We start from the raw sequence: 57,671 nt of genomic DNA, 5'->3' as shown, positions 1-57,671 counted from the left end.
GGTTTCTCTATTTTGTGTTGACATTCCTATTTTTTGAACCCAGTTTTTTATTTGAGGCAATAACGGTTCATCAGGATTAGGGATTAAAAATCGGTTATGTGATGAAGAATCATCATATTTTAATGCAGCTATAAAAACAGAGTCAATATTTTCAAAGTGCGCGTATAATCCACCCCTTGATACTTTTGCCTCATCCATAATATCTTTCATTGTGGCATTCGAATAACCTTTTTGGAAAAAAACGTTAACGGCTGCCTTAGCTATTCTATTTTTTCGATCTTCTAGGTATTTCTCAGTTACCTGTGGCATCAAATAAACCTCCTTGTAAAATAGACACTAGTGTATATTTTAGTGTAAGGTAATATAATCGGTTTGTCAATATTATGACTCAATAATCTTCCAGTTAGTTCCGTCATTCTTCAATCACAGGGAACACTGATATTGCATTTTGCGCAGCCATACCGCGGAGCCAATTTTGATGGAATTTCCCTTACATGAGGCAATTATACCGCCGGATTCTTAGATTCACAGGGTACACTGATACTACATTTGGCACAGCCATACCGAGGGGCAAATCTTGACAGAATTTCTCTGCCGATATATTCTTCACAAATTTTATTATCCTTACCTTTATCAGTAATAGCAAGAGGCGGACATCTACGCATGCAGGCCCCACATTTTCCCTGTGTGAGATATAAGCAATACTCATCGTAACTTTTGTAAATCCGCTTTGTAGGTGTAAGCTCCAGTGTGGTGACCACGCTACCTAAACGTCCAGCTGTTCCCTTTTCTGTGATGAGCGCCCGATGAAGTCCAAATGTTCCAAGACCAGCTGCATATGCAACATGTCGTTCGGACCAATTTGAAATTCGATTTACAACTTTAAACCGGGGATCAAGACAAGGTGCAACAGCATCGGCACTCATTTGCTTCAACATTTCAATCAGAAAAGATCGAACCTCATTATTAAAAACTTCACCATCGATTCTGGCGGATACCCATTCTTCAGAAGGAAGACCCGGTGCCCGGTTCGTATCGCACACTTCCTTTGTGAACGGAAGAAAATATGAAATCACTGATTTCGCACCCGGCAGCCATTCCTGTGGAAGAACAAAATCTGGTCCGACAATACCGAGCTCACGAAATTTCTGAAAGAAAGGATCGTCTGCAGAAGCAATGCCCATAAGAGGCATGTCATACATTTTCATTTCATCGTGAGCGGCAAGCGCGTTGTGTAGGCTCATTTCGATAAACTCAGATAATCTTGTTTTGATAATGTTATCTTGATTCTCATTCATTTTTAACTCCTCCATCCGCATATGCATTGGTTTTAGCAAAAAAATATCTTATTGCTCCAACTGTAATAACCTTACCTTTAGGAATTTACTTCATAGTTTTGTTGTATTCAATAGATGGAGCAAAAAACATTCTACTCCCACCATACTTTTTAATACTCTCCTCGTCAGTTACGGTTTGGATTTTCGGCATATCTTTATTGTTTTGCAGCATATCATTGAAATCTTTATTTTGTTCATTTGCCTATGTTGTATAGCCTATTAGACACTTTAAGTGCTCTTGAAATAAAAATAATTCTCAATTATTCTCTACAAGTACCAAAGGGGAACCGACTTTACCATCAAGCCTCTTTATCAATTTTTATAGTTGCTTGTAATTCCTTATCATAATACCAGACATGTTATATTCCCTCCAATTGATTCAAGGTAACCTCTTATATTTTCTACAATGAAATACTCCTTGCATACTCAGAAAAATTACTTTTCATCCTTCCAGTACCTTTTTTTGTCCTCTTCGGTAATTTTTCTTATGACTTTACAAGGGTTTCCTACAGCTATCACTCCTGACGGAATGTCTTTTGTCACTATGCTTCCTGCACCAATGACAACATCATCCCCAATATTAATGCCAGGCAAAACAATCACTCCTGCACCGAACCAAACACTGTTTCCAACTTTTATTTGGTGAGCAAACTCTAAGCCCGCGTTTCTTTGCTCCGAATCAAGAGGATGTCCGGCCGTTGAAAAGCAGCAATTAGGAGCAATAAAAACGTTATTCCCAAAGGTTACCTTGGCACCATCTAAAATAATACAGTTGTGATTAGTATAGAAGTTGTTTCCAATCTCGATATTGTAGCCATAATCACAATAAAACGGAGCAGTTATATAAAAAGCCTCTCCTGTCTTACCTAACAGCTTAGATATAATCGCTTTTTGATTTTCTGAATCAGATGGTCTTAATTGATTATATTCAAAACAAAGATCCTTGGCTTTTTCTCGTTCCTTAACGATTTCTTCATTATAGTTAGCATCATATAGAAAACCATTCTGCATTTTTTCTCTTTCAGTCACTAGTATAATTCTCCTTTCCTATTCAACTTCATTTGAACCATGCCATCTAGAAAATATTCTTCCATGTTTAATATAAACTCGAATTTTGGAATATATTCAGCAGGAATTGTTTTTGGACAATTTAATCGTAATTTATCAATTTCCATTTCATTCAAACTCTCCGGAGTATGGTATAATACAAGGTGTTTGTTTTCCATCTCTGATAAGCCGCAATGCTTATAACCTATATTTGTTGTTGAGTATATAATAGATTTCATTGTCAATCCAACTACCGTCTTCTATAATAAATTTTTCTCTAACACATTCAAATTTGAATCCTGCAGAGAGAACAACCTTTTTTGATATATCGTTATCTTTATTAATGTGTGCTTCCAAACGATGAAAATTTAGGTCCTCAAATCCAATTTGGACAATCGCACGAATAGCCTCTTTTGCATATCCTTGTTGCCAAAATTGATTAAAAATCGTATATCCTATTCGTGCATATTGAAAATCTTCTCTCATATGAGTGGTTATATCACAATATCCAACTGATGCACCATTAATTTTAGAAAAAATATTTAGCATATAACTGTAATCTTTTTTACCAAGTTCCTCACGCTCTTTTAGTTTGTTTTTAAACCATTCCTCTGTTAAAAAAGATGTATCAAACCACCCATCATCAAACTTTGTTTTAGATAGTGCTTGTCCATTAAATCCCTCAAGCCATATTTTGTAATCGTCCATATTTAATGGTCGTATTTGTAGTCGATTAGTTTCCTTGCAAGTGTCCAAATATTTAATCATCTAAACCTCCCAAACTAATATAAATTCGTTTTATAATCGATGTTTTCTATATTCAAATTCCTGTTTTGTTTCCATATATAAATCCAAGTTATAGGCGGTTTACTTCAGAATTTGCTCATTTTGTACAGCTATTTTTTCTTTCTACCACATACCGATTGCAAATTTTTCAAGTCCAGCTTTCTTATAATATGAGACTAAGCTCTCTTCACAGAAAAATTGTATATGTAAATTATTTTTAAGACAATGTGCCATTAATCTTCTACTTATTTCTGTTCCGATTCCACGATTTCTAAAATGAGAATCAACGCCTAACCCTCATAAATAAGCATTAATAATCCCCCTGAAACAATCCTGCCTGTTGCAACAAGTTTATTTCCACCGTACACATAAATAGAATACCAGCTTTGCTTCATTGCAATTAATAACTGTCCCGGGGACAGCTCTAAAAATCATTCCATCAAAGATTATCATAAAGCGCATATAAATCTTCTTTTGCCGGGAACCTCGTTGTATATCTTAGCTCCATAAACTGCCTCCTCTTATATAAGCCTTATTAAATTCCTGTTTTTACACCAATTAGTCTGCTCAACTTACTAGAATTTGTTTATCAACGTTTATAAATTAAATCTGTCATATCCCCACCAATCTGGAATGAGCTCTTTTAATTTAACCGTTTTTTTAGTTTCAAGATCAAGCAGAATTTCAATCTCACCGCTTTCACGGTCTAATTGCATCATATATTCTCTGCAAGCACCACAGGGGGAACCAACTTTACCGTCGGGCATTACCGCTACGACTTTAGCTATTTGGCTTTCTCCATTTGTAATCATGTTAGCAATCGCATTTCTCTCCGCACACATTCCTAGAGTACTCGCGGTGTCAATACAAACACCAACATAAATATTACCTCTCTTAGTTAAAATTGCAGCAGCAACGCCACCGGCTTCTATGAATGGAGAAATCTCTCTTCCATTCTGAACTATTCTAGCTTCTTTATACATTTCTTCCCAAATGTCCATAATCCTATCACTCCTTCAAGCCAAAACTACCACTTGGCTAATTTAAAAATCTTGACTACAGCATTTTATTGCGATAAAACTTATGCTTTATAGTCCCAATTTTTTTTATTTACAATTTCAAATTCCTTTTTCTTATTATTATTACTTCAACGTCTAAAGATATGGATTTTTCTTTGGCGTGTTGATTGACTATCAACACGCCGGTTCCTTTTATCGTTTTGAGTAATGAAACACAGCAATTCCATTATTAATGGTGTATTTATCAAGATGAAGCTGTATTGTCGGGTTGTTTCCTAAAAATAGAGGGCGGCCTTTTCCAAGTATCGTTGGAATGATTCCCACAATATATTCGTCAATAGCATTGGCCTTAACAAAGTGATCTATCAGACCACCACCACCGAACAGAAATATATTTTTACCACTGTTCTTTTCTTTTTCAAATATGCTGACAATATCACCACGGATAAAACGGATATTCCCTTCATCTTCTTTCTCTTCATTTGTAGCTACATAAACCATTTTTGTTGGATACTCTTTAGCAAAACCCTGATCATAGCAGTTTTTTCCCATAACAACAATATCAATACCCACAAGAAACTCTTCAAACTCACTTCTTTCGGCTGTATCAATAGCTGTATCACCTTGCCCCTCAATCCAATCAAAGCCGCCGCTTTCATCAGCAATATATCCGTCAATGCTGATGGCTAAATTCATGATAATTTTTCCACTCATTTTATCTTCTCCTTTATAAATTCTTTCAAGTACTTTCCGGTTAAACTGTTTTTGTTTTCAGCAATCTACTGCGGCATTCCCCGTGCAACAACCCTGCCGCCAGATGTACCACCCTCGGGCCAATGTCGATGATATAGTCGCTCTGTGAAATTATTTCCAAAGCGTGCTCAATCACAAACACCGAGCTGTTCCTTGCAATCAATCTGCGTAGTAGTTTCAGTAACCAATCAATATCCAAAGGGTGCAGTCCCGTGGTGGGTTCATCTAACAAATAAAGCGTGTGCCCCTAGCTGGATTTCCCCATCTCTTTGGACAGCTTAATGCGCTGACACTCACCGCTCGATATGGTGATTGTAGACTTCCCTAGCTTAAGATAATCCAACCCTACGTCGCAAAGAGTTTGCAGTCGCCCTGCAATTTCTTTATGCTCTGAAAAAAAGTGAGGTTATCCAACACTGTTGCTTCCAATTTTCTTGTAAGATCGTTTTAAATTATCTATGGGGATATGGCACAGAAGATTACTAGAACTTAACAAACATTATTCCAATAATAGTCAATACTAGAGCGGCAATTCTTCTACTATCAATTTTTCTTTTTTGTAAATTAAACATTCCAAACTGATCGATTGTTAATGCCATAATCATTTGTCCCAATATAAAAATCATGGTAGTTAAAACCGATCCAAGTACAGGTAATATAATAATGTTACCTGTTAGAATAAATATGCCAAATATACCTCCTATATATACCCAAATAGGAATGCGATTTTTTTGAGTGTCATACAAAGGAAACTCTAAGCGACGTTGGGTAATCAATATCAAAATTAGTAAGATAATGGCGCCAACGAAAAAAGAAATAAAGGCAGCTCCTAAAATCGAACCTGTTGCAACACGAAGTTTTCCATTAATTGCGGTTTGTAATGGTGGTAAAAACCCAGCTAAAACCCCTAAAATTATCCAAGTAATTTTACTATCCTTTTTCTCTTCTTCTGAGGCCGTAGTTAAATCTCTTTTCTTTTTAGGTTGAACCAATGAAATAGCTAAAATCATAATGATAGTCCCGATTGTTCTAGTAATACTAATAGGATTAGCTGGTACACCAAACCACCAAAAGTGATCAATTAGAATTCCTACAACCATTTGCCCAGTTACAGTTATTATTGTTGTAACTGAAGCCCCAAGTTTTGAAAAAAGAATGATATTAGCCACATTAAAACCAACGCCGGCTATTGCTCCACCGATAAAAATATACAATGGATATGAAAAATCAATCCCTACACTTATTCCTGCAGGATCTACTATTAAATTTATAATGAGTAGTATCACTGATCCTAAAGAAAATGCGATAAATGAAGCTGTTAAAGGTGTTTTTGAATAAGAGCTTAAACGAGCACTTATAGATGCCTGAATAGGGAAAAACATTCCTATAATTATACCCATAATTAAGTAAAGTGTGATTTGCATAAACTTGTCTCCTTTTATTTTTTACTTTTATTTTTAAATTATAATGATTAAGATTAAAATTATTTTCTGAAATACCAATCAAAGATTAGTCTTTTTATCTAACTATCAAAATATGGACAGTTAAATAGATTTTCCATAATATTGCCTTATATCAATAATCAATAAAATTTATAATTAAAGACTTTAAAGACTCTTTATATCTTTAATTAATTTAAAAATAAGAGTGGATTATGAATCCACAGATATTTTCTTGACAAGATCTGATACTTTTCGATTCTTTAACTCTTCCTCCATTTTTTCCTCCGCCGAAAGCATTACTTTTTTTATAACGCATTCTGAATAAGAATCTAAACAGCAATCAAATAAAGATGATTTACCTTCAATAGCATGTATGATGTCCAAGAATGAAATATCTTCCCAATTTTGACTAAGTGAATAACCTCCATTGACACCTGAAGAAGAATTAATCATTCCTTCCTTAACTAACTTAGTCAATATTTTGGACAAATACGTCGGAGAAACTTTTTGTTTTTCTGCTAACTCCTGTACACTCACAAGCTTATTTGGTGTATCCATTGCAAGAAAAAGCATGGTGTGAAGGGCATAATTTGTAGCTTTTGAATACTTCATAATGTATAACTCACCTCCAATAAAAGACTTAATGTATCTATAATAGCTTTAATGGTATCATTTGTCAAACAGTTTTTTATTTATTATATAACTTAGTGTCAAGTTAAAATAGATTTGCGCCTTTGGAAGTTCAAACAAATGCTTAAAGAAGGAGTTATATCTGCGAAATGTCCATGGCTACATTTGGAAACGAGATGGTAGGTGGATTCGTAATATCAATACTTTCACTATCTAAATCAGAAAAGCCTAGTGTAAACATTTTAAATATAGGTTCTCTAGCAAATATAAGTATGAGGTTTGCAAGTGTTCCTATAATGCCAACTAATTTAATTCCTTTATAATATACTTTTTCTACCTTATCATAATTTCTAGCACCATAATTTTGCCCTATAAATACTTGTATTAATAAGAAAAATCTTCTGCCATCCTCCACATATAGCATCTATTTGTGAGCCTATAGATTGTACAGCTACTAGTGTCAATCCCTATTTAGCTAATATTTTTACCAAAACTATAGATATGTATATAAGGGTTTGTAATTGTAAAAATCCGAAAGCCCCAACTTGAATATCCTCTTAATATAATCCCTCTTTGGTAATTTTAAAATATGTAAGTAGGAAAATAATAGTTTATTTTTTCTTGATGCTAATATAAATATTAAAGTAATCACAATCCGGGCAGCTATGGTATCTAATGCCGCCCCTTTTATACTCATTTTAGGGAATGATCCAATCCCCAAGATTAAGACAGAATCTAAAACTACATTAGTAACTAAAATAAAACCCTTCTAATTTCGCAATCTTCGTAGTTTCTTTAAATACTTCAAGAATAGCACCCGTACATTATATATTTCAGGTTCAGGCGCAATACCAATACTTAATTATTTTGACAACAAATAACATTTTTCACGATTGGTACTCTTCCTTCAATAACCATATTTTTTCATTTTCTCCTTCGTAATAAAGTTATAATTCTACCATTATTTTAATATTGGTATATTTTTCTTAAAAGTATATAAAAAATTATTTTAAACTTTCTTCTTATATGTAATATATTACAGTCATTCTGATATAGATTTTTTAAATACAAAACCAGTCAAAGTGACTCTACATTTCTTTTAGCATTTTAAAATAAGAAAGCTTGATTTCAAATAAGAATTTCTGTGTAAAATAAAACAATCACCTCTCTATGACTGACCTGCTCATATAGTCAAATCCTAGGGAGATGATTGCATTTATAATATAATATTGAAGGACTATTACACTACAAGTTAATTGAGAAAAGCTCTGGCTCTTTACGCGTAGCCCCGTATTGTTCTTCTAGCTCATGCATATGATAAACATACCCTTGATCATCAAAGTATTTTGCCTGCTGTGGACAGCGTTTTATGCATGCGCAACATTTAATGCATATTCCTGAAACAAGAGCTGGGTCCCTTGAATCAATAGCGCCCATTGGACACATCTCTATACATTTTCCACAATTAATACAGTTTTCATTTATTTTAGGCTTTACCTTTCTGATATCAATAGGATTTCCTTTACGGTCCCTTGGAGTATAATATGCATGTAAAGGCATATTTCCCTTTACCTCAAGCAAATCTTTTATAAGCTCGTTATCCCTGGAAAGATGATGGATAGTTTGAGCTGTCTTATCTGCGAGGCTGTCTGCACTCCTTAGGTCTTCTGCATCTGGCCTTCCTGCTGCTAACACCTTAGAAAAAGAGTGCTCACCAATAAATGCCCCTGCAGAAATTGCATGAAACTCATTCTTCTCTAACTCTGTTTTTAATTCCATAAGGGCATCATCATAATTTCTATTTCCATATAACACTATTGGAACAGCCATAGATCCATTCCCTTGTATAGCTTTTATATATGGAAGGATAAGATTTGGCAGCCTGCCTGCATAAACAGGTAGACCAATTACTACTAAATCTGTTTCACTAAATACTAATTTTCTCATTCTAGCTTTATAAGCTGTGAAATCAATTTCATTTGTTGGAAGGTCTAATGCTGTACTAAGTCCTTTCGCAACTTGAGTTACTATTGTTTTTGTAGTTCCTGTACCTGAAAAATACACTGCAAAAATTTTTTCAATCTTCATTATACTATCCCCTTTACTACACACATAGTTCCAATTGTTTAATAAATCACTTAATTTTATACAAATTCCATCATATCAACAAAGGCTTGTATTGCTGTACAAGCTTGTCCGAAACCCATCATCTGCTGGTCAATACCTAATTTAATATGTGGAACATCAGCCTTATCAAGGGCTTGCTTCAAGTATGGATATTCCATTTCTTCATGGTCACATAATTTCTGCATAAAAAGAATTAATCCATCTGCACCACTCTTTTTAAGCAAATCAGCAATATGCTCTCCACGACGGTTTTTATTGGCATGGAAGTCATATAGTAATACATCGTAATCCTGATTTGCAAACTGTAATGAAAAACTAATAAAGGTAGCACTATAAATATACCACAAATCTTAGCTGTCCAAAAACTCAGTAATCCAACAATATAACTTATTAAAAAAATTAAAATTATTTAACAAGCTTATTCCCTCATTTGCTATATAAAAATAAGTCACCAATGCTCTAAATACCCAAGTACCAGCATTTAATAATCTATCTAACATTACAGCTACTATTAGGACTACAAATATAACTGATTTTCTTGCTATTCCTTTGAGTTCTACATCACTAGATACTTCTTTATTAATCCATACTCTTAATAAGCCTGTACTGTAATCTAAAACCATAAAGAGTATAATACACATAATGCAGTGTCCCAAGCACCTAAAAGCCATGTTATCCCTATTCCTATAGCTGCGATTGTAACTTTTATATAGTTTAATATATTATCCATTTTACACATCCTTTATTGTAAAAATAAAAGAGACTAGATTTCTCTAATCTCTTAAGCTCTATTTAGTTAGCAATATAATTCAATTGCGGATTAGATAAAATAATTAATTATACACCAATAACGTTATCTTTTTTATTAACTACATTACTTAACACATCCATGAGCTTATTCATTATTATAGTCAATAATATGGATAATAGCATAACAATAATAAATGTAATAATGACATAAATACAACTATTTATTGAAGTTCCTAATATTTTAATATGTAAATACCTATAACCCTCTAATACCAATACATGTGATAAATATATTCCATAAGATAAATTTGATAGTTTAATAGTTATTTTCTTAAATAAATTATCTTTCCAATCAATGCTTAGTATTAGTAAAACAAATAAAACCGAAAGTAAAATTATACTTGGTCGCATTGATGTGGTAGCCATTCCTACTCCTAGTTTATTCATTGATAAATATGACTCTAAAAAAACCCCTACCAATGATACTATAAATATACAAAATATCTCTATCTTATTTTTCTTTATTCTGTCAACTTTACTTTCAAAGTTATCTGCAAACCATGCTCCAAAACTAAAATAAAATATCCAATTAAATATATTTAACTTATTGTTGAATATATTCATACCTGTAAATATACCTAACTCTTGACTTAAAACAGTAATAAATAAAGCTATTAATATTCCATATTTCTTTTTTACAAGTTTCAATATGATTGGATATATAGAGTATAATAGAAAAATTAAAGTCACATAATATAAATGATAATAACTTCTTCCTAGAAAAAATCCTTTTACAAATCCTAAAATACTAAATGTTCTATATTTAACTAGATAGTATATAAGACTATATATTGAGTATAATGGTATTATTTTCTCCATTTGTTTCAATAAAAAATTCCTATATCCTCTTTTAAGTTTATTAGAAATCGTTATCCCTAACCCAGATAGAAAAAGAAAAGTTGGTACAGCAAACCTTGATGCTTGATTAATAAATATACTGAATACATCTTGTTGTGAAACAAGTATAGAAGTAATATGTATAAGTAATACTCCTATTATGGCTATACCTCGTAAAATATCAAGTTTATAGTAATACTTTCTCATTTTTATACTACCTCCAAATAATAATATAATATGCAAATATTAGTATATCATTATTTTGAGGTATTGTGTTTAAAATAATAACATATCAATAATATTCAACTACAAAATTAATTTTAACATTTAATCAATTGGCTCCATTTCCTGATTAATCATTGCACCTGCTTGCATATATTTCCTTATTAATGAAATCACTCTAATATCCTTAACTTCTTTATAAACTAATCCTATTAATTTATCATGATTTATGGTATCAAAATATTTCTCTAAATCTATATCTACTGCCCACCATATCCATTATCCATGTATTCTTTACATTTAAGAATTGCTTGATGTGCACTTCCGTTGGGTCTAAATCCATAACCATTTTCAGAGAAACTCTCTTCAAATATTGGACTAAGTACCTGTGCAATAGATTGTTGATCACTCGGTCAACTACCCTTGGAATTCCAAGTGGATGTTTCTTACCGTCTAGTTTTGGTATTTCTACACGCCTTACTGGGTTGGGTTTATAACTTCCATCCAATATTGACTGCCGAAGGCTATCACCATTTTCTTTTAGATATTGTAGAAATTCATCTACTTTCATACCATCAATTCCATGACTACCTTTGTTAGATTTAACTCTTTTAAGCGCTTGGTTAAGATTGTTTCTATCTATTATCCTTTCTAGCAATCTATTGGAATATTTAATTTCGGCATCTTGTTGCTTTTCTAACGTCAATGAAATACTAGGCGCTCCCACATACTCTTCAAGTTCCGCTCTATCCTTACGTAGGTACCCTTCTTTATGAAGTTGTCTGCTTTCATCGCATTTCTTTGTGTTCTTCCAAGTTTCAAAACTTCCTATCGTTCAGTCCTTTGTAGAAGATTCATGACCCTCCTACTACTATGCCCTCTGCTGACTTCTTAGATTTTAGCTATGTATCACTACATAGGTTACTGCTTCAAAATTCATTTTCACAGTGTATATCTAAGACCTCCCCAGGTAAGAGTGCACTCTTTCTACCCATCTATCTGCCATATTTACATTGCCTATTTTTGAGTAGCTATTGGGCTTTAGTTTGTTTGGCAACTTTCCCCATAGTCACTGCCTTATATGTTATTTCTGTTCGTAATACCAGAGACTTGCCGCCGACTTCCTTCAGATTACACCTCACTGTGGACACCCTTGTCTTAAGCTATACACTTACAACTACTAGTTCGTGTTAGGGACTTTCACCCTTTAGATTACACTCATGCTGGGCGCACCAAAAAAATCCCTCAGATATAAAATCTGAGGGACACACAATACTCTTCAAGATTTAGTTAAAAATCTTCAAGATCTTTAAATGAGGCTATTTCTTTACCCAAATGGATATTTTTGAGCTAACATCATAATTCATTTTCATAACGCAACTGTCCGCAAGCAGCACTAATTTCAGAACCAAATTGTGCTCTATTCAGCTATTCAGTTCGTATAAAAAATCTTTTAAAGTTTAGCCACATATAATTCTATTTTTAAATTTTATTTCATATAAACCATGCTCACAATTCTTCTTACTTTTTACTATTACTAAACCCTTTAGAACAAGCAACTATACATAATACAATTATATAACCAACAATACTTAAAGTTACAGTTACAATTTCTCCACCCATACTTTCAATAGTGTTTGCATTGATTGCAGGTACAAGCCTAAATTGAAAATAAAGCGCAAAAATCAATATACTAATATCTGCAAATACAAGGACTTTTCCTGCTTGCTTACTGACTTTTACTTTATCATATTTCGCTTTTTCATCTTTACTCATTGTATTAAATCCAGCGACTAAATTGCTCCCTTTTCCACTCAATAAAACAACAGTAGCAATTAAATAAATACCTAATATTACCCATAAAATTAACGCTCCCAACATACTGTATCATCCTCTCTTTTATTAAAATAATTTTTTTAAATAAATAAAGTTCATTATTACAATAAAAAGCCACTGAATAACCATAAAAGCAAAAAGTATTTCTATGAAATACCCTCTAACAATTATCAACACACAAGCAATAATTGGAAGTAACATAACTGATAAAAATACGCATAAATATCAGCTTTCGTAAAGATGTTCCACTTTGAGCAAGTGATGTACATCTCCATTAAAACACGCAAATTCCAATACTTCTTCCCCTAATTCCAAAACTATCTTGTCTTTATAATATACTCCTTCATATTTCGAAAGTGCAGCTCTGTCTAATTTACTTCAGGAATTCTTTTTTAAAGCGTTACCACAATTTGTCCCAACTATATTTTCAATTGCCCATGCAAGCATGTTATAGTTGGCATTATTATATTCGAATTGACTTCCAGGTTCAAAACCTAATGCCCTTCCTATGCTGCCGCTTTCATTATCGGTGGTCATGTAAATGATCTAACTGAGTGGAAAACTTCAGAAGGGAAAACTTTGAGAGAGATTGAGAAAGGATCAGACCAATAAGTAATAGCCAGCCTCATAGGAGTAATTCACTCCTATGAGGCTGGCTATTTTCGTAACTTCATCTATCCTATCTCCACAATCTTACCTACACCTAACTTGTCAACTCTTCACACAAAAAGTAAACTCGTCCATTCCAATCCTATGACATTTTTCCAATCCGTAAGCCATCACCAGTCATAAAAATAAGGATTTCCATGACTAAAAGTCACTGCTGCAAAATCGAAAACAAAATGACAAGATTCTTTAGAAAATCAGCTCTCCTGGTTTATAGCCCTCCGGCAGTTCTTCTTCACTTAAAAATTTGAAGTTATCATCCTTAAGTATTGGTAAAAATGCTTCATATGGTATTCTAGCAAACTCGCAAGCATAATTACTAGCTCCAAACCACTTACCTTCTTTGCTACTTAGATTTAAATTTCTTGCAAACTTTGTATTGTTTGAGCAATCATGAACTGCTAAATCCCACTTTTCTTCATCGGCTATTTTCATGAATTTCAAAGTTAATTCTCTGCTCCAAATTGGAGAAATATATCCATGTCTAGAAATATACATGTTTTCCCCATTATAATTGTATATATTATTCTCATTTAAATGTAGTTCTGCACAATTTATAAAATCGAGTTTTGTGTCTAAGATTGCTTGCTTCTTCTTAAAAAATCCTTCGAAAAACTCAGGAGTCATTGGAGTTTCAATACCTACATTTTTAATATATTTTTTCGCTATTCCAATGTTTTCAATGACCTTATCTGAACAGTTGGTAGCACCTAGGTTGAAACGTATCTCGTCAAGACCAGCTTCACCTAATGCTTTCAATGTCTCTTCCGAAGCTAAGATACCGTTTGTGTATAGATGTTGATAAACACCTGCATCACTAAATTTCTTTATAACAGAATAGTACTTTTCTATTTCCATAAATGGTTCTAAGTAAACGTAGGCAACACCAGTAGGTTTCTTATGAATGGAAAGAAGTAAATCAATATCCTTCTCATAAAACTTTGTACCTCCTATTTCCCACATACCTTCACCTATAGGGGGCTGATCCTCTAGTTCTCCATAATTATAACAGAATTTACACTCTATGTTACATTTATTGGTTTTTCTAATTGCACTTAAGCCAGTTCCCATAAGACAAGAACGGCATCCCATTGCAAACTTTCTTTCATTTCCCACAAAATAAGTTCTATTCCCAAGAGTTTTTAAGTCTTTAATTTCCGACATTAAGGTATTATTTCTATGATCAATTGACTCCTCTATTTGTGCAAAGGTAGCGTATATGATTTCCTGTTGTTTTGTCATAAGCTCCTCATCCTCTGGCAACATGGCAAAAAATTCAAACCACATCAACGCATCTTCCTTTGAAATTTTCATAATGTATCCTCCTCTAATTAATCTTCTTAAAGATTTAATCCAAATTCTTCTTGCTGTAACTTTTCACATATTCTTCTAAAAACAAACGCATTTCTCCTAATTATATCACTTTTATCCTTTCCTTACTATGTCTTTGGAAACATATAAATTTTTCACTAAAAAAGAACCTTGATTTCTCAAAGTTCTAACTATGTTTTCTTTGCAGTATTACTACCGTCTCAGCAGTAGGCTCCTACCAATCATCCGTTGCTTCGCTCGGATTCTTGGGGAGCCCTTGCATGGATCGAACTATTATAACGCTATATTTTACGTTATTACTTGACCGCTTTATTTTATCTGATTTGTCTTATTAAACTATAACAAGGAATCCTTCTTATCTACATGTATTCCACGTATCTTTCAGTGTTAAACGATACGAGCTTCTCTCCAAGCCCTTGCTAAAATCTCGTCAACGGTTTCTTCAGGTGTTTGTTCTGATGAATCTAGCCATAATCCTATTTTAGGTGTTTCATTACGAAAAAGTCTATCAAAGTTGATAACTCCCCACTCCCCATATCCTTTTTTAGGCCTTGCAGCCTCTCTTTCAGATACTATTTCAGGGCGTGGGCAAAGTGCTACCACAAATAAAGGCCTGTTGCGAACCATTCCTACAAAATCTTGAAGCATTTTTCCAATGATATTGTCCTGTACAACAACATTAAATCCTGCCTCAAAATATGCATCTGCTGTAGAAGCAGCAAGCTTATAGCGGAGGTTAAGCTGGCTCAATGCTTCATCTGAAGGATCAGGTGACATTTCATCCCGTCCAGCAACAATCATCTTTCTATATATATCTCCATGTACATGAACTCCCCTTTGAAAACGTTCTGCAAGAAGCTGAGCAATCGTTGACTTTCCAGATGCCATAATTCCAGTAATGATAAATATCCCTTTACTATCAAGAATAAATTCATTCGAATTACTTTTTTCTGTAATCATTATACCTACCTCCATACAATTAATTTTATATTAATTTTTGACATACCCGAAACCTCTTTAAATAATAGCGCATATTACCGTAAACGTCAATGATTCCAACATTTGACCCCACGGCAAAATCACGAACCTACATTCTGCCGAAACTCTTTTCTTTCGATATATTAATGCCATTTCAGCATTAATATATCGAAAGAAATTTATTATAAGAAGGTGATTTTTATATTTTTCAGATAAACTTTTCAGTATTACTGGTATAACTTCAGCAATCAGAAACTTTAAGAAAACTTAAATGATACTAAAAGTTTTTTACAAGCTACACAGCCAATGTTAGCATTTCTGCACATCTCAAAATACCACATAAACTTCAATATAAATAAATCTAATTAAACAAACATCTTTAGTCTTGCATAAAGTTCACCCATCTTAACCAAAAAGTCCCTCAAATATAAAATCTGAGGGACATACAATACTCTTCAATATTTAATTAAAAATCTTCAAGATCCTTAAAATGAGACTATTTACTTACTCAAATGGATATTTTTGAGCTAACATCATAATTCATTTTCATAACACAACTGTCCGCAAGCAGCACTAATTTCAGAACCAAATTGTGTTCTAACAGTTACACTAATACCAGCTTTCTTTAGTGTACTGCAAAATTGCTTGATAGCACTTGAAGCTTGAAATTTAAAAGTTGTTTTGTCCGTAGAATTATACGGTATCAAATCAATGTGATATAAATGCTCCCATGAACCACGATTTTTCAATAAACCTACAACTGCCTCTGCATGTTCTTTCGAATCATTAATTCCTTCAATCATAATATAAGCAATAAACACTCGTCGTCCCGTATGAATGATATGTTCATCTAATGTCTTCATTACCTCATTCAATGGAAATCTTTTATTTATAGGCATTAAATCGCTTCGTTGGCTTTCAAATGGTGAATGAAGTGAAAAAGCTAGATTCACTTGTGAAAATTCTTTGGTCAATCTTTGAATTCCTGGTATAATGCCAATTGTTGAAATAGTAATTCTTCGTTGACTTAACCCAAATAAATTTTGATCAGTTAAAATTTTTACTGTATCAAATAACTCTGGATTTGCAAGAGCCTCACCCATTCCCATAAATGAAATACTATTCAATCTATGGTCATTAAAATAGAAATAAAGTAATTGGTCAGTTATCTCATCAGCAGTAAGATTTCGTTTAAATCCAGCACTCCCCGTTGCACAAAAACGACATCCAAAACCACAACCACATTGGGAAGAAATACAAAACGATTCCCACCCCTGTTTATACTTTAGTCCAACAGCTTCTATTCTTTCTCCATCAGTCAATTCAAATAACAATTTTTGAGCTTGTTTAGAATCTTGTAAAAAAACAGGTATTACACTAGATACATTATTTCCAAACTCATTTACTAAAGCTATCCTTAACGCTTTTGGTAGTATATGCATATCATCAAAATTATCTATTCTCTGATGAAAAATAGCTTTTGTAAGCTGTTCGTATCTATAATCAGGTAATTTTAAATTTGATACTATTTGTTTTATTTTTTCATATTTAGTTTTTATCTGTTTCATGTAGGCTTCCTCCTCACTATTAATAGTTAAGAAGCAAAGCCAGTATAATTAGCGACTTATACTACTCCATGCAAGCATCGCCCAAAACATCTGGCTTTGCATGGAGCCTATTGTGTGTTACTTTTATATTCCTATTAAACATATTAATTGCCATTTCTACCTTTACAATTTTATTGTTTTTGTTGCAACATTTTCACAGAATGCACTATCATGCTCAACAAACAAAATTGTAGGTTCATGTTCAATTAACAATTTCTCAATCTGCATACGAGAAATGACATCAATAAAGTTCAATGGTTCATCCCAAATATACAAATGTGCCCGTTCACACAAACTTTTAGCAAGCAATACCTTTTTCTTCTGTCCTCCACTAAAATCTTCGATATTCTTTTCGAACTGTTCTCTTGAAAAATCAAGCTTTCTAAGCATCGCTTTAAATAAACTCTCGTCAATACAGTGTTTATCTGCATACTCAGATAAGTTACCATATAAATCTGAAGTATCTTGTGAAACATACGAAATGATTAACTTATTATTCTTTCTTACAATTCCACTATGAGGGATGTCTTCTCCATAAATTAATTTCAATATACTTGATTTTCCGCTGCCATTCTTTCCTTTAATAGCAATTCTTTCACCTTGATCTATAGTGAAGTTTACTCCTTCACAGACAATTCTATCATCATATTCAATTGCAACATCTGTAAGTTCTACAAGCTTTTTATCATGGAAAGTAAGCGGTACTATTTTTAAGCTTTCATTAGATTCAATATTTTTAAGAAGCTTTGATTTTTCCTCAATCATGTCTTGTTGTCTAGCTTCTATATTTTTAGCACGCTTCATCATTTTTGCAGCTTTATGTCCAACATATCCTTTATCTAATTTACTCCCAGAATTAGTAGTTCCATGCTTGCTGCTTTCAACACTATCTGACCACGTAGATGTACGTTTTGCCGAGCTGGAAAGTCTACTAATATCCTTTTTCAATTTTTCGTTTTCTGCTAGCTCAAAACCATCTTGTAATTCTTTGTTTCTCCACCATGAAGAAAAGTTACCTTTTTGTATTTCAATATTAGTTTTATTAACAGACAAAATATGGTCAACACAATTATCCAAAAAAGATCTATCATGTGAAATCAGAATAAATCCTTTCTTTTTTTTCAAGTAATTACTTAGTTTTTGCCTAGCTTCACCATCCAAATGATTGGTAGGCTCATCAATAAGTAAGAAGGAGTTCTCTTTCAAAAACATAGCAGCCAACAATGCTTTGGTCTGCTCTCCTTTAGATAGTGTATAAAACTGTCTATATAAAGCATCGTAGTCCATATCTAACAAAGATAATTCTTTTACTATTTCCCAATCCATTGAATTTGGACTAATCTCCCTTATGACATCTATGGTGAAATTGCTTTGCTCCTGCACCTCATAAGGAAAATATTCAAAAGTCACATCAGCTGAAATATTTCCATTATATTCGTATTTCCCAAGCAAAAGACTTAGAAAAGTAGTCTTTCCTCTTCCATTTCTTCCAGTAAAGCCTAATTTCCAATCGGTATCAATTTGAAAACTTACATTTTCAAAAATATTATCATAGCTACCTTCATAAGCAAAGGTTAGGTTTGTAACATTTATTAAAGACATATTTTTGTCCTCCTCTGTATTTAATAGTATAAATAACAAAGTCGGAACAATAGGCGACCTTGTTATTACTCCATATAAGTGTCGCCTGCAGTATCCGACTCTATATGAAGATTATCATGTGTTAGCAAAGTGTCTTTATTTATCATAATATTATTCATCCTCCTTATTCGAATTATTTATAAAAAAGTAAGAGCCGCAAGAATTAATTATTCTTACAGCTCATAGATATACGTGGTTAAGCTAATCATTATAGCATAATACAAGTGTATATATTAAGAGAAAAAAGAATAACTTTCTTGCATAAGCACAACAAAACAAACAGAACACATCTGTTTATCTTTGTATTAAATGTACTTTAAAAATTAGCAAGAAAAATTAATCATTTTTTCACCTCAAATTTCAATTTTTTATCATTATACTATTATACGTTGAAAAAGTCAATAAAGAGTGAATGAAGAAAATCTATTTCTTCTCTATCTTCACAACTGTCTCAGCAGTAGGTTCCTAACAATCATCCGTCGCTTCGCTCAGATTCTTGGAGAGCCTTGCATGGGTGACAAATAGATGGTATTGCCACCATACCAATTAATATGAATGATATAGCTTAATCAATATTATAATGAGGCAATAAATTTGTATTCTTTTAACATTAATGTTTAGGTATCAGATATAAAACTAAAAACTCTTATAGACAATATTAATAAATCTGTTAATCCATTACCTACTAAAGTAATTTATACTAATTTAGATACTAAAGATTTGCTCTATACAGTTCCATAAATAGCAAAAATCTTAAAAGTTGACCAACATAAAGTATATGAGCTTATAGATAAAAAGATATTAATAGGCTTAAAACTAGGTAGATTTAAAGTTACTAGAACGGAGCTATTACGATTTCTTAATCAATATAGTGGTAAAGATTTATCTGATTTAGATAATATAAAAGATTTATAGGTAAAGTAAAAAGGCTGGGACTCACCCTAGTATTTTATCTTAACCTAATTCTCAAACTATGTGTTACAAAAGAAAAGTAAGCTAGTAAGGATTTTACTCCCTACTAGCTTTTTAACTATGTCTATTATAATTTATAAAATTTTATTTGAATACTGGAGTAATTCCTGTCTTATACACATATCCAGCTGATGTATGGTACCAGTTTCCTTCTTTAGAATCTACTGTAATTTGGTCCCCTTTTTTCCAACGACCTAATATTAAACTATCATCGTTACTACTAGCTGAATAATATGGCACTCCATCATAATCTACGGTAAAGTTGCAGCTATATGGCATTTCTCGCAATCTAGAATCATAGATATACCCAGCTGATGTGTTATACCAATTACCTACTCTTTGTTCAGTTGTAACAATATCTCCAGTATCTAAGTATCCAATTATTAAGCTATCATCATTAGATGCTGACGAATATATTGGTGATCTGTCTGTTGTAATATAGCCTCTAATTTTTTCTTCCTTAGGAATATCTTCATCAGTACCCTCATTGAATACTGGAGTAATTCCTGTCTTATACACATATCCAGCTGATGTATGGTACCAGTTTCCTGCTTTAAAATCTACTGTAATTTGGTCCCCTTTTTTCCAACGACCTAATATTAAACTATCATCGTTACTACCAGCTGAATAATATGGCACTCCATCATAATCTACGGTAAAGTTACAGCTATATGGCATCTCTTGCAATCTAGAAGCATAGATATACCCAGCTGATGTGTTATACCAATTACCTACTCTTAGTTCAGTTGTAACAATATCTCCAGTATCTAAGTATCCAATTATTAAACTATCATCATTAGATGGTGACGAATATATTGGTGATCTGTCTGTTGTAATATAGCCTCTAATTTTTTCTTTCTCAGGAATATCTTGAGCAGTAACTATTCTTCTACCCTCATTGAATGAATTTGGTACTGGAGATACTTTTACATAGTCTCCAGTTTGAGGTGAATTAATATACTCGCCATTACCTACATAAATACCTATATGTCCATAATTATTGCTTATAACTAAATCCCCTGGTAAAAGATCACTTGCTCTTGAAACTAGAGTTCCAACACCACGTTGTGAATCTGACTCCTTACTAATCCATCCTGGTATATTTATACCAAGCTGTCTATATACATATTGAGTCAGGCCAGAGCAGTCAAAGCCACTTGGACTTTTTCCACCCCAAACATATGGTATTCCTATATATTTGTAGGCTTCATTTACTACATCTTGTCCAGTGGGTGAATATGCCAGTGCTTGAGTAGCTATACCTCCATTAATAATTAAAATTGTAGCTACTAAAAAAATAAATAATTTTTTCAACTTTTTCATTTTAATTCCCCCTTCAATAATATAAACATTTAAATAAATATACCCCCTTCTCTTTCCAATTTACAACAATTATACATCAATATATATAAAATATCAATATTTTACTTTAATAAATATATTTTACACATTTTTTACAATAAAACTCATATATATATTTTTAACCACAGTTTTACCTCACTACCCTCTAAATCTTATCTTTTAACAACTTGTACTTGTATTTCTTCTATTGCTTGTCCGTATAGTCCGACATAATCGGTTAAATCCACTACCCAATGCAACCATCTCCCACCAGTATAAACTTGATACATTACATCAATGTTTTTGCATATCTTTTACATCTACAAAGATTAGGACACTCAAAGCTTGCTACGACTATGGACACATATTCCCATGTAACAAACAAAATTAAAAATAATACTGTCAATATTCTAGAAAATATAATTGCAAAAAAATAATTTGCCACCAATATAAAATTAATGGTGGCAAATCATATTTTTATTCATATCAGAATGGCTTAAACCCGCTATTTATCTACTTAATTTAACAACCATCTCAGCAGTAGCTTTCTACCAATCATCCGTTTTTTAAAAGGAACATCTTACTCCTAATCGTCGTAAGATGGGCTTAACCTCTAAGTTTAATCTTCGCTTTGCTTGATTTCACTAAGATGTTAATGCCTCTTGGGGAGCCCTTGCATGGGTGGCACTCTTAAAACTCACTAATTCGCTTTGCTCTTCGTAAGTTTTGTGACCACCTCAACATGTGTGTAGACAAGTCTTAGATAATATTACGCAGAAATAATTATTGATAAACCCTGGGGCCATTTCCATACAAATAGGAATTATTTTCCGAAATATTCATACAAGACTAATTAAGATCTCAATATATCTTCACAATACTCCAAAATTTTCTTAATATTGTTCTATTCCAGCTTTCCTAAACACACTATATGGCATAAGCTATATTCAATCGCTAGTATAATAGCTGCTTTTATGCAGCAATCTTCACTAAAATATATTTAATAATCTTAATCTGATATATATTCTTTAACAGTTTGAATTACATCTTTTCCTTCTATAGATAGAGGTGCTATTACACATATATCTTGACTAAAAATAATCTGATAATTTTCAAATTCATATATCTTAGTATTATTTTCTGTATTTACTAATTCTAAATGTTTCGTCATATCCTTTAGTGATATCTTCCCCTTTTCAAACGCATCTTTTATTTCCATTCGATTTGCAAAAAAATCAGTAAAATATGCTTCCTCTAACTTGTAGGTATATATCCTATAATCATCATACTCTCCGATAAAATCGATACTTTCATTCTCTTCTATACTTATACATAAATAATTGCTTACTGCATTATTATTATACTGTTGATGATATGTCCAAGTTAGTGTTATAACCAGACTTGCAAATAACAATGCACAAATAACTGCTATTGTAATCAATAACTTAACCATAGTTGAATACTTTTTCTTACATTTTCTAAAATAATGCATTTCCTGTGTATTATCCTGTTTCTCTTTATCTGAAACAGGCATTGGTTTGATCATCTGTTCATATTCTTTATTACAACTTTCACACTCTTCCAAATGCTCTTCTATATTTTTACATGTTTCATCACTTGTCAATTTATCAACATAACTTGGTAATAAATCTTTTACTATATAACAATCTAATTTCATTTTATTAGTCTCCTTCCATTAACTTCTTTTTTGCCCTGTAAAATGTTACTCTTACACAATTCTGTGACTTTCCAACTATTTCACCTATTTCTGCAAAAGATAGATCACTGGAAATTCGCAAATAAACAATCTCTTTCATATTTTCATCAAATTTACGCAGTTTCTTATAAAATTCTAGCTTACAAAATCGATTAACAACCTCAGAACTTAAATCATATGGATCCGCTATATCTGTATTCAATGCGTCAATCGAAACCATCTCATACTTCTTATTCTTATCAAGGTATCTATACCAAACATGTTTAGCAATCTGACAAAACCATACAGAAGGTTTACACTCTCCGCGATATTTATCTATTGTTTTCATAGCCTGGTAAAAAGTTTCCTGTGTTAGTTCTTCTGCTAAATTCTCATCATGTACCATAGATCGTAAATATAAATATACCTTTTTTCCGTAGATTTTATAGTACTCCTCAATATCTTTCACATTTTCACCTCCTAATACTAAGTCAATAAAAAAACAGTTTCGTTACAAAAAAATTAATTTTTTGTATACCTTTATTGTATTTATTTTATATTTTTTGAATCAAATGACTCCCTAACTGAGTGGAGTCTTCTGTGAAGATTAGACATATAGAATATACAATTTTCTTTTACTTTCTTAGAATTATTCTTTTTAATATCTTAATATTTTTTCAATTTACTAGATTATCTACAAGTAGTATCTCATATTTACCCAATAACCTTTGTTATATTTTTAAAAATAAAGCAAATTATTTGCTCGATTGCTGACAACTTAGTATAAATATATGGATTACTATAATAATTTCAGATATCAATGGGTATTAAAAAAGCTGACTCCTATCCAATATAGAAATCAGCTTTTAGCTACATAGTCTTTTTCAAAATGTCCTTGACATAGTGACCATTTTACTAAGACTTCAACTTCTCTCTTTTTATATAATTTTATCTAATCAAACAGTTGCACAACAATGTAATACACTGCAAAATTAATTTTATAAAGATTATATCACATCATACTAAATATTTATTCACACATTTGATAATTTGGGTAGATTATATTTCCAACACCATACTATTCAATTTTCAAAAAACAATGGATACGATGTTATCCTACACCCCTATACCCTTAGTTATTTCTGCTTATAGTTGAATTACCAATTATTTTCTAGAACCTTACTTAACATAGTAACTTTTTAACTACTTTTTCATATTGTATAATTAGTGGACAAGTTGTCCGTTTTAAAAAGGAGGGACTTGCTCTGTATAAACGAACAGTAGATAATAAAAAGAATTATAAAAACTCTGATTATAAATATAAATGTCAATCTCATGTATACGAATATCTAGGTAGTGCAATAATTGCTAAATATCAGTCGTACCCACGACAACCATCATTTTCTTGGGATTTCTAGCCAAGCTATCCCAAATGGTAATAGTCGTGTGCATGAATTTATCTTTGCTACACTAATTCAGAACCTTACTGGTTAGTGTAATTTTATATTGAGCTGTCATACTTGACAGCTCTTATTCATATTATTTCAAAATTGATATTACGCCCTGTTTTCATACATCTCTTAATTAACGTTATCTACAAATCATTCACTACATTCTCTTTAACATCGTCTTCTATTTTTATTGGCATATTATCTTATACTCACAGCTTATGTTAACATTACTTTTTACCATGTTCCAAACAGGACATAACGATTCTTCCATTAGTTTTATGGTCCTTTCAATCTCATCGGTCTGTACGTCCTTTGATGAAAGTTCAAATATTAAATGTATACTTTTAAAATATGTCGGATAGGTTGCTCTTCTTTCACCTGAAGCAATTACTTTTAATTCAGATACATTCTTATTCATCTTCCTAAGCAATAAAACTAAGGTCATCCCACTGCAGGTTGCCAGACTCATAAGAAATAGCTCAAGTGGAGTATACCCCTCACCATCCACAGAATCAATAATTATCTCATTATTATAACGTGATACTCCGGAAAATTTTACCTTGTCATTTATCAGATCTGCTGTTACTGTCAAATTATCGTTCATAATAAAGCCTCCTAAATTTCGTTTATACTATTTGATAATATTTCATAATTTACTACTATTCTACATTATATATTAGCAATTATATCATTTATTTAAAATAATTCCTTGTAATTAATCAGCTCATTTCAAAATAAAAAGCACCTACTTTAGCTAATTACTTGTAAGTGCTACTATCTATTTTCTTTTTAGATTATTTTCATATTTCCTTATCTTCTCTAATGTAATTTTGTGCACCCTATCTTCTAAGTTATATGCTAAATTCCAGGCTTTATCGAGTTGAATACTATTTTTTTCTTTCATAATTTCATTGTATACTTCAATAAGTTCTTTTTTTGTTGTCTTTACTTCTTTTGTATCATAACCAGTTATTCTCATATCTCTATCTGGTGAATACATTATAAGATATTTTTTAAAATTATCTCTAGCTTCTGTAAGTGAATAATGCCCATTAGGACCACCCTTAATCAAATCTTCATCTAAATAATCCTGTCCATCATCTTCCCAATTACATAGAACACAAATATTAATCATCAAATCCAAAATACATAATATATCCTTTACTCCCAATTACAATTATAAATGTATCTATCAGTGTCCATGCAAAACAGTGACAAATAAAATCATAGTCATATCTATTAAACCTATACGCTTTAACAAATTCACTTTGATCTAAATTGGCATATTCATCTAGCCATGAAACTTCATCAATTTCATCTTCCATAGCCATTATGAATAGTTTACTTAAATTATTTATTTTTAAAATTTCTCCATCTTGCTGTCCAATTCTATTTCCATATACATTAGGTAAACTAATATTTAAAAAATTTTGCAGTTCTTCTTTCCAGTTTTCTACAACTTCTATATGAAGCTCTGTCTCCTCAACAACCTTTTTAAATCCATCGCCCGGATATTTCTCCCATACTTCAGGTGACATACCAAAATCATAATATCTATTAGCCAGGTATTTTATTATACTGCTTTCTATATCTCCATCATAATCAAAGTCAAGACAATCCAAATTTCTAACTATAACATTAGGTTTTTCCATGTATGAAATTGCTTTTAGATATCCAGCATAAAAATTCTTGCCCTCCATTTTCTTCACTTCCCTAATATTTTTTAAATATATTATATATTATCCCTCACTTTTCCTAAATTTGTATTCGAATTCTTTACAATATGTTATTGCTACTGGCTATTCAGGTACAGCATTAAACCATCAAATCCAAGCCCAGTATGCATTTCCACATAATAAAAGATGACCCATAAGTGTCTCTCTAAACAAAATGAGGTCATCTCAGGGTTTGGTTCATCTGCAATAAGATGATATATTGGATGTTCAATGGCTTTCTCTTTACCTGTTTCAGTGCATTTATATGTGTGAAGTGGTAATGACACTATTGTTTCAGCAACTATCCTAACGCAAGCATAGACTTCAGTAGTTTGCATTGCTATTTTTTCATTTACTGTTTTACCACTTGTAGTGCTACCAAAGAAAAAGCTATAGGTGCTCCCCCAAAAACTATTCTTAGGACCTACTCTAGGCTCCATAATCTTGATATTATTGGTATTTTCATTATGTTTACCTCCTAAAAATGGATGTAAAAAAAGCACCTGTTATTATCAGATGCTATATCCTACTTAACCAATATATTTTCTATTCTCTATGATTGCTTTTATACTTTTTATTCTTACGAAAGTATTCATTCCTCAAAAATAAATACAATTTCTCAACTGGTGGTTGTATATTAAACGCGTAATCATCGCTAGAGAGCTTTAAAATTGGTATTTCTAAACCCGTAATTCCTTCAAACTCCATAGTCCATCCATCTAAATATGACATAAATATTGAATTCTTATTCTCTTTTCCTCTATAGCTCTCAAAATCTTTAACCTTAATATATGGTTTTATATACTCTATATCATCATCTGTTAAGTTTATTGCAATTTGAACTAGTTCATTGTCACTATATCTTCTAAATTCATAAGATAACTCTTTCATGATAATATTACACCTAATTGTAAATTTAAGTCCACCACTTGCCCTTATTCCAAACACTTTATAATATTTATTATCCATAATATTCTCCTCCATATCCTCTAGGCATATTATAGAATAAATTAATTAACTATTATAGTATCAAAATTCCTCTATCATCATAAATACTTCCACAACTTCCTTGATTCCTAATAGCCCTATCTAAAGCCATTATCAAAGCCACAGCTCCATCAATTTTCTCAGTGCTTTTCTCTTTATCTAGTTTTATATTTCCTGCTGGGTCTGTTTTAACATATATATTATCCATCATTCACCTAAACACTAGATTGCCTACATGTGCTAGTTTCTGTTCAAGTGTTAGTTTCATTAATTCCTTAGAAGATGCAAATTATCTAATCTTATTCATCATCTTCTATAAATTCAAAGACTTCTTCAACCGACTTGCCAAAAACTCTAGCAATATCCATACCTAGCTTTAAAGAGGGATTATATCGTTCATTCTCTAAATGTCCTATTGTTTCCCTCCTAACACCTACAAGTTTTGCTAATTCTTCTTGTTTCATATTAAACTCTTTACGCAATTCATGAATTTTAGTCTTTAATCTTGGCATCCTAAACACCAACCTTTTCATAAACAACAAAAAGGATAAATTCAAGTAAATTAACTCCACCTAGTACAAATGGTAATATTATTTTTAAATCAATTACCCATATCCCTTTAAAAATAGATATTAATGTACAAATTAAAATTCCTAATGATAGTAGCTCATATATTCTTGATTTAGCTTTATTATTGTTATACTCTGACATTTCATCTTCTGGCTCTGTTTTTATGAAATGGGGTACAAACACTAAAATTGAAGCTACTACTAAAAAAATAGCTACTACTAAATTTAAAATTGTATTTCGTTTAAAAATATCCATAATTCCCACAATTCCCATAATTATCCAAATTATGCCCAGAAAACCATTACTAAATGCTGCTTTTTCTCTTAAAGTTAGTACTCTTTTCATCTCACCACTCCTTGTTTTTTATGTTATATATTTATAATATNNATATTATAAATATATAACATAATCTTTTGTTTGTCAATGTAATATTTGTAAATAAATTGATTCAGCTGATATTTCTTAACCGAATATTATTTTATCTCTCCTCTTAGCATCATTTCCATAGGATCTAAACAATCATTAGAACCTTTACCTGCTACAATTCTACTTCTTGAAGAAGGTGTTAATCCAAGCTGCTCACAGAACTTAATCATAATCTTAAGATAAGTTTAAGCAATGGATACCTGTGGCACTTGCTGCCAATATCCACTTGGTGTTTTTACAATTGTTTCATGCTTTGATATGAATTCTTTAGCTTCTTTCCAACGTGCATAAGCTTCACAATATCCTTCAAAAGAATCTATATCGACTTCTGTTAGTACTCCAAGTTCCTCAAGTTTCTTTGCAACTCTTCTCCACTCCTTTTTAGCTTCAGCATCAAGCCAAGTAGGACACTTGGATACTTTCTTTTAAGGCTTTGGTTCAAACTCATTTAGTGCTCTTTTTCCTGGGTTACCCTCAGGTTCCTTTACTTCAGTTGGTTTTGATTTTCTTCCTCTTTGTGCTATAGGTTCACCTCCAGTCTTTAAAATTTATCATAAGAAAAGAGCATACCTTATTTAGTACACTCTTATAATCCTAATTAATTCAACCCTCATAACACTCTTTTATATCATTAGGTAAATATTTAAGCAAAATATTTGCAACTTTTATTAATCGTTCCCCATTCTTTAGGACATATAATCCACCATTCATATATATCCTTTTCTTTAAATATAAATCCAACTGTAAACCCGTCTAATAATCCTTGTACCATTTCAACTTTTTTATTAATCTTTGCCTTTTCTATAGTTTTTCTAATTAAATCACAATCATTGTCATTTGCTATCACCATAAATTTCCGTTTTTGCTTATCACAAAAATAGGTGAATACTATATAATATTCTTGCATTGATTCATTATATAACATGTGTAAATATGTCATATTACTAAGCCACCCGTCATAAATGTAAAATTCAAATAACAATTTGTTTAATGAATAATCTATACTTTGGCTTAAAAATTCTCTTTGTTCTAATATAATAAAATCATAAGGCACATTACCACTCCACCTACCATTATAAAAAATCATAATTTCCTCATGATAATATTATTTATATTTAGCGAAATATGTAAATTAATATTCTTATAAAAAATAATTTTTTACCAAAAGAGTATAAACTCAACTTATATCCTGATTTTAATAATTCATTTACTACTTTATTGAATAAGTTTATGACTTGACACTCATAATAATAATTTTCACCATATTCTTCTAAATAATCTTTATCTAATAGTTCTGGTTGATATTGTTCATTTATTATATTCAATGCTGATACCTTTTTATTATAAAAAATAAATTCATTAAAATTTCCATCACATGAGTCATTATATAACGATTTTGGAAATTCTTTAATATTGCTATCTCTAATAATATTATATATTTGTTTTATAGTATTTTTAGGTAAGATGAACTTTTTTAACTTAACTTCAATATTTTCAGTCTTATATTTCCTATAAATCAAATGTCCATCACTATATATGGTAACACTAAAACCATCATCTTCTCCGATACAATATTCTCCTGCATTTTTCAATCTATACTCAAATATAATTTTAGTAGTTGTCATCATATCAAAATAATCAACTTGTTCTTTAAAACATTCTAACAATATCGAACTTCTTTCATTCATAACTAAACAATACCTTTCCTGTCAATACAATAATATAACAAAAATGGAAACAATAAAATCACCTACTATTTTTACTTAGTAATTGCTAACATAAAACATTTGTGGAATGCCGTTTTGGTCTAACCAATAATCTACAGTTTCATTTTTATCCGAAATAACTAAATTTATAATATCTGTTCCTTCAAATCCCATTAAATCAATTTTAATTTTTACTACCCACACATCTTTGCTAGCTCTATGAAATTGATTGTGGAAATTTATTGATTGAACATCAGCTTTTATACTTAGTTTTAAATTATTATTTTTGTTGAAACTTTCAACTATTTCTAAAACTCTTTTTTCTGTAATATTTGTATTCATAATCATTATTTCCTTAATAACCTTTCCAATTATGTGATGGACGCTCACCATCCCCTAATAAGGTATTTATTTTATTAAATTGCTATTCATTATTGTATTTATATCTTCATAGATATATTTCTTATCTTCTGCAGTAAAATACTTATCATATACTCCACTAATTAGTAATTCATATGACTCTTTAATTCTATCTAATATATCTTCGTCTAAATTATTGATTTTATTACTATATACTAGACATGCTCCAATAGCCAAGTAATGACATGCATTTTCCACAGGATATTCATCTGTAATATATAAATCATTTTCATATATAAACCAATTAACAAAAGGATTTAATCCATCTCTTTCTATATGATTTTTGTAAGAATTTATAAAATCACCTTTTATGTCTTCAAAATACTCTAACTCCATAATTTTACCTTCCTCTCCGTCCATCAAAAGTTTTTCCAGAAACAATATTCACCTTTACTTTTGGATATTTTTCAATAAATTGTTTTGCAACACCTCTACAACTTTCACACATAGCTCTTTCTGATAACATAAATATTTCTTTAATATCTTTACTTTTTATTTTATCATTTAAAAACTCAAAAACTTTATTTCTGTATCATAGAACCTTGATACTTTATTTATTCCACTGTCCACCATTTCACCTATTTCTTTAGTTATAAATGTTCTTAAACTAATTTATCCTTATCTTCTTTATACTTAATATAAGCATTATCTTCTATTGTTGAAATTTTACTTGAAGCAAACTCTATATTTCCGTCATATTCTAAAACAGCAAAATTGTCTTGTTTTTTTATATTTACTAATTTGATTGCTTATCTTTGCTTCAAACGCTAATTTATCTAATTCAAGTATCTTTTTAGTTGTAATTTTTCCGAAATCTACTTTGTAAGAATTAACAATATTAAAATCTTCTTTTAACTTCTTATACTCGCTAATCTTATTATACTTTAATTCTCCAAAATCTGTAGATGACTTAGGTGCCTCTTTTACTAAAACTTCTTTATATTTACTATATTGTTTCCTATCAGAAGCTTTATTCTTAATCATCTTCTCAAGTTCATCTGTTTTATATTTTCCATACTTATCAACTACATGCTGTTTATACCATTCATTTTTCTCCATATAGAATATGTTCTTAAATCTAAAGCAGCTACATTAATAGTATTATTCTAATACTTTCTTTTGATGAATCTAGCCTTCTTATTCACTTTACACAAATGTTTTTACAACGCCCTGATTTATGCCCTTCGCACATGATACCTTGGAGCTTTATTTTTTCATATTTCACCTTACACTATTCTTTATGATTATATTCCACTCCTTTTATTCCTCCACCAAATGACCAGTAATTTTTCTCTACAAAGTCAATAAACTTATCCGAGAACTCATTCTCTGAACAACTATCTTGAACTAATACACAACCATTTATTTCAATTTCTTTGGTATTAATAAATTCCCTATCGCCTTCTTCTTCAAGTGCAAAAAGTATTCTCTCTGCAGCTTTGCCATATTTCTCTATTCTTTCATAATCCTTTTTTGTAGGATTTTTAATTCTTAAAATATCCATATTATCACATAAATCAGCTAACTTTACATGGCTAGCTATATTGTTATTAATAATCCTATCTATAAACTTATCATAAGTTTCACTCTCTCTTCTTGTTAGAGCATCTAATGCAATAAGTATCTCTTCACTAAGGCCTTCACTTCTTAAGTAATCTAATGTAATATCTGTATCTTCAATTACATCATGAAGCACTGCACATATTCTCTCCGTTTCATTTTTTCTTGAAAACATCACTCTAAGGGGATGCAAAATATATGGCTGCCCTGCCTTATCAATTTGACCTTGATGTGACTTTGTGGCTATTAAGATTGCTTTATCAAGCATATTAATACACTCCTCTTAACTCTTTATTTAATTCATAATTATTATAATTTAATACCATCCAAAGTTTTATTTAGTAACTATTCAGCTATTCATTTCGTATAAAAATCTTTTAAGATTTAGCAGCATCTAATTCTATTTTTAAACTTTATTCCATATGAATTATGCTCATAATTCTTCTTACTTTTTACTATTTCTAAACCCTTTAGAACAATCAACTATACATAATACAATTATATAGCCAGCAATACTTAAAGCTACAGTTACAATTTCTCCACCAATACTTTCAATAGTGTTTGCATTGATTGCAGGTACAAGCCTATCAAAAACACTATTTATACAATTAGATTCAATTAATTAAATTACATAAAAATGCTTCCACTTTTTCAGGCGTTGCATGTTTTCTTGGATTCTTAGATTCTTCTACTGCATTAGGAGCGTCATACATAGGCAATCCTAAATCTCTTTTCACCTCTGCAATATAAGTAGTGTACCTTAAAATCATATTTATTTTCAATGTATTCCTGTATCATTTTATAGATAACTCTTTCGCTTGGTTTATACTCATCAGCTTTTGGGATGAACCCTCTAATTCCAACACTACTTCACACAAACGATTAATTCCAGTAATTTGCGTATATTCGTGCACATCAAAAGACAGTTCAAAATCATGTATAACGTATTCTTCATATTTACCATTCAAACAAATTCGTCCTACCATTTCTTTATAGTCAACGTGAGGTGGGAACCATGCACTCACAAGCTCGCCCTCATTATATTTGCCTAGATTAGCAATATAAACTTGCATTCCAATCTAAAATATCACTTTCTTTCTTGCTTTTAAAGTTTTAAAAAACAGCAAATCCTTTTTTGATTTACTGTTTTCAAAATACTATATTTACTTATTCAAATTCCTCAACGACCTCACCTTCATAGCTTGGCATACTATTGTCCCATAACTTTTCATCATCTGGAAAAACCAAATCATGCGTTTTAAAATATGTTTCTCGAATAACATCAAGCCAATTATGAATATATTTCATTGCAAGTACTGTATCACCAGATGAATGTATTGCGAAAAACATAGTAGTGATTTGTGCAAGAGAAATTGCTGAATGTTCAGCAGGAGTTGTAATACCATAATCGCTTCTTCCTACAGGAATAATATTACTTGTTTCCATATTACTTAACCTAGCAAAAGTTCCTTGTGGTGAAGCATGTACTGTTTTATTAGCTAAATCATATTGCTGTCTCCAAGCTGAAGAATTAATATCACACTGTTTCTGTATATCATTAAAACTTACATACTTTTTCGTAGTTGGAAAAATCCCACTAGCTCTTGCCCATTCATAGCGATCTTCTGTTTCAGAAGACTGAATAAATGCTTCAGCTACTGTTTCGCCATGTTCAGTGATAAAGGAAGCGATTATTGTAAGTTCATACATAGAACGCCATCTAGCATATGCACCATCAGCAAATCCATTTTTCATTAATGTAATAATTTCAAGAAATTGTTGGATTGCTCGACCGTGTATATGTTGCATTGCTGTAAAAGTATAGTGATGTTTTTTTAGTTCCTCTTGGCTCAATTTATTCACATGCTCAATATATGATTCTGTTGCTTCAAGTACCATGATATACATTGCTTCAGAAGTTACAAATGCTTTATACCATTTTTGCTCTTGAATTGCCAAAAATTCTTGTTCATCAGCTCGAAATTGCATAACTTGTTCATACATAGTATCTCTCATATATTTAGTAGTATCATAAGCCATTTGGTGATACATACTTACAAAAATTCTATTTAAATCCACTTCTCCAAATTTTTTAATTATCTCGTCCGCTTCTTTTTGACTTTTGGCTTCTTCTAGCTGTTCTTCAAGAAGACTCATAAATGTCTCATGTAAAAATTTAGTGGTATGGTCGGTCATTTATCTCATTCCCTTCTGTAATTATTAAATAAATACTTATATTATAACAACTCACAGAAAGCTGTACAATAACATCTATGCCCCAATAATTTTGTTAAATAAATTTAGTAATACATCTTTCACCCCTCCAGCATTGAATACCAGACCAACGAACGGCGATTAGTGCAATGATCTTTGAAAGCTCATGCTTAGATCCCAAATACAGACCGATCACGACAATTGCCAGCAACACAAGGGATTGTGCATTGCTTAAAAACTAGTTGTATAAGTTCTGTCCAAAATTCATTCATCATTCCTCCTTTGAATTTGTTTCATTTTTTCATCAGCACATTTACTTATTTGAATTAGACACATCAAAGTAATTCCAATAGCAATGCCTAGTCCAACTAGTAATAAACGTCTGATTAATATCCATATCATTTGATTTCTCCTTTCATGAAAAAACGGCCTCTATTTCAGCTTAGAAGTCGTTATTGCTTTCTTTGTTTTGTTGGATAACTCCGAAAGGTATATCTTGCGGTTATAAAAATACCTTCCGACACGTTCAATCAGTTGGACAGCTGTCATATTCTCCACATAAACAGTTATCTTGTTTGGATAATGGGGATAAAATGTTTGTTTGTAAAAATCATAAGTATAGGTCCTATCACCGCCTTTCCTTTCCCACTCAATGATGAGGGAAGTGTATTTGCCTGTATCTTGAATATAGATTTCCAGTTTAATACCACAAATGAATCCCAGCTCGTACATCTTTTCTGTTAGCAGGCTTCTCATCTTTAGCAGACAAGTTTTGTTGCTCAATCAGCTTTTCATGTTTGTCCGTCATCTTGGCTTCACGAATAATTTCTGGTATGACATTGCTTTCATTGAGCACATCTAAAATGCTGGCTTCCTTTAGTGTCGGTGCTACTTGATGACATAACCAGTTAAGGATACGCTCATAGGAATAAGGTTGGTGCTGTTTCATTTCTTCACTACGAGCTATCATTTCTTCATAGAATTTATCAATGCAGGACAACATATCTTCTTTGCTAGAATAGACATTTGGCATAACTGTTTCCAAGTCTTCCAAGTCAACGTTTTTATGGTCTAAAATATATAAATTTGTATTAGTATGAAGCATAGCTTCAATAATAGTAAGAATAAAATAAGTTTTCCCACCGCCAGTTCCGCCGGCAATCAACATATGTGGTAGAGAATCGTATTCCAAATAGACCGACTCAATTAATTTTAAGCCTCCATTTTCTTCCGTCACATCACGAATACTAATGCGATTGCCGATTGTATCGTATAGTAGGATATACTCAATATAGGAATCATTTAGTGTCTTTTCCACTAGTTCACAGTAAAGCCCAGTTTCCAGTTTCTTTTCAAGCTGTAATAGCTGGTCTTGATATTTTCCCATGGCGATTTCAACATGGATATGGATAAGCCTATCTTTCAGATAGTAGTGCATCTTGGAAAAGTGACAGATCTTTACTTTGGTTTTAGAGCTGGGCAGGTCTTTAAAAAATCCCTCTGACTGTGTCTCTTCGACTTTGTACCAGCCATTTTGAAGAACCATACGAGCTAGTTTTTGGCAGTGTTCCAGTTGTTTTATGGAATCAATACGGTATCGGTAATATAAGATTCAAATAATTAGACATACAAAAATGGTAGTGAATTCACTACCCAAAAAGTATGGTGTTCTAAGTTGTGATAGAATTTCATCAAAAGTGATGGATTCCAATTGAATCTGCATAATAGAGTGTAAATGAAAAGGTTTCATCACTAATAAGAAAATGATACTAATTGCTCCTAATACAGAGTGGTAGAGCAGGTTTTTATTGCATGATCGGATTCGTTTCCCTTTGTATTTGAAAATTTCGACTTCTCCTTTCTAAGCAATATTTATATTAAAATTGTTCTTGTTCCTTCTTTTCAAAGTAACATGCTACACGAACTAGTAGTTTAATTTCATCTGCATTCATTTCACCTGTGTTAATCTTGACCCATTTTTTTGCTAATTGGTCTGAAAAATTGCGTGCTTGTTGTAACCCCAAATCATAGTTGGATGAAAGTTCATAACCAATATCAAGATAATCAAATATTTTTTCTAGTTGATAATGTGCCATTTCATGAACCTTTCTAGGTCGAGCATATAATACTTTATCAAGTGTCATTGCCATCTTTTCATAATCTAATTTTTCAACTGCTTCGATTAAATTAGGAATCAAGTCAGTTATGACTTCCCGATATGATGTAACAATATCCTCATTGGCTGGTTCAGTTAGAGGAGAGCTAAGATACTTTATCGCACATTCTACAATATAAGTATCTTCATAACGCTTTTTAAGTATTTCTACTATCTTTTCTAAAGTAGCAATAGGTGGCAAATCTTTAGGAACTTTATCTTTTTCCCAGATTTTTTCTTTATCAGCAATGATTTGATAAACTTTCTCTGTAGCTCTTTCCATAAGGATAAAGCGAGAATTAATATACGCTTTTAAAAGATTGAAAGAAAAAAACAAATCTTGAATTTCATCAAATCTATTTGAATATATTCGAATACCTATACCATCTTTTACACCTCTTAAATTCATAATTTCACTGTTTGCGATAACCCAAGGGGAATATTGTATTTCGCCTTTTTTAAAAAACTTTGGTCTACTTGTCTCAAACGGATGTGCCATCGAAAGCGAACGCAAATATTCAAAAAACTTGTCATCAGTTGGACATTCTTTTTGAGAAATATTTAATGGATAACCAGTACAAACACTTTTAAAAAATTTATATGATTCTTCATTGTTTGGGTCGGAATATTTATTCTTAAGATCCAAAACTTTTTGTAATTGTTTAACTGCGTCTAAAATCATACATGAATACATGATAAAAACCAATAGAGATTCCTCTGTCTTGGGTAGATTTGCATTATTGTTGAGATATGCAATGCTACTATCAACTCTATCCATTACAGCACAAAAGAGATTGTAATGTTCCTTATACTCTTCATCGCAAACAAAAATGTCAGTTTCATTGATAGCTTTTCTGAATTTTTTACATATCTCAATATTTAAAAAGTCATTCATTTGATACCTCCTAATTAATATGTTTATATAACAAACATTATAGCGGATTCATCAAAATAAGTGTGTATTGTTTTGTTTATTTCTTACTAGATTCCGTTGGCTGATTCGAATTTTTCTTTTTCAAAACAATATCATCAGCCTTGATGTACCAATCCACATTTGCCCCTTGAAAGGTTGCAGTTGTCAATGTATCTGCTACTGGATTGATTAGTTACACTTCGACATTATAGTCAAAGTTTTTCACTCCAGCAGAAGCAGGAATACTTACCTGTATCATATGTCCTTGCCCTTTGGATTTAAGGTCATATGTACGTTCTTTGATTTCTTCGGTCACAATGCCCTCATCATCAACAACTTTAACCTCACGTCGTAAAGCGGAGAATTTCAATGCTCCACTTGAACCTTTTCCCACATATTTTTTGAAATAATAGGTGAATGATTTTCTTCTATATAATAACTATCTATGGCTTCATTGTTTCTAATTGAAATTTTCTTTAAATGTTCTGGTATATAGTATTTCTGAAGTATAGCGTATCATTTATATTTTTCATTTTTTAAAACTCCTATGATTGTGCTATTGTGCTAAGTTTTATTGCCTACAGTAGGAATATTTTCTTCATTTAATTCCCTTGCTATTCTATTTGAACCTTTTCCACTAAGATAATCTTTAAGAATTCTCTTTACTATTTCTTCTTTGGTACTTATAACCAAATCTCCATATTCATCTTTGTAATATCCTAAAAACCTTTTTGTATTAATCATTATTTCACCTTGTTCAAATTGCTTTTTGGCTCTCCATTTTAAACTTTCACTTGCATTTCTGCTTTCCTCTTGGTCAAAAGAAGAAAGGACGGCAAGCATTAACTCACCGTCCCCTGATAGGGTATTTATTTTATCTAATGTAACTTATTAATAAAATCTTATATAATCAAATATTCCATACTTCCACCAACCTTAAGCCATTGATATGACTACACTTGAACCTCCTAGATCAAACCAATATTTTTATAAAATTTAAGTTTACCTTATTTTTAATTTTAAATTATTTTCTTACCTTTATAACATAAAAAGTATCCTGAAAAGTATAATTTCAAAAAAATAATTTACCACCAACATAAAATTCATGGTGGCAAATCATATTTATATTTCCTTAAACCCTTTTTATCGTTTTTTTAATGTAACTCCTTCTCACATGTGTTCGAATGAGTAAGTTCAAAGGACTAAATATAAAATTTAGATTCTCACTTAAAGGAACACCTTCCTCTGACAAACTACGGAATGTAGGCTTTCTCTCTAAATTCAATCTGCCCTTCACTTGATTTCATTAAGCTTTCAATGCCTATTTCTTCAACAGCTTACAGTCTCGGCAGTAGCTTTCTACCATTCTGAGTTCGTCTTTCAGACTCCTCATCATGGGAAAGCCTTGCACGGGTCGAACTATTAAAGCTAACTTCGTCGTTTTACTTCCTTGTTAGCTTTGTTACGACCTCGACATGTGGTGTGTGTGGGAACATATCCATTATCTTAACTTTTTCTACCTTATATCCATTAGCAACTAATACCTCTAGGTCTACTGCTAGTGTTTTAGGGTTACAAGATACGTATATTATTTCTTTAGCATCAAATTTTATTACGTAATCTAGTGCTACTGGGTGTACTCCCGGTCTTGGTGGGTCAAGGATTATGATGTCCGGTTTTTCTGTTACATTTTTTATAGTTACTGCCACATCTCCTGCTATGAATTCACAGTTATTTAAGCCGTTCATTTTAGCATTTTCCTCTGCAGCTTCTACAGCTTCTTCTATTAGCTCTATTCCTACAACCTTCTTTGCCTTTGGAGCTACTATCTGACCTATTGTTCCTGTACCACAGTATAAGTCAAAGACTACCTTATCTGCTGATTCCCCTATGAAATCTCTTACTATAGAGTAAAGCTTCTCTGCTCCTTTAGTGTTAGTTTGGAAGAAGGCAAAGGGATTTATTTTGAACTTTAACCCTAGAAGATTTTCTATTATATGGTCTCTTCCGTATAGTATTTCTATAGAATCTGCTTGCACTACATCTGAAAGAGAATCATTTAATGTATGGATTATTCCAGTGATTTCACCTTTAAGGTCTAAGGCTTTTAAAGTATCTACAAAACCTGTAAAGTCATACTGTTCTTGTGTGGTTGTAACTATGTTTACTAATATCTCTCCTGTGTTTATAGCCTTTCTTACTACTAAGTTTCTTAGGAATCCTTCATGTTTTAATATTCTATAGTAAGGAAGGTTAGCTTTCCTAAAGTGATTTATAGTGGCACTTATTATGGCTCTAAAATCTTCATCTACTATTTGACAGTTATGTACTGATACTATGGAAAAGCTCTTTCCTTTGGCATGCATTCCAAGGGTTAGTTCTCCCCCCTTTTCAAAGTCTCCAAAGGTAAATTCCATCTTATTTCTATACTCATAGTGAAGAGGACTACTTTCTATGCCTAGGTATTCATAATCTTTTATCCCTTTATTATCTAAAAGAGCTTTAACTTGCTCTTCTTTAAATTTAAGTTGTGTATCTAAAGATAAATTTCCATGGCTACATCCCCCACAAACTCCAAAGATGTCACAAGCTGGCTTTACCTTATAATCTACATCTTCTAAAACTTCAAGTAGTTTAGCTTCTACTCCATTGGAATTTTTCTTTGTTACTCTAGCCTTAACCTTTTGTCCTGGCAAAGTATTTTTTATAGCTACCTTTTCTCCTTCATAGAAAGCTACCCCTTTTCCTGGGAATTCTGTACCTTCTATGATAAATTCATATTCTTTTCTCTTTCTCATGCCTATCTCCTTATCTAATAAAATTTCTATATTTATCATTTGCATTTACTTGTTTCTATTTAATGATAATTTAACTTGTATCATCATTAAAGAATTAACTATATAGCTATTATATGGCCTATTTCAATACTCCAGACACCCTTATTAAAGGATTATATCCATGAAACCCTTATAAATAGAGCAACTATTTATAAAGTTATATAGTTTCATAGATAACATTTTAAAATTTTAAAATGTTTCATATTTTCCTAGCTAACATTTTAAAATTTTAACTTTTTGTATAGTTATATTGTTTCATATTCATATATTTAAAATGTTATATTCTCATATTTATATGACCATCTATGTGTATATCCTTTAGATCATTGAACTTAGAGGTACCTAATTAACCAATAAGACAATTTCTCTTCTTAATGAAAGGGTACATCTAAGCATGCAATAAACATCATAATCCAATGTAAAATTGCATACGTTCAATTTAAAATTACCTAGTTAATTATATATTATACCCTGAATTTTATCTAGGCTTTTATACTATCTCTTATATGAATTCATTAGTTTTACCCCTAAATGATTTAGTGATTCAACATTTAATTAACTATATGTTACTTATATGCCCTATGATATATAAATTATTTTAAAGTAAGAATTGTTTTTTGCATGGATATATTTTAAACTTGATATAAACACTAAATACATATTATATAGAATTCTACTATTACAACTTGTTTATTGGATATAGATTTTTAAAGGGGGTTAGTTTATGAAACTAGCAGAGGCATTGATTTTAAGAGCTGATTATCAGAAAAAGATAGAACAACTAAAGAAAAGATTATTTAATTGTGTAAAGGTTCAAGAAGGAGAAGAGCCATCTGAAGATCCACAAATATTATTAGAAGAAATTAATGCCATTATGAATGAACTTACTAGATTAATCCAGAGAATTAATAAAACCAATTGTTCCATACAGTTTGATGAAACAAAAACCTTAGCAGATGCCTTAGCTTATCGTGATCAACTATTGGATAAACGATTAATTCTTTCTACTTTAGCCGATACTGCTGCAATAAAACATGATAGATTCAGTAGATCAGAAGTGAAATTTTTAAGTACAATAAATGTTTCTGACACTCAAAAGCAAATTGATAAACTTTCAAAGGAATTTAGGGAGTTAGATACTAAAATTCAAGGAATGAATTGGACTGTTGATATAATTTAAATAAATAGGATAGCTATATTTTTCAAAGGTGAGTATAAACCTGCCAACTAGGTAAGTTGGGCTATTGGTCGGTACTGGGGCAATACCATTGGTTCGAATCCAAATTTTACATTTTATGCCCAGTAATGTGACATGAGTACAAATAGATTGTAATTGTAACTACCATGTACTAATTTGTGAAATCTAGCTAGGGTGGGCTTGGGGCATGTAAATTAAATAAATTTCTATTAAAACTTCTATTTTTATTTATATTTATTAAATCTATCATCTAGAGTAGATAATTTTAATTTCTACCTAGATGTTTTTTTATTTCTAGCACTGATTATTAGCATATTTAAGGCTTAATTGACATAAAGTATATGAATGATATAATTATTAGAATCATACAATAAGTTTAAAATAATCTTTAAAGGGGTGAGGGTTATATAATGAGATCTAAAAAAGAGGATACTAAATCACTAATAGCTGACAGCTTTAAAAAACTAATGCTTGAATATTCCTTTGATAAGATAACTATAAAAATGATTACTGACGAAGCAAGCTTAATAAGACCTTCTTTTTATAACCACTTTGCTGATAAATATGAATTATTAGAATGGATTTGTTATAAAGATATATTTGAAGGTGCAACACTCCTTATAGATAACAAAATGTATAATGAGACCATTCTCTTTATACTTAATAGAATCGAAAATAATAAGGATTTTTATATAAAGGCTGTTAAAATAGAAGGACAAAACTCTTTTGAAAGTATAATGTATAAATTTCTTCTTAAGATATTCGAAGAACTCTTTTCTGTACTAAACATAGAAGAGATGAATTTTGAAGGAATTCTGACAGCTTCTGAAATTGCTAATTACTATTCCAGAGGGTTAACCTTTTTTTTACTTACTTGGTTGAAAAAAGGTGCACAAGTTCCTGCTCATAAGCTAGCTGAAAAGTATTATTTACTACTTTCTAATTCCTTAGAAGATATTGTATTCAAACCATTATAAAACAATTAAATAGATTTGTTTTTAAAGCGACTACAAAAGTCGCTTTTTGTTTTTTATAAACTACATTTATGGCAAAGTGTATTTTTACATAAAAATCTATATTGACTATAATTTAAGAAAATGGATTATGAAAGGAAGGTGCTTATGAGTGTTCTGGAAGTAATCATAGTATCAATAGGATTATCTTTAGATGCATTTACAGTGACTATATGTAATGGTGCAACCCAATCACACTTAAAAAAACGTATGGATCTTATTGTTAGCCTAGCATTTGGGGGAATGCAAGCTATTATGCTTACTATTGGAATGATGATTACCAGATTTCCAGTAAGCTCAATCTATTCTGAAACTTCCAAATCTATCAATCAATGGTTTTCCGCAATTATTTTTATTTTCTTAGGACTGAAGATGATAAGAAATGCTATGACAGTTAAATCAATTGATGAGCAAAGAGAAACCTTTAACTATAGGAAGATTTTTTCCTTAGCCTTTTCAACTAGTATAGATGCATTAATATTAGGTATTAGCTTTGCTCTATTACGTACTGAAATTATTATAGATATGTTTATTGTATTTATAATAACAGGTGTATCATCTATCATTGGCCTGCGATTTGGTTATCGTGTGGGTGATAAATACAGAGGTATGGTTAGTTTATGTGGTAGCATTATATTACTTATTATGGGAATAAAAATGATACTTTCTTACTTTAAAATTATTTAGAATGGGGGAAGGATTATGTTAAATGTAAAATATAAAATTGAAAAGGCTGCTTTAAAACAAGTACTTGGATACTTAAAGAAAAATCCAGAAGAAAACTTAGAGAAAATTATTCATTGGGTAAGAAAATTTGATACTGAAAATTTATATGTTGACCAATATGATGCCGTTGAAGAATTTTTAAAAGAGAAGGATAACAACTGGGTAGAGCTTATGAATAAATTGATGAAAGAGGTAGATCCTCATATTTTAGAAACTGTATTTAGCAACTTCCTTCTTAACGCTTCTATTAAAGGTTGGAGTGAATCAAGGAAAAAATCTAAAGAATATGGATATGACATACCTTTTACTTTACTTATAGACCCTACTACTGCTTGCAATAAAAAGTGTATAGGTTGTTGGGCCGCTGATTATAACAAAGCTTTAAATTTAAGTTTTGACGAATTAGATAGCTTACTTACTCAAGGTAAAGATTTAGGTATCTTCTTCTATATAATGACTGGTGGAGAACCTTTAGTTAGAAAAGACGATATACTAAAACTTGCTAAAAAACATTCTGACTGTGTATTTATGATATTCACTAATGGAACACTTATTGATCAAACCTTCTGTGAAAATTTATGTAAAGTTGGAAATATAATTCCTACCATAAGTGTAGAAGGCTTTGATGATGCTACTGATGCAAGACGTGGAGAAGGATCTTGGAAGGATATTACAAGAGCTATGTCTCTTATGAAGAAAAATAGAATTCCATTTGGATTCTCAACTTGCTTTACAACTGACAACTGTGATAGCGTTCTATCCGAAGAGTTTATAGATATGATGATAGATATAGGTGCTTACTTCTCTTGGTACTTTACTTTCATGCCTATAGGTTGCAAAACAGATACATCCTTAATGGCTAATCCTGATCAAAGAGAGAAATTATATCGTACTATCAGAGGTTGGCGTTCTAATAAACCAATCTTTAATATGGACTTCTGGCACGATGCTGAATATGTTGGTGGCTGCGTTGCCGGTGGAAGAAGATATTGTCATATCAATGCTAATGGAGACGTAGAACCTTGCGTATTCTGTCACTACTCTAGCGCTAATATAAAGGAAGTTCCTTTAGTTGAAGCCTTAGGTCAACCATTATTTAGAGAATATCAAAAGAATCAACCCTTTAATGAAAATCAATTTAGACCTTGTCCAATTCTTGATAATGCTCCAAAAATTGCAGAAATGGTTAAAGCTTCTGGTGCTAAATCCACAGAATACGTGGATCCAGAAAATGTAGATGACTTAGTTGCTAAAACTATAGACTATGGTAATACTTGGGCTAAAAGAGCTGAACCACTATGGGAAGAAAATCTAAAAAGTAAAAAATAATATTATTTTTATAAAGGACTTTTGCAAATAAACTAATCTTAAGTTAATGCTGAGAAATGCACTTATATTATATTAAGGTACAAACTCAGCATTTTATAAATGGATTAGTAAGCTATTTTGCAAAAGTCCTTAAATACTTTATATTAAATTTTAAATATATTCTGCATATAATCTCTCTCCAAATCATTAATTTTCCTGTAATTCCAATATTAATTGACACTAACTATAATTGTCTTTACAATTAAATTATAGTATATATAATACATATTTAACAAAGGGTTGGTGGTCACATGACAAATTCTAATAATGAAGGTAGAAAGACAGATATGAATACTAATGAATCATCAAAGCAGCAAAGGAATATGCGTGAAGAAATTAGGAAGCCACCTATTCCCTTCTATGCAGTAGGTGTATTCTGGCTAATTTACGCCTTAGTTTTTCCCATGTACCGTATTTTTGACTTTATAATAGCTGGGATACTATCTATTATTATCTACTTTATAGTAAATAAATTAACTCCTTCTACTACCATTATGGTTCCAATAAAAGAAGAGCCAATTCACTCTGGTGATGAAACTGTAGATGATCTTATTGCTGATGGTCTTGCTTATCTCAGACAAATCAAGCAAGCAAATGATGCAATTACTGATGAAAAAATTACTGTTCAAATTACACGTATGGAAGTAGCTACTGACAAGATTTTCAGATACATTGCAAAACATCCTGAAGATGCACCTCAAATACGTAAGTTTATGAACTATTATTTACCTACACTTTTAAAACTGTTAAATTCATATATCAGTTTAAATGAACAAGGTATTAAAGGTGCACATATATCTTCCACTATAAAAAATATTGAAGGTATTCTCTCTACTATAGCTGATGCCTTTGAGAAGCAGCTAGATAATCTATTTGCTGATGATGCTTTAGATATATCTACTGATATTAAAGTGCTAGAGACTATGCTTGCTCAAGAAGGTCTAACTAGTGATGGCTTTAAGAAATAATTTTCTTCATGTAAATTACTTTCTTCTTATATAGAATTAATTTTATACTTATTTAAAGTATATGGCTTTTAATAAAGTATCTAAATTAAAGCTACTTAAAATCCTAGATTACCTTAGAAATCATTAAAGAATTTTATTTATTAAAGTTTATATAAGGCATCTTCAAAAAATAAATAAGTCAGAATGCTCGTATATTTGACTTATTATTTATTTTCAGATGCCTAAACAAATATATTTATTTCAATATCAAGGAGGACAATTAAATGACAAATAATGAAAATAAAGATATATTATCTACAGGTTCTAATACATCCAATGTAATACCTTCCCTTACATTGGATCCTTTTGCTGAAGTAGCTCCAGAAGCTAAACCAGAGCCTACTCCAGAGTTAGAGCCTGAAGTTCTTGATGATAGCTCATTAACTGATGAAGAGAAAAAAATGGTAAGTGATTTTGCAGAAAAGATTGATATTACTAATACAAATATGATTCTTCAATATGGTGCTGCATCTCAAAAGAAAATAGCTGGTTTTTCTGAAAGCGCTCTTAGCAAGGTTCGAACAAAGGATTTAGGCGAAGTTGGAGATATGATAACTAATTTAGTTGGTGAGCTTAAAGACTTTAGTACTGAAGAAAAACCTAAGGGCATCTTTGGAATATTTAAAAAAGCTACTAATAACATATCAAATCTTAAAACTAAATATGATAAAGCTGAAGTAAATGTAGATAAGATATGCAATGTTTTAGAAGGACATCAAATTCAACTATTAAAGGATATTGCAATGTTAGATGAAATGTATAGCATAAATCTAGTATATTTCAAAGAACTTTCTATGTATATCCTTGCCGGTAAGAAAAAACTTGAAGAGGTTCGTAAAACAGTACTTCCTAAATTAGTTGTGAAGGCTAATGCTTCTAATTTACCTGAGGATTCTCAAGCTGCCAATGATATGGCTAATCTTTGTGACCGTTTTGAGAAAAAGATTCATGATTTAGAGCTTACTCGTATTATCTCTATTCAAATGGCTCCACAGATTAGATTAGTTCAAAATAATGATACTCTTATGGCAGAAAAGATACAGTCTACCTTGGTTAATACTATTCCTCTATGGAAGAGTCAAATGGTTATTGCCTTAGGTGTTGCCCATTCTCAACAAGCAATGGAAGCTCAAAGAGAAGTTACAAATATGACTAATGAATTATTACGTAAGAATGCTGAAACCTTAAAAACTGCTACTATTGAAACTGCTAAGGAAAGTGAACGTGGAATTGTAGATATTGAAACTTTAAAACACACTAACCAAACTCTTATATCTACCCTAGATGAAGTAGTTAAAATTCAAGAGCAAGGCCGTCAAAAACGTCAAGAGGCTGAACTTGAAATTGGACGTATCGAAGGAGAGCTTAAGAAAAAGCTTTTAGATATTCGTTAGTAAGGCATCTTCATACCTTAATCTATATTTCCATTTAAGTATTGAAAATATACTTTGACTAATGGATATTAATAGTGAACTTATATTAAGGAGGAGAAAATGAACCTTTTTAAAAATAAAACTTTTGCCATAATAATCATGATTGTAATGATTATTGCCTCAATTTTAATAGGTAGTCATCGTTCCCTTACTGGCCTTTCCGTTGATGCAAGTAATGTGTTTATTAATGGAGCTAATGGTGATGGTATGGGTATTCAAAATGATTTAAATCAACGATTCGAACTCTCTGGCAATCTAGTGAAAATTGCAGACAATTACCTTGATATGAATAATTCTATATTTAAAACTATAAGTGATGCTAGAAATAGCCTTACAACTGCTCAAACACCTAAAGAAAAATATAATGCAAATATAAAATTAACTGAGGCTGTCAATGAATTATATACTTTACTAGGCAAGGAAAATTTATCTGATAAGGATGAGAGATATCGTAATAGCATATATGCAGACTTCTGCAGCCGTAATGACACTATAGGTCATGATAAATATAATGAATATGCTAAAAAATTTAATGATACATTAAAGCAATTTCCTGCCAATATATTAAGTAAGCTTACTTTTGTAAAGCCTTTAAAATTATTTCAATAAGGTACGTGAAAATAAATAATAGACCAAAGATCTGAAGTATATTTGTCACTAGACAAGGTGTTAAACTCCTGTCATAGTGGCGCTATGACAGGATTTTAACGACGNNTTTATTTGATAGTGCCTTAATAGTATAAGGGGGACCAATAATGAAAAAAAGGCTATTTAGAGCTAATATCCTTTTGCTTATGGCTATTACCATAGTAATATTTTTATTTAATATTACTATGGCCAATGCTGAAGCTAATATACCTGAACCTTCTAGCCTTTTATATGTAACTGATAATGCCAAAATATTATCTTCTAACACAGCAAATTATATAGTTGAAAAAAATAATATATTATATGAAAATACTGGTGCACAAATTGCCATATTGACCATTGATTTCTTACCTGATGGATACAACTCAGAAGAATATGCTCATGCTGTTTTCAACAGTTGGGGAGTGGGTTCAAAGGAAAAAAATAATGGTATATTGTTGCTTTTAGTGCCTGGTGAAGATAAATTTTGGATTGCTCAAGGTACTGGATTAGAAAATTCATTGAGTAGTGGAACTATAAATAATATCATTAATGATTACCTTAATGATGATTTTGATAAGGGTAATTATGATGTTGCTGTTAAAAATACCTTTAATGCTCTTTTAGATGAGATGGATAGAATCTATGGTTCTTCTTCTCGAGATAGTGCTAACTCTAGTAATCAAGTTATAAATAGAGAACCTGAGAAGAAATCTTCGTTTTTTACTGATATAGTTATTCCTTTAGGAATATTCTTTTTAATTTTAATGTTTACTCTTACATTCTGTAGTCCAAGGGGCAGATCTAGACGTAAATATTATGATGATAGCTATGGTCCTGGAAGACCTTTTAATCCTAGACGTCACCATCATCGCCCACCAAGACCACCTTTTGGTGGCAGACCTCCCTTTAGAGGTAATAATCCAAAACCTCCTTTTGGTGGTGGCTTTGGAGGTGGTTCTTCTAGCGATGGTTCCTCTGGCGGAAATAGCTTTGGCGGTGGTAGCTCCAGAGGTGGAGGCGCTGGCAGAGAATAATTTAAATTATTTTAAAAATAAAATACCTGGAGATTTTACTTCAGATATTTTATTTTTTAATATATTGTATTAATTTTAATCTTATAATTATGGGAGATATTTATGAAAAATAATTTTTTGAACTTTAAATCTTTGATACTCATTATTACATTAGCTTTTACTATTAATTTTTTTAATATATCTGCTAATGCTGATTCTAACATACCTGATCATTCTGAACTTTTATATGCTACTAATAATGTTAAGAATGATATAAATGCATTTAAAAAGAGTTCTGGTGATTCATTAATTCCTACCCGTTCTCAGCTTATGTGGGTAACAGATAATGCTGACGTTTTATCTGATAGTGATATAAAACATGTAATTACTAAAAATGAAGAGTTTTCTAAAGCCAGTAATGTTGAAATCTCAGTTCTAACTATCGAAAACTTACCAGAAGGTTACGACATAGAGGCCTATGCCTATAAAGTTTTCGATGAATGGGGTATGAATTCAAAAGAAAAAAATAACGGAGTATTAATGCTTATTGTTTCTGGGGAGAATAAGACTTTCATTGCCACAGGCTCTGGCTTAAAAAGTACCTTAATGGCTTCACCAGAATATAGCTTTATAGAAAAAAATTTTGCTACATCCCTAAATACTCATAGCAATAAATACAATATTAGATATGTGGTATCAGATTTAGCTACTAACATTAATACTATTTATAAAAATGCATCTAAAAAGAGTTCTGGTGATTCATTAATTCCTCAGCGTTCTCAGCTTATATGGGTAACAGATAATGCTGATGTATTGCATGATAGTAGTATAAAATCTGTAATCACCCAAAATGAAAAGTTTGCTAAAACTAGCAATGCTGAAATCTCAGTGTTAACTATTGAAAGCTTACCAGAAGGTTACGACATAGAGACCTATGCCTATAAAGTTTTCGATGAATGGGGTATGAATTCAAAAGAAAAAAATAATGGAGTGTTGCTTCTTATTGTTTCTGGTGAAAATAAGGCTTTCATTGCCACAGGCTCTGGCTTAAAAAGTGCCTTAACGACTTCACTAGGCTATAACTCTATAGAAGAAAGTTTTACTACATCCCTAAGTACCTATAACAATAAATACATGATTGGCAGCGTGGTATCAAGATTAGCTACTAACATTAATACTATCGATAAAAATAATTCTTACAATACTAGTACTACTAAAGTACCTTATATAAGATATTTAATTATTTTTCTCATAATTGTATTCACTCTTCGCTACCTCTTAAAACGTGCTTCTAAATCTTCTAGTTGTAAAAATTCTATGAAAAAAGCTACTGTTAAAATAACTTCTTCTGCTAAAGAACCGACTTCTTCTACCGATGAAACAATTTCTTCTGGTGATAAAGCTGTAGATGTTATTATTTCTGAAGGGCTTGCTTATCTTAGACAAATTAAACAAGCAAATCATGCAATTACTAATAAAAAAATCACTGTTCATATTACGCGTATGGAAGTAGCTACTGACAAGATTTTCAGATATATTGCAAAACATCCTGAAGATGCACCTCAAATACGTAAATTTATGAACTATTATTTACCTACACTTTTAAAACTGTTAGATTCGTATATTAGTTTAAATGAACAAGGTATTAAAGGTGAACATATATCTTCAACCATAGAAAATATTGAAGGTATTCTTTCTACTATAGCTGATGCCTTTGAGAAGCAGCTAGACAACCTATTTGCTGATGATGCTTTAGATATATCTACAGATATTAAAGTGCTAGAGAATATGCTTGCTCAAGAAGGCCTAACTAGTGATGGCTTTAAGAAATAATTTTAGTATTATAATTATAGGAGATATTTATGAAAAATAAATTTTTGAACTTTAAATCTTTAATACTTATTATTACATTAGCTTTTACTATTAATTTTCTTAATATATCTGCTAATGCTGATTCTGACATACCTGATCCTTCTGAACTTTTATATGTTACTGACAATGCTAACATATTGTCAGATGAAACTAAAAACTATTTAGTTAAGCAAAACGAAATTTTATATGAAGCTACAGGTGCTCAAATAGCCATTTTAACAATAGATGCAATTCCTAATGGATATGATTCTGAAACTTATTCCTACACTGTTTTAGATCATTGGGGAGTTGGTTCTAGTGAAAAGAATAATGGAGTAGTAATTTTGCTTGTACCTGGTGAAGGTAAGTTTTGGATTGCCCAAGGTGCAGGATTAGACAAAACCCTTTCTTCTTATGTTCTAAATAAAATAATTGATAAGGATCTTGCCAATGATTTTGACAGTGGAGATTATGATAAGGCAGTTACAAATACCTTTAATTCCATTGTAAAGTTGATAAATAAAAGCTATAGTTCTACAGAAGATAAAGATAAAGGTGATTCTAAAAATGATCTAAATACATCTAAAAAGAGTGCCACAGATTCATTAATTCCTCAGCGTTCTCAGCTTATGTTGGTAACAGATAATGCTGATGTTTTATCTGATAGTGATATAAGATATGTAATCACCAAAAATGAAAAATTTGCCGAAACTAGTAATGCTGAGATCTCAGTTCTAACTATTGAAAACTTACCAGAAGGTTACGACATAGAGACCTATGCCTATAAAGTTTTCGATGAATGGGGTATGAATTCAAAAGAAAAAAATAATGGAGTATTATTACTTATTGTTTCTGGTGAAAATAAGACTTTCATTGCCACAGGCTCTGGCTTAAAAAGTTCCTTAACGACTTCACCAGGATATAGCTCTATAGAAGAAAAATTTGCTACATCCCTAAGTACCCATAGTAATAAATACCGTATTAGCAATGTGGTATCAAAGTTAGCTACTAAAATTAATACTATTGATAAAAATAATTCTTACAACTCTAGTAATAGTACAAATAATTCAGGAAATAATGGAAGTGATTCTGATAAGTCTGATACACCTTATCTAGGATATTTATTTATTATTCTATCATTTATACTTTTCTTTTGGTATTTTTCAAAACATGATTCTAAATCTTCTAGCAAAAATACTTATAGAGAAAAAAATTATGATAGTAATTCATCTAATCACAACTATACTAATAATTCTAACCACTCACCTTTTTCTTCTAAAAGAGAGCATAGTTATAAATACAATGATAATAGGCATTGTGATGATGATAGGCGTAAACAAAATAAGAATAGCCTTTGGAATAATAATAGGTATACACCTCCTAAAAAAAGCTTTTGGGAAAGTTCTTTCAAATCTTCTAGCAGTAGCTCCACATGCGCTAAAAGCAAACAACCTAAAAAAAGTTCCTTTGGTGGTGGTAAATCTAGCCCACCTAAAAAGAATTCCTTTGGCGGTGGTAAAAGTAGTTTCTTCCAAAGTAACTCTTCCTCCCAAAATAGCTCTAGTGACAGTAGCTCCTTTGGTGGAGGTAGCTCAAGAGGTGGAGGTGCTGGAAGAAAATAATTCCTAAAGTTAATTTAATATATGCTTCAATTAAGTTTTCACATCTATGTTACTTCCTAATATAGCCTATGATGGATATCATAGATGATGCTTCTTTATTGAAACTTATATAATATTAAAAATTTTCATATTGAATTATATAGTAAATGTGCTATAATTAATTTGCTAAATAATTATATAGTGCTTTAGTACTTTTAATCGCCGGGTTAAAGTACTTTATAAAGCGTTAGGAATCATATCGTTAGGTCTTTGGATATGATTACCTAACGCTTTTTTATTTTAAGGAGGAGATAAATATGAATAATAATAACATATTAAATGACAACATTTACAAGACCTTTATTAAATATGTTTCTCTAAATATAATGAGTATGCTAGGACTATCTCTATATATTCTTGCAGATACTTATTTTGTTTCCAACGGGGTCGGTTCTGATGGATTAGTTGCTTTAAACTTAGTTTTACCCGTATATAGTATCATTAATGGTGTTGGATTACTACTTGGAATGGGAGGGGCTACACGTTTTTCAATATCTTTAGGGAAAAATACTCATGAGAAATGTGAACAAATTTTTACTCAAGTTATACATTGGGGATTAGGTATTGGAATTATTATCACTATAATAGGAATATTCTTTTCAGAAAATATTGTAAAATTACTTGGAGCTTCTTCCTCCATCCTTCCTTTAGCAAATAGCTACTTAAAAACTATAATGTGTCTTTCTTTAGGATTTATTATAAACAATATCATTGTATGCTTTGTTAGAAATGATTCAGATCCCAATTTAGCTATGTTAGCTATGCTCACTGCCAGTGGTAGTAATATAATTTTAGATTATATCTTTATTTATCCAATGAAGTTAGGTATGTTTGGAGCTGCCTTTGCAACAGCGCTTGCGCCCTTATTTAGCATGTTCGTACTATCAACGCACTTTTTAAGGAAGAAAAATACCTTTAGGCTTTTCAAGGGACCTATGATTAAAAATGAAGTTAAACCAATTATACTCTCTGGAATACCTTCATTTATTACAGAACTTTCATCTGGTGTAGTTATATTAATATTCAATATGATTATTCTAAATCTTGAAGGAAATATGGGTATAGGTGCCTATGGTATTATCTCTAATATATCTCTAGTATGTGTAGCTATTTTTACAGGGATAGGACAAGGTATCCAACCAATCATTAGTGTTAACTTTGGCGCTAATAAATTAGAAAATATACGTAAAACCTTCTATTGTGCTTTAGTGCTTTCTATTACTTTAGGATTCGCCTTTTATATACTAGGGCTCTCCTTTGATGGTGAAATTATATCATTGTTTAATAAAGATGGAAATGCTGAATTAGCTAAAATTGCGTCTCAAGGCATATCTTTATACTTCTTAGCTTTCATCATTATGGGAATAAATATTGTTTCTACCTCCCTATTTACTTCTATATCTATGCCTAAGCAAGGTTTTGTAATTTCCATTCTAAGAGGCTTTATAATTATTATACCTACAGTGTTAGTACTGTCCTCTATATATAAAATTGAAGGAGTATGGCTTAGTATGCCAATTACAGAAGCTATCACACTTATATTATGCATTATTTTACTAAAATCATATTTTCGTAAAATATCCTATAAAAATATCTAGTAAAATGAAGTGTATTTATATATGAAAACTAAACTTTCAATGACGAAAATTTAGCGTGTCTAATTTTTTCGTTTTCATTAGGCATTTAAGTTTCTTTTTAACTATTTTATCATTATAATATAAGAGTAGACTGAGCTTCATAAATATATGTTCTTTAGTATGAAGCTTATAAACAGAGTTCTTAGCTTCTTCGAAGCTTTACTAACAGAATTCTTAGTATCAGTATTTTTNNCCAGGGACGTAGCAGCTCTTTACTCCCACTTTGAAAAAGATGGGATTATTAGAGCCGGTAGTCATCGTAAATAGTTTAATTTAGGGAGGAATTATGAATACACTTACTTTTATTTTTTTGTGCTTTGCAGGTTTTTTAGCAGCCTTTGTAGATTCCATTGCTGGGGGTGGAGGAATAATAAGTGTTCCTGCTTATATGATAGCTGGATTACCTCCTCATATGGTGCTTGGAACTAATAAATTTACAGCATCCATGGCATCTCTTACTAGCTCTATTAACTTCATAAAATCAGGTAATTGTAATTTTAAGTTTCTTAAAATAGTAGCACCTTTTACTTTAATAGGATCTATTCTTGGAGTTAAGTCTGTGCTTCTATTAGATGAAAGTTTTCTTCAACCTTTAGTACTCGTCCTCGTTCTTGCCATTGGTATTTATACATTTTTCTCTAAATCCATTGGAGAAGAGGATAATTTTAGAGGCTTAAATAAAAAAAATATAACTATTTCTATAATCTTTGCTTTTTCTTTAGGGTTCTACGATGGATTCTTTGGACCTGGTACAGGCTCCTTCTTAATCTTTGGTCTTATAAACATTTTAGGCTTCAACTTTCTTAAGGCCTCAGCCAATGCTAGGGTTTTAAATTTTATTAGTAACATTGCTGCTCTTATCACCTTTGCTTTTAGTGGGAATATAAACTATTTAATTGGAATACCTGTATGTGTATTTATGATATTAGGAGCTAAGCTAGGAACAAAACTAGCAATTAATAAAGGTTCGAAGGTTATTAAACCAATATTTGTAACCATGTCTATTGCTGTAGCCGTGAAAATGTTATTACAAATTTTTTAACATTTTGTATAATAAGAACAATTTTCTTTACAGCAAGCACTCCTTAGCCTATACTTATTAATATGTGTTGGAAAGGAGATCTTGTGTTCATGTATCCATTTATTATTTTAGTAGTTATAATTATTATCGGATTCTTAGTTTGTAAAAGAAATTATAAAAATAGAGCTAGTTATATTAATAACAACTTATTAGAGTATTGTTATGAAGTTGCTATAGAGTTTGAAAAACTTAACTATGATGAGCAAATAAAATTTAAGAATTCTCTTAATCCAAAAGAGTTAGATTTACTTAATGCAATAATAACTAAAAGTATATCTCTAGGTAAAAATCTTAATATACTTCAAAGTCATATGTTTCATTTAGAATCTCTTATGAAGAAATTAAAATCTTATAAAAATTAAGCTGTTATATTTTTCAATAGTTTCAATAAACATATTAATATAATTTCTCATTTTATACATAAACTAAATGGGAGTCTTAAGAAAGGAATGATAGTATGAATTTAAAAAAATTAATAACAAATACTTTAGCCGTTGTAGGTGCTGTTGTCATTGTAGATAAGGTAATAAATGTTATTTCAACTAAGAGTACAAAGGCTATAAGTGAAGCTCTTATGAATGATGGTTTATATAACGATGAAGAACAAGAAGATTCAGACATATACCAATATAGCTTTTTAGATGATGACTATGAAGAGAATCTCAATGATTGCCATTGTGGTGAAGATGACGAAATGAATTCTATAGCCTTCCCTGACATAAAAAAGTATAGAAGTAAAGATGCAGATAATACGGCTTTTCAGTATGCTATAAAAACTGAACCTATTACTGACACACCAAAAGAAGTATAGTAGTCTACATAAAAAACCACTTTCTTTTATAGAAAGTGGTTTTTTAATTATCTGTGATGCTTCTTATGATGTTTTTTCTTTTTCTTTTTACTTGAATGATATTCATCACATTCTTCATAATCATAGCGTTTCTTCTTATGGGTTTTGTGTCCATAATCACAATTATTTAAATATATACCTTGAAGTAAATATTCACATTTTCCGCAGTCACTCTTAGGCTGAACACATTCCTCACACATATTATATTTATTTGAGTTAAGGTTTTCTAATCTACGACGATCATCTTCCTCTCTCTCTCTTATAATCTCATCATAGTAAGGTTTACTCTCATATACTTTATAATCTTCTCCAATCTCTTCCTTTAAGGTTATACCTTGGTTTTCTTCTTCTCTATCGCACTTATATTTGATCGGGTTATTATCCCATTGATTCATAATATCAGGCTTATCATAATATTTTTTATCATCTTCATCTTTATTATACTTTTCACATGGATACTTGTTAAACTCTAATTCCATATGATGTCCATGTTCTTTATCCCTATTGTCATGATACTCACTATGATATTCTTCATAATCAAGATAATTCCCATAATCTCTATCATGCTTTTGCCATGGATATCTATTAGGTTCTAATTCCACATGATGTCCATGTTCTTTGTCCATATAATCATGATGATCACTATTGTATTTTCCAGAATCACAGTAATATTCCTCATGGCGTTCATTATTATCTTTATTATACCCTTCCCATGGATACTTGTTAAATTCTGGTTTTACATGATGCTCTTCGTCTTCTTTAAGATTATAGTAGCAATCATAACCTATATCATATTTCTCACATGGATACCTGTTAAACTCTAACTCCATATGATGTCCATGTTCTTTATCCATATAATCATGATGATCGCTATTGTATTCTCCATAATCAAAGCGATATTTTTCATGATATTCATTATTATACTCTTCCCATGGATATTTATTAAATTCTGGTTTCACATGATGCTCTTCGTCTTCTCTATGATTATAGTAGCAATCATAACCTATATCATATTTCTCACGTGGATACTTGTTAGACTCTAACTCCATATGATGTTCATGTTCTTTATCCATATAATCATGATGATCACTATTGTATTCTCCATAATCAAATCGATATTTCTCATGATATTCATTATTATACTCTTCCCATGGATATTTGTTAAATTCTAGTTTTACATCATGCTCTTCGTCTTCTCTATGATTATAGTAGCAATCATAATCTATATCATATTTCTCACATGGATACTTATTAAACTCTAATTCCATATGATGTCCATAATCCTTATCTTTATCGTCATGATACTCACTACGATATTCTTCACAATCAAGATAGTTCTCATAATCTCTATCATGTTTTTTCCATGGATATTTATTAAATTCTAATTCCATATGGTGTTCATTTTCTTTATTCTCTTGATCATGATGTTCTTTATGATGTCCTTTATGATCACCGTGATATTTCTCATGATGTTCTTCGTGACCTTTATTACCTTTTTCATATAGACACTTATCAGCCTCTGATTTCATATGGTGTTCATTTTCTTTACCCTTATAATCATGATGTTCTGCATGATCATAGTGATATTTCTCATGATGCTCTTCATGGCCTTTATTATCTTTTTCATATAGACACTTATCAGCCTCTGATTTCATATGGTGTTCATTTTCTTTACCCTTATAATCATGATGTTCTTTATGATATTCTTCATGATCACCGTGATATTTCTCATGATGCTCTTCATGGCCTTTATTACCCTTTTCATATAGACCCTTACCAGCTTCTGGTTTCATATGATGTTCATTTTCTTTACCCTTATAATCATGATGTTCTTTATGATATTCTTCATGATCACAATGATATTCCTCATGATGCTCTTTATGGCCTTTATTATCCTTTTCATATAGGCACTTATCAGCCTCTGGTTTCATATGGTGTTCATTTTCTTTACCCTTATGGTCACGCTGCTCACTATCATATTCTTCAGAATCAAGATAATTCCCATAATCTCTACAATGATTTTCACATGGACACTTACAAGCTTTTGACTTCATATGGTGCTCATTTTCTTTACCCTTTTGGTCATGATGTTCTTTATATTGTTCTTCATGGCCTTTATTACCAGCAACCTCTGACTCCATATGGTGTTCATTTTCTTTACCCTTTTGGT

55 protein-coding genes and 14 pseudogenes (1 of these 69 running past the window's edge) are annotated in these 57,671 nt (G+C 31.2%); 16 read left to right on the top strand and 53 right to left on the bottom strand.

Going from position 1 to position 57,671, the window contains the following annotated elements; all coding sequences use genetic code 11:
- The 22 genes and pseudogenes from B3W71_RS16805 to B3W71_RS16700 form a co-directional block, all read right to left on the bottom strand.
- Positions 1-309, bottom strand: the 5' portion of a protein-coding gene (locus tag B3W71_RS16805) for a TetR/AcrR family transcriptional regulator (RefSeq protein WP_346890089.1). It extends 288 nt beyond the left edge of the window; the window shows 309 of its 597 coding nt (coding positions 1-309); its start codon is at positions 307-309; its stop codon lies off the left edge, out of view.
- Positions 310-503: 194 nt separating this feature from the next.
- Positions 504-1,298, bottom strand: coding sequence for an epoxyqueuosine reductase (locus B3W71_RS16800; protein ID WP_346890088.1), 795 nt, complete (start codon positions 1,296-1,298; stop codon positions 504-506).
- 25 nt (positions 1,299-1,323) lie between these two features.
- A pseudogene (locus B3W71_RS16795) lies at positions 1,324-1,509 on the bottom strand (methylated DNA-protein cysteine methyltransferase); the annotation flags it as partial.
- Positions 1,510-1,772: 263 nt separating this feature from the next.
- Complete coding sequence (locus tag B3W71_RS16790; RefSeq protein WP_346890087.1) at positions 1,773-2,366, bottom strand: sugar O-acetyltransferase; 594 nt, start codon at positions 2,364-2,366, stop codon at positions 1,773-1,775.
- Positions 2,366-2,512, bottom strand: a complete 147-nt coding sequence (locus B3W71_RS16785) for a hypothetical protein (RefSeq protein WP_346890086.1) — start codon at positions 2,510-2,512, stop codon at positions 2,366-2,368. Before B3W71_RS16785 ends, B3W71_RS16790 begins: the two co-directional genes overlap by 1 nt.
- A 70-nt stretch (positions 2,513-2,582) precedes the next feature.
- Positions 2,583-3,152 (bottom strand): GNAT family N-acetyltransferase, encoded by a 570-nt coding sequence (locus B3W71_RS16780; RefSeq protein WP_346890085.1) that lies wholly within the window; start codon positions 3,150-3,152, stop codon positions 2,583-2,585.
- A gap of 614 nt (positions 3,153-3,766) precedes the next feature.
- Positions 3,767-4,171 (bottom strand): cytidine deaminase, encoded by a 405-nt coding sequence (locus B3W71_RS16775; protein ID WP_346890084.1) that lies wholly within the window; start codon positions 4,169-4,171, stop codon positions 3,767-3,769.
- Between the two features lie 210 nt (positions 4,172-4,381).
- Positions 4,382-4,903, bottom strand: a complete 522-nt coding sequence (locus B3W71_RS16770) for a dihydrofolate reductase family protein (RefSeq protein WP_346890083.1) — start codon at positions 4,901-4,903, stop codon at positions 4,382-4,384.
- A gap of 521 nt (positions 4,904-5,424) precedes the next feature.
- Positions 5,425-6,366 (bottom strand): DMT family transporter, encoded by a 942-nt coding sequence (locus tag B3W71_RS16765; protein WP_346890082.1) that lies wholly within the window; start codon positions 6,364-6,366, stop codon positions 5,425-5,427.
- Positions 6,367-6,594: 228 nt separating this feature from the next.
- Positions 6,595-6,996, bottom strand: a complete 402-nt coding sequence (locus B3W71_RS16760) for an RrF2 family transcriptional regulator (protein WP_346890081.1) — start codon at positions 6,994-6,996, stop codon at positions 6,595-6,597.
- A gap of 154 nt (positions 6,997-7,150) precedes the next feature.
- Positions 7,151-7,429 carry an MATE family efflux transporter gene (locus tag B3W71_RS16755; protein WP_346890080.1) on the bottom strand — a complete coding sequence of 93 codons (279 nt, stop codon included), beginning with the start codon at positions 7,427-7,429 and terminating at the stop codon, positions 7,151-7,153.
- An 830-nt stretch (positions 7,430-8,259) separates the two neighbouring features.
- Positions 8,260-9,102 (bottom strand): EFR1 family ferrodoxin, encoded by an 843-nt coding sequence (locus tag B3W71_RS16750; RefSeq protein ID WP_346890079.1) that lies wholly within the window; start codon positions 9,100-9,102, stop codon positions 8,260-8,262.
- Between the two features lie 56 nt (positions 9,103-9,158).
- Positions 9,159-9,488 (bottom strand): 2-hydroxyacyl-CoA dehydratase family protein, encoded by a 330-nt coding sequence (locus tag B3W71_RS16745; protein ID WP_346890078.1) that lies wholly within the window; start codon positions 9,486-9,488, stop codon positions 9,159-9,161.
- A gap of 57 nt (positions 9,489-9,545) precedes the next feature.
- A pseudogene (locus tag B3W71_RS16740) lies at positions 9,546-9,871 on the bottom strand (phage holin family protein); the annotation flags it as partial.
- Between the two features lie 107 nt (positions 9,872-9,978).
- Positions 9,979-10,995, bottom strand: a complete 1,017-nt coding sequence (locus B3W71_RS16735; RefSeq protein WP_346890077.1) for an acyltransferase — start codon at positions 10,993-10,995, stop codon at positions 9,979-9,981.
- Positions 10,996-11,245: 250 nt separating this feature from the next.
- A complete protein-coding gene (locus B3W71_RS16730; RefSeq protein WP_346890076.1) occupies positions 11,246-11,737 on the bottom strand; it encodes a hypothetical protein in 492 nt (163 codons plus the stop codon).
- Positions 11,738-12,531: 794 nt separating this feature from the next.
- Positions 12,532-12,891, bottom strand: coding sequence for a DUF3784 domain-containing protein (locus B3W71_RS16725; RefSeq protein WP_346890075.1), 360 nt, complete (start codon positions 12,889-12,891; stop codon positions 12,532-12,534).
- A 333-nt stretch (positions 12,892-13,224) separates the two neighbouring features.
- Positions 13,225-13,383 carry a hypothetical protein gene (locus B3W71_RS16720; protein ID WP_346890074.1) on the bottom strand — a complete coding sequence of 53 codons (159 nt, stop codon included), beginning with the start codon at positions 13,381-13,383 and terminating at the stop codon, positions 13,225-13,227.
- Positions 13,384-13,701: 318 nt separating this feature from the next.
- Positions 13,702-14,826 (bottom strand): radical SAM protein, encoded by a 1,125-nt coding sequence (locus B3W71_RS16715; RefSeq protein ID WP_346890073.1) that lies wholly within the window; start codon positions 14,824-14,826, stop codon positions 13,702-13,704.
- 405 nt (positions 14,827-15,231) lie between these two features.
- Entirely contained in the window at positions 15,232-15,804 is a 573-nt protein-coding gene (locus B3W71_RS16710; protein WP_346890072.1) for an AAA family ATPase, read from the bottom strand.
- Positions 15,805-16,355: 551 nt separating this feature from the next.
- Positions 16,356-17,390 (bottom strand): Cfr family 23S rRNA (adenine(2503)-C(8))-methyltransferase, encoded by a 1,035-nt coding sequence (locus tag B3W71_RS16705; RefSeq protein WP_346890071.1) that lies wholly within the window; start codon positions 17,388-17,390, stop codon positions 16,356-16,358.
- 162 nt (positions 17,391-17,552) lie between these two features.
- Complete coding sequence (locus B3W71_RS16700; RefSeq protein ID WP_346890149.1) at positions 17,553-19,031, bottom strand: Lsa family ABC-F type ribosomal protection protein; 1,479 nt, start codon at positions 19,029-19,031, stop codon at positions 17,553-17,555.
- Positions 19,032-19,811: 780 nt separating this feature from the next.
- Here B3W71_RS16700 and B3W71_RS16695 point away from each other — a divergent pair.
- Positions 19,812-19,985 (top strand): helix-turn-helix domain-containing protein, encoded by a 174-nt coding sequence (locus tag B3W71_RS16695; RefSeq protein ID WP_346890148.1) that lies wholly within the window; start codon positions 19,812-19,814, stop codon positions 19,983-19,985.
- 141 nt (positions 19,986-20,126) lie between these two features.
- Here B3W71_RS16695 and B3W71_RS16690 read toward each other — a convergent pair whose 3' ends face one another.
- The 3 genes from B3W71_RS16690 to B3W71_RS16680 form a co-directional block, all read right to left on the bottom strand.
- Positions 20,127-21,365, bottom strand: a complete 1,239-nt coding sequence (locus B3W71_RS16690; protein WP_346890070.1) for a C40 family peptidase — start codon at positions 21,363-21,365, stop codon at positions 20,127-20,129.
- Positions 21,366-22,392: 1,027 nt separating this feature from the next.
- Positions 22,393-23,061, bottom strand: coding sequence for a zf-HC2 domain-containing protein (locus B3W71_RS16685; protein ID WP_346890069.1), 669 nt, complete (start codon positions 23,059-23,061; stop codon positions 22,393-22,395).
- A 4-nt stretch (positions 23,062-23,065) separates the two neighbouring features.
- Positions 23,066-23,548, bottom strand: coding sequence for a sigma-70 family RNA polymerase sigma factor (locus B3W71_RS16680; protein WP_346890068.1), 483 nt, complete (start codon positions 23,546-23,548; stop codon positions 23,066-23,068).
- A 316-nt stretch (positions 23,549-23,864) separates the two neighbouring features.
- Between B3W71_RS16680 and B3W71_RS16675 the strand changes: the two are divergent.
- Positions 23,865-23,957 (top strand): annotated as a pseudogene (locus B3W71_RS16675) (IS3 family transposase); the annotation flags it as partial.
- A gap of 760 nt (positions 23,958-24,717) precedes the next feature.
- Here B3W71_RS16675 and B3W71_RS16670 read toward each other — a convergent pair.
- The 27 genes and pseudogenes from B3W71_RS16670 to rlmD form a co-directional block, all read right to left on the bottom strand.
- Entirely contained in the window at positions 24,718-25,134 is a 417-nt protein-coding gene (locus B3W71_RS16670; protein ID WP_346890067.1) for an OsmC family protein, read from the bottom strand.
- A gap of 174 nt (positions 25,135-25,308) precedes the next feature.
- Positions 25,309-25,665, bottom strand: a complete 357-nt coding sequence (locus B3W71_RS16665; RefSeq protein ID WP_346890147.1) for a CPCC family cysteine-rich protein — start codon at positions 25,663-25,665, stop codon at positions 25,309-25,311.
- Positions 25,658-26,230: a hypothetical protein gene (locus tag B3W71_RS16660; protein WP_346890066.1), complete on the bottom strand. Its 573-nt coding sequence runs from the start codon at positions 26,228-26,230 to the stop codon at positions 25,658-25,660. The genes B3W71_RS16665 and B3W71_RS16660 overlap by 8 nt, the downstream gene beginning before the upstream one ends.
- Positions 26,231-26,368: 138 nt before the next feature.
- Positions 26,369-26,711 (bottom strand): annotated as a pseudogene (locus B3W71_RS16655) (phage portal protein); the annotation flags it as partial.
- A gap of 80 nt (positions 26,712-26,791) precedes the next feature.
- Complete coding sequence (locus tag B3W71_RS16650; protein ID WP_346890065.1) at positions 26,792-27,214, bottom strand: hypothetical protein; 423 nt, start codon at positions 27,212-27,214, stop codon at positions 26,792-26,794.
- A 52-nt stretch (positions 27,215-27,266) separates the two neighbouring features.
- A pseudogene (locus tag B3W71_RS16645) lies at positions 27,267-27,512 on the bottom strand (terminase TerL endonuclease subunit); the annotation flags it as partial.
- A gap of 19 nt (positions 27,513-27,531) precedes the next feature.
- The gene (locus B3W71_RS16640) at positions 27,532-27,744 is read right to left on the bottom strand and encodes a helix-turn-helix transcriptional regulator (protein ID WP_346890064.1); all 213 of its coding nucleotides are present in this window, start codon (positions 27,742-27,744) and stop codon (positions 27,532-27,534) included.
- 1 nt (position 27,745) lies between these two features.
- Positions 27,746-28,147 carry a hypothetical protein gene (locus tag B3W71_RS16635; RefSeq protein ID WP_346890063.1) on the bottom strand — a complete coding sequence of 134 codons (402 nt, stop codon included), beginning with the start codon at positions 28,145-28,147 and terminating at the stop codon, positions 27,746-27,748.
- A 128-nt stretch (positions 28,148-28,275) separates the two neighbouring features.
- Positions 28,276-28,752, bottom strand: a pseudogene (locus B3W71_RS16630) (phage terminase small subunit P27 family).
- A gap of 119 nt (positions 28,753-28,871) precedes the next feature.
- Positions 28,872-29,315 (bottom strand): hypothetical protein, encoded by a 444-nt coding sequence (locus tag B3W71_RS16625; protein ID WP_346890062.1) that lies wholly within the window; start codon positions 29,313-29,315, stop codon positions 28,872-28,874.
- Between the two features lie 28 nt (positions 29,316-29,343).
- Positions 29,344-29,916: a hypothetical protein gene (locus tag B3W71_RS16620; RefSeq protein WP_346890061.1), complete on the bottom strand. Its 573-nt coding sequence runs from the start codon at positions 29,914-29,916 to the stop codon at positions 29,344-29,346.
- A gap of 75 nt (positions 29,917-29,991) precedes the next feature.
- Entirely contained in the window at positions 29,992-30,276 is a 285-nt protein-coding gene (locus tag B3W71_RS16615) for a hypothetical protein (protein WP_346890060.1), read from the bottom strand.
- Between the two features lie 66 nt (positions 30,277-30,342).
- Entirely contained in the window at positions 30,343-30,690 is a 348-nt protein-coding gene (locus B3W71_RS16610) for a hypothetical protein (protein WP_346890059.1), read from the bottom strand.
- A 4-nt stretch (positions 30,691-30,694) separates the two neighbouring features.
- Positions 30,695-30,868 (bottom strand): annotated as a pseudogene (locus tag B3W71_RS16605) (deaminase domain-containing protein); the annotation flags it as partial.
- Positions 30,869-31,047: 179 nt separating this feature from the next.
- The gene (locus tag B3W71_RS16600) at positions 31,048-31,413 is read right to left on the bottom strand and encodes a hypothetical protein (RefSeq protein ID WP_346890058.1); all 366 of its coding nucleotides are present in this window, start codon (positions 31,411-31,413) and stop codon (positions 31,048-31,050) included.
- A gap of 349 nt (positions 31,414-31,762) precedes the next feature.
- A pseudogene (locus B3W71_RS16595) lies at positions 31,763-32,182 on the bottom strand (GTP pyrophosphokinase); the annotation flags it as partial.
- A gap of 346 nt (positions 32,183-32,528) precedes the next feature.
- Positions 32,529-32,696, bottom strand: a complete 168-nt coding sequence (locus B3W71_RS16590) for a hypothetical protein (RefSeq protein ID WP_346890057.1) — start codon at positions 32,694-32,696, stop codon at positions 32,529-32,531.
- 45 nt (positions 32,697-32,741) lie between these two features.
- Positions 32,742-32,987 (bottom strand): annotated as a pseudogene (locus B3W71_RS16585) (antirestriction protein ArdA); the annotation flags it as partial.
- 94 nt (positions 32,988-33,081) lie between these two features.
- Positions 33,082-34,071, bottom strand: coding sequence for a DUF5677 domain-containing protein (locus B3W71_RS16580; protein ID WP_346890055.1), 990 nt, complete (start codon positions 34,069-34,071; stop codon positions 33,082-33,084).
- A 114-nt stretch (positions 34,072-34,185) separates the two neighbouring features.
- A pseudogene (locus B3W71_RS16575) lies at positions 34,186-34,396 on the bottom strand (hypothetical protein).
- A complete protein-coding gene (locus tag B3W71_RS16570; protein ID WP_346890054.1) occupies positions 34,393-34,530 on the bottom strand; it encodes a DUF3789 domain-containing protein in 138 nt (45 codons plus the stop codon). The pseudogene B3W71_RS16575 and the gene B3W71_RS16570 overlap by 4 nt, the downstream one beginning before the upstream one ends.
- Before the next feature lie 30 nt (positions 34,531-34,560).
- A complete protein-coding gene (locus B3W71_RS16565; protein WP_346890053.1) occupies positions 34,561-34,884 on the bottom strand; it encodes a hypothetical protein in 324 nt (107 codons plus the stop codon).
- Positions 34,829-35,974, bottom strand: a pseudogene (locus tag B3W71_RS16560) (FtsK/SpoIIIE domain-containing protein). The gene B3W71_RS16565 and the pseudogene B3W71_RS16560 overlap by 56 nt, the downstream one beginning before the upstream one ends.
- A gap of 31 nt (positions 35,975-36,005) precedes the next feature.
- Positions 36,006-37,178, bottom strand: coding sequence for a hypothetical protein (locus tag B3W71_RS16555; RefSeq protein WP_346890052.1), 1,173 nt, complete (start codon positions 37,176-37,178; stop codon positions 36,006-36,008).
- A gap of 76 nt (positions 37,179-37,254) precedes the next feature.
- A pseudogene (locus B3W71_RS16550) lies at positions 37,255-37,590 on the bottom strand (YdcP family protein).
- A pseudogene (locus B3W71_RS16545) lies at positions 37,563-37,940 on the bottom strand (recombinase family protein). Before B3W71_RS16545 ends, B3W71_RS16550 begins: the two co-directional pseudogenes overlap by 28 nt.
- Positions 37,941-38,638: 698 nt before the next feature.
- Positions 38,639-39,994, bottom strand: a complete 1,356-nt coding sequence (gene rlmD / locus B3W71_RS16540; protein WP_346890051.1) for a 23S rRNA (uracil(1939)-C(5))-methyltransferase RlmD — start codon at positions 39,992-39,994, stop codon at positions 38,639-38,641.
- Between the two features lie 763 nt (positions 39,995-40,757).
- On the opposite strand from rlmD, the gene B3W71_RS16535 reads away from it, so the two are divergent.
- From B3W71_RS16535 to B3W71_RS16470, 14 genes are all read left to right on the top strand, one after another.
- Positions 40,758-41,213, top strand: a complete 456-nt coding sequence (locus B3W71_RS16535) for a DIP1984 family protein (protein ID WP_346890050.1) — start codon at positions 40,758-40,760, stop codon at positions 41,211-41,213.
- A 428-nt stretch (positions 41,214-41,641) separates the two neighbouring features.
- On the top strand, positions 41,642-42,208 hold the full coding sequence (locus B3W71_RS16530; protein ID WP_346890049.1) for a TetR/AcrR family transcriptional regulator C-terminal domain-containing protein: 567 nt from the start codon (positions 41,642-41,644) through the stop codon (positions 42,206-42,208).
- Between the two features lie 144 nt (positions 42,209-42,352).
- The gene (locus tag B3W71_RS16525) at positions 42,353-42,931 is read left to right on the top strand and encodes a manganese efflux pump MntP family protein (RefSeq protein WP_346890048.1); all 579 of its coding nucleotides are present in this window, start codon (positions 42,353-42,355) and stop codon (positions 42,929-42,931) included.
- 15 nt (positions 42,932-42,946) lie between these two features.
- Entirely contained in the window at positions 42,947-44,299 is a 1,353-nt protein-coding gene (locus B3W71_RS16520) for a radical SAM protein (protein ID WP_346890047.1), read from the top strand.
- A gap of 290 nt (positions 44,300-44,589) precedes the next feature.
- A complete protein-coding gene (locus B3W71_RS16515) occupies positions 44,590-45,306 on the top strand; it encodes a 5-bromo-4-chloroindolyl phosphate hydrolysis family protein (protein WP_346890046.1) in 717 nt (238 codons plus the stop codon).
- A 263-nt stretch (positions 45,307-45,569) separates the two neighbouring features.
- Positions 45,570-46,739, top strand: coding sequence for a toxic anion resistance protein (locus B3W71_RS16510; protein ID WP_346890045.1), 1,170 nt, complete (start codon positions 45,570-45,572; stop codon positions 46,737-46,739).
- Positions 46,740-46,838: 99 nt separating this feature from the next.
- Positions 46,839-47,387: a LemA family protein gene (locus tag B3W71_RS16505; protein WP_346890044.1), complete on the top strand. Its 549-nt coding sequence runs from the start codon at positions 46,839-46,841 to the stop codon at positions 47,385-47,387.
- Between the two features lie 146 nt (positions 47,388-47,533).
- Complete coding sequence (locus B3W71_RS16500; protein ID WP_346890043.1) at positions 47,534-48,442, top strand: TPM domain-containing protein; 909 nt, start codon at positions 47,534-47,536, stop codon at positions 48,440-48,442.
- A 102-nt stretch (positions 48,443-48,544) separates the two neighbouring features.
- Entirely contained in the window at positions 48,545-50,254 is a 1,710-nt protein-coding gene (locus B3W71_RS16495) for a 5-bromo-4-chloroindolyl phosphate hydrolysis family protein (protein ID WP_346890042.1), read from the top strand.
- A gap of 29 nt (positions 50,255-50,283) precedes the next feature.
- The gene (locus tag B3W71_RS16490) at positions 50,284-51,894 is read left to right on the top strand and encodes a TPM domain-containing protein (protein WP_346890041.1); all 1,611 of its coding nucleotides are present in this window, start codon (positions 50,284-50,286) and stop codon (positions 51,892-51,894) included.
- A 296-nt stretch (positions 51,895-52,190) separates the two neighbouring features.
- On the top strand, positions 52,191-53,531 hold the full coding sequence (locus tag B3W71_RS16485) for an MATE family efflux transporter (RefSeq protein ID WP_346890040.1): 1,341 nt from the start codon (positions 52,191-52,193) through the stop codon (positions 53,529-53,531).
- A 325-nt stretch (positions 53,532-53,856) separates the two neighbouring features.
- Entirely contained in the window at positions 53,857-54,612 is a 756-nt protein-coding gene (locus B3W71_RS16480; RefSeq protein ID WP_346890039.1) for a TSUP family transporter, read from the top strand.
- Between the two features lie 89 nt (positions 54,613-54,701).
- Positions 54,702-55,013, top strand: a complete 312-nt coding sequence (locus B3W71_RS16475) for a hypothetical protein (RefSeq protein ID WP_346890038.1) — start codon at positions 54,702-54,704, stop codon at positions 55,011-55,013.
- Between the two features lie 95 nt (positions 55,014-55,108).
- Positions 55,109-55,462, top strand: coding sequence for a hypothetical protein (locus B3W71_RS16470; RefSeq protein ID WP_346890037.1), 354 nt, complete (start codon positions 55,109-55,111; stop codon positions 55,460-55,462).
- Between the two features lie 47 nt (positions 55,463-55,509).
- Here the strand turns inward: B3W71_RS16470 and B3W71_RS16465 are convergent.
- Positions 55,510-57,671: pseudogene (locus B3W71_RS16465) on the bottom strand (hypothetical protein); the annotation flags it as partial.

This window comes from Clostridium sp. UBA1056 (assembly GCA_002316385.1).
Taxonomy (GTDB): domain Bacteria; phylum Bacillota; class Clostridia; order Clostridiales; family Clostridiaceae; genus Clostridium_J.
This window is presented reverse-complemented; position numbering and strand designations above follow the sequence as displayed.

Coding starts and splice junctions, on each gene's coding strand:
- B3W71_RS16800 (WP_346890088.1), bottom strand. CDS start 1,298: ATGAATGAGAATCAAGATAACATTATCAAAACAAGATTATCTGAGTTT.
- B3W71_RS16785 (WP_346890086.1), bottom strand. CDS start 2,512: ATGGAAATTGATAAATTACGATTAAATTGTCCAAAAACAATTCCTGCT.
- B3W71_RS16780 (WP_346890085.1), bottom strand. CDS start 3,152: ATGATTAAATATTTGGACACTTGCAAGGAAACTAATCGACTACAAATA.
- B3W71_RS16775 (WP_346890084.1), bottom strand. CDS start 4,171: ATGGACATTTGGGAAGAAATGTATAAAGAAGCTAGAATAGTTCAGAAT.
- B3W71_RS16770 (WP_346890083.1), bottom strand. CDS start 4,903: ATGAGTGGAAAAATTATCATGAATTTAGCCATCAGCATTGACGGATAT.
- B3W71_RS16765 (WP_346890082.1), bottom strand. CDS start 6,366: ATGCAAATCACACTTTACTTAATTATGGGTATAATTATAGGAATGTTT.
- B3W71_RS16760 (WP_346890081.1), bottom strand. CDS start 6,996: ATGAAGTATTCAAAAGCTACAAATTATGCCCTTCACACCATGCTTTTT.
- B3W71_RS16750 (WP_346890079.1), bottom strand. CDS start 9,102: ATGAAGATTGAAAAAATTTTTGCAGTGTATTTTTCAGGTACAGGAACT.
- B3W71_RS16735 (WP_346890077.1), bottom strand. CDS start 10,995: ATGAGAAAGTATTACTATAAACTTGATATTTTACGAGGTATAGCCATA.
- B3W71_RS16725 (WP_346890075.1), bottom strand. CDS start 12,891: ATGTTGGGAGCGTTAATTTTATGGGTAATATTAGGTATTTATTTAATT.
- B3W71_RS16720 (WP_346890074.1), bottom strand. CDS start 13,383: ATGACCACCGATAATGAAAGCGGCAGCATAGGAAGGGCATTAGGTTTT.
- B3W71_RS16715 (WP_346890073.1), bottom strand. CDS start 14,826: ATGAAAATTTCAAAGGAAGATGCGTTGATGTGGTTTGAATTTTTTGCC.
- B3W71_RS16710 (WP_346890072.1), bottom strand. CDS start 15,804: ATGATTACAGAAAAAAGTAATTCGAATGAATTTATTCTTGATAGTAAA.
- B3W71_RS16705 (WP_346890071.1), bottom strand. CDS start 17,390: ATGAAACAGATAAAAACTAAATATGAAAAAATAAAACAAATAGTATCA.
- B3W71_RS16700 (WP_346890149.1), bottom strand. CDS start 19,031: ATGTCTTTAATAAATGTTACAAACCTAACCTTTGCTTATGAAGGTAGC.
- B3W71_RS16690 (WP_346890070.1), bottom strand. CDS start 21,365: ATGAAAAAGTTGAAAAAATTATTTATTTTTTTAGTAGCTACAATTTTA.
- B3W71_RS16685 (WP_346890069.1), bottom strand. CDS start 23,061: ATGAAATTAGATTGTTATATAGTAAAAGATTTATTACCAAGTTATGTT.
- B3W71_RS16670 (WP_346890067.1), bottom strand. CDS start 25,134: ATGAACGATAATTTGACAGTAACAGCAGATCTGATAAATGACAAGGTA.
- B3W71_RS16665 (WP_346890147.1), bottom strand. CDS start 25,665: ATGATTAATATTTGTGTTCTATGTAATTGGGAAGATGATGGACAGGAT.
- B3W71_RS16660 (WP_346890066.1), bottom strand. CDS start 26,230: ATGGAGGGCAAGAATTTTTATGCTGGATATCTAAAAGCAATTTCATAC.
- B3W71_RS16650 (WP_346890065.1), bottom strand. CDS start 27,214: ATGGATAATAAATATTATAAAGTGTTTGGAATAAGGGCAAGTGGTGGA.
- B3W71_RS16640 (WP_346890064.1), bottom strand. CDS start 27,744: ATGCCAAGATTAAAGACTAAAATTCATGAATTGCGTAAAGAGTTTAAT.
- B3W71_RS16635 (WP_346890063.1), bottom strand. CDS start 28,147: ATGAAAAGAGTACTAACTTTAAGAGAAAAAGCAGCATTTAGTAATGGT.
- B3W71_RS16625 (WP_346890062.1), bottom strand. CDS start 29,315: ATGATTTTTTATAATGGTAGGTGGAGTGGTAATGTGCCTTATGATTTT.
- B3W71_RS16620 (WP_346890061.1), bottom strand. CDS start 29,916: ATGAATGAAAGAAGTTCGATATTGTTAGAATGTTTTAAAGAACAAGTT.
- B3W71_RS16615 (WP_346890060.1), bottom strand. CDS start 30,276: ATGAATACAAATATTACAGAAAAAAGAGTTTTAGAAATAGTTGAAAGT.
- B3W71_RS16610 (WP_346890059.1), bottom strand. CDS start 30,690: ATGGAGTTAGAGTATTTTGAAGACATAAAAGGTGATTTTATAAATTCT.
- B3W71_RS16600 (WP_346890058.1), bottom strand. CDS start 31,413: ATGGAGAAAAATGAATGGTATAAACAGCATGTAGTTGATAAGTATGGA.
- B3W71_RS16580 (WP_346890055.1), bottom strand. CDS start 34,071: ATGAGTCTTCTTGAAGAACAGCTAGAAGAAGCCAAAAGTCAAAAAGAA.
- B3W71_RS16570 (WP_346890054.1), bottom strand. CDS start 34,530: ATGATATGGATATTAATCAGACGTTTATTACTAGTTGGACTAGGCATT.
- B3W71_RS16565 (WP_346890053.1), bottom strand. CDS start 34,884: ATGAGAAGCCTGCTAACAGAAAAGATGTACGAGCTGGGATTCATTTGT.
- B3W71_RS16555 (WP_346890052.1), bottom strand. CDS start 37,178: ATGAATGACTTTTTAAATATTGAGATATGTAAAAAATTCAGAAAAGCT.
- rlmD (WP_346890051.1), bottom strand. CDS start 39,994: ATGAGAAAGAGAAAAGAATATGAATTTATCATAGAAGGTACAGAATTC.
- B3W71_RS16535 (WP_346890050.1), top strand. CDS start 40,758: ATGAAACTAGCAGAGGCATTGATTTTAAGAGCTGATTATCAGAAAAAG.
- B3W71_RS16530 (WP_346890049.1), top strand. CDS start 41,642: ATGAGATCTAAAAAAGAGGATACTAAATCACTAATAGCTGACAGCTTT.
- B3W71_RS16525 (WP_346890048.1), top strand. CDS start 42,353: ATGAGTGTTCTGGAAGTAATCATAGTATCAATAGGATTATCTTTAGAT.
- B3W71_RS16520 (WP_346890047.1), top strand. CDS start 42,947: ATGTTAAATGTAAAATATAAAATTGAAAAGGCTGCTTTAAAACAAGTA.
- B3W71_RS16515 (WP_346890046.1), top strand. CDS start 44,590: ATGACAAATTCTAATAATGAAGGTAGAAAGACAGATATGAATACTAAT.
- B3W71_RS16510 (WP_346890045.1), top strand. CDS start 45,570: ATGACAAATAATGAAAATAAAGATATATTATCTACAGGTTCTAATACA.
- B3W71_RS16505 (WP_346890044.1), top strand. CDS start 46,839: ATGAACCTTTTTAAAAATAAAACTTTTGCCATAATAATCATGATTGTA.
- B3W71_RS16500 (WP_346890043.1), top strand. CDS start 47,534: ATGAAAAAAAGGCTATTTAGAGCTAATATCCTTTTGCTTATGGCTATT.
- B3W71_RS16495 (WP_346890042.1), top strand. CDS start 48,545: ATGAAAAATAATTTTTTGAACTTTAAATCTTTGATACTCATTATTACA.
- B3W71_RS16490 (WP_346890041.1), top strand. CDS start 50,284: ATGAAAAATAAATTTTTGAACTTTAAATCTTTAATACTTATTATTACA.
- B3W71_RS16485 (WP_346890040.1), top strand. CDS start 52,191: ATGAATAATAATAACATATTAAATGACAACATTTACAAGACCTTTATT.
- B3W71_RS16480 (WP_346890039.1), top strand. CDS start 53,857: ATGAATACACTTACTTTTATTTTTTTGTGCTTTGCAGGTTTTTTAGCA.
- B3W71_RS16475 (WP_346890038.1), top strand. CDS start 54,702: ATGTATCCATTTATTATTTTAGTAGTTATAATTATTATCGGATTCTTA.
- B3W71_RS16470 (WP_346890037.1), top strand. CDS start 55,109: ATGAATTTAAAAAAATTAATAACAAATACTTTAGCCGTTGTAGGTGCT.